This is a genomic window from Exiguobacterium sp. s168, from assembly GCF_018619035.1.
In the GTDB taxonomy this organism is placed as follows: Bacteria; Bacillota; Bacilli; order Exiguobacteriales; family Exiguobacteriaceae; genus Exiguobacterium_A; species Exiguobacterium_A acetylicum.
In genome coordinates this window covers 1-56,376 of the sequence record NZ_JACSNE010000005.1, presented here as the reverse complement: position 1 = coordinate 56,376, position 56,376 = coordinate 1, and the positions used below count along the sequence as shown (strand labels likewise).

Genomic DNA, 56,376 nt, shown 5'->3' with positions numbered 1-56,376 from the left:
AGCCGCACAAAATCTTTATGAGTCGCTCGGTTTTGAAGTATATGCCGAAGATCCAGATTCCGTAAAATTAGAAGACGGCACATATCGTGATGATATTTGGATGAAGAAGTACGTCTAAGTTCTTGAGATGGTGTGGAAAGAAGCTGTAGCAAAAAAGCGCTACAGCTTTTTCGCATGGTATCCGTAGGATATCAGTATCGGCAAAGAATGAATATTTGTTATCATGAGAACAAAGCGGATGTCACGTCGTAGTCCGATTGAAAGGGAGCGAATGAACATGAAAGAAGTCATACGTACGATTGAAGAGCTTGTCTCGATTCCGAGTCCAACAGGTTCGACAAAAGAAGCTATTACATATGTAGAAAAACGATTGGTAGCAGAAGGGATCACGTATCGAAAGCTTGAAAAAGGAGCGATTTTAGCGACACTACCTGGTGCTTCAACGCGCACGCGGTTACTGACGGCACACGTCGACACACTAGGAGCGATGGTGAAAGAAATTTTACCAACAGGACGACTTCGTTTATCACAACTGGGGGGATATGCTTGGACAGCGATCGAAGGTGAGAACTGTCTCATTCACAAGATGGACGGTCAAACGATTTCAGGTACGATCGTGTTCCACCATTCGAGTGTTCATACGTCGCGCGAGACGAACAAAACGGAACGATCCGCTGATAATATCGAAGTACGGCTCGATATCCGTTCGACGACAGCAGAAGAGACGCGCGTCGCGGGGATTGAAGTAGGAGACATCGTAACGTTTGATCCGCGATTCCTCTATACGGAAACAGGATTCGTGAAGTCGCGCCATCTCGATGATAAAGCATCTGTTGCTTTGTTGCTTGAATTGATCAAGGAATGGAAAACAATCGAACTACCACACACGGTCCAAATCCTGATTTCAAATTACGAAGAAGTCGGATTCGGTGGAAATGCTGGATTCACGGAAGAAGTCGCAGAATACATCGCGGTCGACATGGGAGCACTAGGAGAGGGGCAACACTCCGATGAATTCACAGTCTCTATTTGTGCCAAAGATGGTTCTGGTCCGTATGACTTAGCTTTACGCCACCAGTTAACACGCTTAGCACAACGTAATAGCATTCCATATAAAGTTGATATCTATCCGTTCTATAGCTCGGATGCCTCGGCAGCAGTAAGTGCGGGCCACGACGTCCGGCACGGATTGTTCGGTCCGGGAATCGAATCGAGTCATTCGTACGAACGTACGCATGAGACGTCGTTACAAGCGACGTATGATTTGCTACATGCCTATGTAAAGGAGCCGATGGTCGATGAAGACACTGTATGACGTACAGCAGTTACTCAAGACATACGGGACATTCATCTATCTTGGGGATCGAGCGTCCGATATCGCGATGATGATGCTTGAACTCGATGAATTAAAAGAAGCGGGCGTTTTGGAACAACGTCAGTACGATTCAGCGAAACTAATCTTACGACATGAATTAAAGCGTTCACAATCCGATAACATTTAAGATTGTGCAATCCTTTGCGCAAATGGGTTATGTCCGGTAAAATGATGAAGCAGACATTATATGAGTATAGGGGAGACGAAGCAATGAAATGGTTACTCGGCATTGATATCGGCGGAACGACAGTCAAGATGGCAATTTTGGATTTGCAAGGGATCATCGTAGAAAAGTGGGAAATCGAGACGGTCGTTTTGAATGATGGCGTACAAATTCCTAGAGATATTGCAAAATCTTTCTTTGAGAAGTGTCAAGAGAGCAATAAACGACCAGAAGATTTCGTCGGAGCGGGCATCGGTGCGCCGGGATTCATTGATTTTAATACAGGTGTCGTTGAGAAAGCAGTCAATATCGGTTGGAATAACTTTGAACTCATCGGTGAATTCGAACGTTTGACGGGTTTACCGGCTGTGCTTGAAAATGATGCGAACGCAGCGGCAATCGGTGAGATGTGGAAAGGTGCCGGTAGTGGGGCAACAGAACTCCTTGCTGTCACACTCGGTACGGGCGTCGGTGGTGGTTTGATCACGAACGGACAAATCGTGCATGGTACAGTCGGAATGGCTGGAGAAATCGGTCATATCACGATGTTGCCTGAAGGTGGCGTTCTATGTGGATGTGGTCGCAAAGGATGTCTTGAGACGATTGCGTCAGCAACAGGGATCGCCCGTCTTGGTCTTGAGAAGCGTAAAGGGAAAGAAACGTTACTCAACGACATCAAGGCAGTAACGGCGAAAGACGTATTCGAAGCGTATGAGAAAGGAGACCGGATCGCAACGGAAGTCGTAGAAGAAGTGACGTTCCACCTCGGTCTTGCCATCTCCAACTTAGCGAACAGTATTAACCCGGAAATCATCGTCATCGGTGGTGGTGTGTCAAAAGCAGGAGAGACATTGCTTGCACCACTGCGTAAACAGTTCGAACGCTTCGCTTTACCACGTGTTTTCGGATCGACGACGTTCAAGATTGCCGAACTTGGAAACGATGCCGGAGTCATCGGCTGTGCATGGCTTGCGAAGCAGATGTTTCTCAAAAAATGATAATATTCAATTTCAGTAGAAGGTTCGCTTCGGCGAATCTTTTTTTTGTTTACAAACGTACAGTAATTATGTGATTGTTAAGTATCTTCCGGATTCCAGTTGCATTTTTGTAAAACTAAGCGTAAAATTTTCACGTGATATGGGTATATGTAAATTATGATGTAAGTTGTGTGAACTGAAAGCAGAAAGCACATGTAAATTAGGAGGCAGGTTTTTATGCAGCAAGACGCAAACATCTGGTCGCGAATGCGTCTAAAGATGGGTCAAGGCGTTCGCAGCACCTATAAAGAGCACAAGCTCTTTTGGATTGCGACCTTATTGATTTGGTTAAAAACGTATTTAGCGTATACACTTTTCTTCAACGTTCCCGTAACAAACTCTGCGCAAGCATTCATTCTACTAATTAACCCAATTAGTTCAGCGCTCTTCATGTTCGGGTTCAGCTTCTTCTTCCGGGGAAATGTTCAAAAATGGTTCATCTACGGTACATTGTTCGTCGCGACACTCATTTTATATGCGGACATCATTTTCTTCCGCTTCTTTAATGACTATCTGACGTTGCCGGTATTGTTCCAAACATCGAATGCAGAGACTGTTTCTGCATCGCTCGGGTCACTCTTGAATTGGTCCGATTTATTGATCGTCGGTGACTTGATCATCTTACCGTTCTTCTTACGGAAAATGGACATGTCAAAAAACGTTGCGTCACGTGGACGCGCGATTCTCGCATTCGTTGCAGCAGTTGTCGTTTTCCTTGGAAACTTGACGCTGGCTGAAACAGAACGTCCAGAATTGCTCACACGTGCCTTTGACCGAGAATTGCTCGTTAAAAACATCGGAACATTTAACTTCCATATGTATGACGCACTCATTCAGTCGAAGACATCTGCGCAAAAAGCACTCGCGGACAGTTCTGAACTGTCGGAAGTTCAAAGCTTCATTGATTCAAAACATGCTGAACCGAACCCAGCTATGTTTGGAAAGTACAAAGGAAAAAACGTCATCGTCGTTTCCTTTGAGTCGGCACAATCCTTTGCAGTTGGATTAAAGGCACCAAACGGACAAGAGATTACACCGAACCTGAATAAGTTGATTAAGGAATCGCATTCATGGGATAACTTCTATCACAATACAGGACAAGGGAAAACGGCAGATGCTGAGTTCATTCTTGAGAACTCGATCTATCCACTTGGACGCGGTGCAGCATTCTTTACGAACGGAGAAAACGAATTCCGGGCAACTCCTGAAATGTTGAAAGAAGATGGCTATTATTCAGCTGTTTTCCATGCGAACAACAAATCGTTCTGGAACCGAGACATCGTCTACAATAGCTTTGGCGTCGATCGTTTCTTCTCAGAGACGGATTATGACTTAGGGGATCCAGCAGATTTGACGGAGTGGGGCTTGCTCGATGATAAATTCTTTGAACAGTCATTGCCGATGTTGAAAGATTTACCACGTCCGTTCTATTCGAAGTTCATCACATTGACGAACCACTATCCATTTGAGATGCCAAAACCAGAAGATGAACTTGTACCACCGCTTGAGACAAGTTCTACAACGCTGAACCACTACGTTCAGGCACTAGCGTATCAAGATATGGCACTCGGTAAATTCATCGAGGGTCTGAAAAAAGATGGTACGTGGGATGACACGATCTTCATGGTCTATGGCGACCACTATGGTATCTCGACGAACCATAATGCCGCGATGGCAGAACTTATGAACAAAGATGAGTTGACGCCGTATGATGTCGCACAATTGCAACGTGTGCCGTTCGTAATCCATTTACCGGGTCAAACGAAAGGTGTCAAACATGAAGACGTCGCGAGTCAAATCGACATTAAACCGACATTGCTTCATCTGTTAGGACAAGATTTCAAGAATGAAGTGTTGTTCGGTACCGATCTCTTCTCGAAACAGCACAAGGATTATGCGCTGTTCCGCGATGGTTCCGTCATAACAGACAAAACGGTCTATACGCAGGAAACATGTTATGATCGTCAGACGGGTGAAGAAGTAAAAGATGGAGAGTTAGCGGAGATGTGTAAACAATCTACGAAACAATCCGAGAAGGAGTTAGGACTTTCGGATAAAGTCATCTATGGTGACTTGCTCCGTTTCCTTCAAACTTCAAAATAAGATGAGGAAAACGAATCTACTTTCGAGTGGATTCGTTTTTTTGTAGAAAGGTAAATAAAAAGAGAGATGCGCGAGGCATCTCTCTTCAGATTTTAGATAAAAGGGCTGACACCAAAAAATGACGCATCTTTTCAAGCCCTTTCCTCAGGCGAGACACAAGCCAGTTTCCTGCTTCATTTAAGCAGGAAAGCGGGTCTTATTCGTCTCTGACAGCGCATAAATGCGCTTTTTCCTGTAGGAGTGGCGTGTGACGCGTCATTCTTTTTATTACGAGATAAGGGAGGCAGATCATCAATCTGCCTCCCTTATCTTTGTAGATACTGACTTTTGAGTCAGCCTCTTTTTAGCGTATCTTGATTACGATGGAATACCGCCGTAAATCAATGTCGCAATCCCGAACCAGCCGAATAAGACGACAGTCAGACCTGCGAATACGAGTGGAAACATTTGGCGTTTCTTAAGTGAACGAACGACGGCCCAAACGCCGACGAGTGCGACGAAGAAGAAAAGCCAACCGATTGGTTGATCCAAATGCATGACGTACTCCCCCTTAAACAATCACGTTATGAATTTCACGAAGATTTCACTTAAATCTCACTTTTTAGTTTATCCGACTCGCGGGATAAAGTCGAGAGGGCGTTGCAGGAACTTTCGACAATTTCGTGTATAGTAGGAGAAGAGTCTATTGTAAAGGGGGTTTATAGAATGGAAATCGTAATGATCACTTCCGGTATGGCATCTGAGAATGGTTATTTGTTATTTAAAGATAAGGAATGTCTCGTCATTGATCCGGGTACAGAAGATATGCGGTTTTTCGATGAGATTGAAAGTCGGGGAGCAACATTAAAAGCGATTTTGTTGACGCATGCGCATTTTGACCACATTGGTGGTGTGGATATGTTACGACGCTTCACGGAAGCCCCTGTCTACGTGCATCCGGAAGAAGCAGGATGGCTCGGTAATCCAGAATGGAATGGTTCAGCAAAATTCGGAATGCCACCGATGCGGATGAAACCAGCGGATCATTTGTTGCAACCAGGACGATTGACGATCGGTAGCTTTTCGATGCATGTACTTGAGACGCCAGGACACTCACCAGGAAGTGTGACGTTCTACTTTAAAGGAGAACGGATCGCGTTCGGTGGAGATCTCCTGTTCCAGCAAGGCGTCGGACGAACGGATCTATACGGTGGGGATCAAGACGTGTTGATGCGTTCACTGGATCGACTCATCGCGGAACTACCGGCAGATACGACGGTTTATCCAGGGCATGGTCCGAGTACGACGATTCGTCAAGAAATGAAGTCGAATCCATTCCTCTGACTAAAAAAACTCGCCATCCAAAAGGATGACGAGTTTTTTCATTACATCTGGAAGTTCGACCAGTACGTAAAGACGATGAAAAATACAGTTAAGTAAGCTCCAAAGATATAGACATACGTTTTTTCAGTTAAGCGCAAGTAACCGAGCGCTGCAAAAAATACAGTTTGTGCTAAGAAGACGAAGCCCATGACTAAAAATGAATCCGTATGCTCACTTGAGCTTGCATCGCCACCCAATGCGCCGATAAATGCCATGACTGCGATGATACCAGTCCAGAAACCGAGTACGCGGTACATTCTCCCCATTCCTATAACCCCCTAAATCCGACAGATAGTCAATATACGTACTTATTTTACCAAGCAAACAATCATCCGTCCATCCTGTTCTAGTGATTGTTAAGGAATAACTGTGAACAAAAGATGAAGTTTCAAAAAAAGTTGTACAATAGTTGTACAAAAGGTGTACAAAGTCAAATTGACGTGCTATAGTAGCTGTAATGAAACCCCGCACTTTGAGAGGAGGAGCAAAAATGACGAATGAGTTAGTCTTTTTCACATACCCAAGCTGTACATCATGTCGTAAAACGAAATCATGGTTAAAAGAGGAACATGTTGATGTAGAGGAACGTCATCTGTTCAGAAATGCTCCAACAGTTGATGAACTCATGGAACTGTTGAAATTATCGACGGATGGGATTGAAAGTTTGCTCGCAACACGCAGTCAAGCCTTCAAGGATCTCGGCATTGATATTGAAGACATGAAACTCAGTGAGTTATTACGCCTCATGAGTGACAATCCGAAATTATTACGCCGCCCAATCATCACTGATGGAAAACAACTTGTTATCGGATACGATAAACCAGGTCTTGAGACACTGGCGAAGCGTAAACATCGGACAATCGCACACGTATCGTAAAGAAGCCGGTTTGGTCGGCTTCTTTTTTTTGTGTATTGTTTGCGGTAGGGAGGTGAAGAGAAATGAAGGAATGGACGACACAACTCATGGAACGATTCGAATCACTTGGTGCAACAGATGTTCATTTCGTACCGAATGAAGCTTGCGTCCGAATCGTTTGTCGAACGGGTGACGGTTTGTGTGAACAAGAAGAGGTGGAACTGACGCGTTACCGGACACTTGTCAGTCATGTCCGCTATGAGGCGAACTTAAAGGAACAGAATGAGCGGATTCCGCAAAGTGGTTTGTATCCGCACGGGAAAAAGGGCATGCGCGTCTCGTTGTTGCCGAGTCGACAAGGGGATGCGATGTCGTGGCGATTTTATCGTTCGACGGTCTCTCAAGAAACGGCTTTACGAACGTTACACGATCAATTGGACTTCGCTTGGTTAGCTGAACAACGACACGGGTGTATCGTCATTTCTGGATCGACAGGTGCAGGAAAGACGACGATGTTATATTCCTTGATGAGTGCGATGGAAGAAAAACGAATCATCTCGATTGAAGATCCGGTGGAGTGTACGGTACCAAACGTCTTGCAACTGGAACTAAATGAAAAAGCAGGGTTCACTGCTACGCGATGTTTTGAAGAAATATTGCGAGCGGATCCTGATTGGATTGCTTTTGGTGAGGTACGGACGAGAGAGGCAGCACGTTTGACGATGAATGCCGCACTTAGTGGTCACGTCGTGTTATTTACGTTACACGCTGGAAGTATTGATGAGGCGCGCTTGCGCTTGCGTAGTTTAGGGATCGAAGAGTCAGAACTAGCTGTCTGTCAACGCATCATTCATCTCGAGCGAAAAGGAGAGGATGTCCGCTGTACCGTCAGAAACTTACAAGCCGCGATCAAAGTCGGTTCTTAAAACGATATCACCGCTTGTTATCAAAAGGCATTTCCGCGAAAGAGACGTTACTCATTTTAAAACGATTCGAGCGTCAGCCGTTCGCGGAAGTAGTCGGAGAAATGGAACAACGTCTTGAGAAAGGAGACTCCTTTGCAGCATCGCTTGAACCGCTTGCGTTAACGAATACCTTAAAACGACTTCTTTTCGTTGGAGAAAGGACAGAGCGACCATTGCTCGTCCTTCGCCAAATCGTGAAACTGCTCGACCTCGAAACAGAAATGCGATCGAAGTTTTGGAAGATGATCCGGTATCCGCTTGTTCTAGCGACCAGTCTATTCCTTCTGTTCTTCTTTTACGCCCTCTACGTATTTCCGTCTCTCCTCGAGATGTCGGACCCGAAGACTCTCCCCTCATTTCTGCATCTCCTTCTTCACCCCTCTGCGAAATATCTGCTCGCAAGTATTCCCGTTATTTTGTTGACCTCCGGGTACCTCTTTTTTCGCTTCTTTCCGTTAAACCGTATTTTACGACTGAAACCGCTACAGCGTTTGATTCGCCTCTACTACAGCTATTTATTCACGATCGAAGTAGGATCGTTCATCGATGCTGGCTTCTCGCTCGAAGAGACCTTTCGCCATCTAGAGCAAGGACAAGCGAATAAAAAAGGGCATCTCTATGCTCGTCTACATGCTAAACAACAGGCAGGGGAACCACTTGCAGAAGCGCTTGGCGAAGATGAGATCATCGAAGCCGAGACAATTGGAATCGTCCATTTGGCGCGGGAAAGTGGCGATCTTGGACCGTTATTGCTTGAACAAGCGACACTCTTGCATGAGTCGATGGAAGAGGAACTAGAGAAAAAGTTGTTATGGATCGAGCCGATTTTGTACGGCGGATTGACGATCATGACGGGAACGTTGTTTCTCATCTTGTATTATCCAATTCAGCTAGCGATACAGCAGCTTCCATTCTAAACAGAGGAGACGATACGATGAAACAATTCTTAAAGCGACAGGATGGATTCACCTTACTTGAGATGGCAGCCGTCTTATTGATCATTTCGTTATTACTGCTCGTTTTGATTCCTACGATGACAAGTGGAAAGGACCAGGCGAAAGGTGTGAGTTGTGAGGCGAACATTCGAGTCATTCGGTCAGAAGTAAACCTTTACTATGCCAAAGAGAAGAAGTATCCAGAATCACTTCAGACGATCAATCGCGGAACAGCTGATAAACCGAATGCTCTCGTCTGTGATCAGGAGACGTATACGTATGATCCGAAGACTGGCGAACTTACGAAGTGAACGTGGATTTACCTTATTTGAGATGACGGCGGTGCTGACAATCATTGCTTGTTTACTTGTTTTTTTATTACCGGCACTGTTTGAAAAACGACCGGACTGGATTCCGCTTGAACAAGAGGTTCGTCTGATGGAACAAGATATTCAGACACTTCGACTGATGCAGTACTCAAAGCAAGATCAATCATTGATGCAGTTTCGATTTCGAGGAGACGGTACAGGATACCTTGTCCTTGCGGATGACCGGTTGTTATGGCAACGGACATTCCAAAATGGTCATACGTGTACCGTTCCACCCTCAAATCGCATCATCTATTTTAAAAGCTATCACTCGATCTATGCAGCGACCTGGTCTTGCCGTTCGGCAACAGCCGAATATGAAATCAAATTCTTACTTGGGAATTATCAAATGGCAATCCGTAAAGTGAGGTGAGAAGTATGCAGAACGAACGCCAAGCGGGCTTCTCTTTGCTTGAAGTAATGCTTTCTATCGTTGCAATCGGTATCTTCATGATGTTAGCGATTGATCCTTATCTCGATTTACGGACGAAACAAATGAAATGGGAACAAGAGACGGAACAGCTTGAGCAGATGGCTACGGATCAAGTTGAAAACCGAACAGCGTCCTATGTCCTGAAACAAGGAGCGTGGTGCAATGAAACGATGTGTCTTGCGAGCGGAATCCGGAATGACCCTTCTCGAACTGTCATTCGTCCTATGGCTGAGCCCACTTCTTCTGCTGGCAATCTTGACACTGACCCCACTCGTTCGTCCGCCGGAAGTCAACCGAATGAATGAAGAATTGTTCTTTCATACCGTGGAACGACTGATGTGGCGCAGTACGATGTGTGAGCGCCTCGGAGACGAGATTCGTGGAATGGACGTCAATCCGGGAGAGACAGCTGAAAAGTGGCGTCTCGTCCGTGTGCAAGATCAACTACGTCTCAAGAAAGAACAGGGAGGTGAACTGACATACGCCCGCGATGTCAAACAATATACCGTGACAGGGGATGCCGAGATTCTCTCGATTCAGTTGAACGACAGCAGACGTTCCTTCCGATGCGTCAGGAAGGATTCATCTTGATTCAAACGCTACTGTTACTTCTAGGAATGGGAGTCGTGCTCTTGATCTCTTGTCAGCAGATTGACGAAGAGATGCGGCATCATCAGTTAGAGCAAGAAGCGCTCCAACTTGAATCTCTCATCCGAGCGGCAAAAGCAGATTGTACGAAGGACGAGACCCTTCGCTATCCAATCGGACAAGTCAGCTGTACAGCGACCGATAAAGGCTTTAAAATGGAAGCGAGATTAGAGAATGGTCAAAGAATCGAGGCGGTTGTCACACATGAGTAAGGTTTATTTGATTGGGTTTATGGGAACTGGTAAAACAGCCGTCGGACATCGATTGGGTATACGATACGAGATCGACGAACTGGATGAACGGTTCGAACAGGAACATGGACAAACGATTACCGCTTTTTTCGCTGAGCATGGCGAAGCAGGGTTTCGTACACATGAGAGCGAATTGTTGAAGAGTAGCAAAGCCGAAGTGGTTGTCACAGGTGGCGGGATCGTCGAACGAGAAGAGAACCGACTGTACATGCAGGAATCCGGAATAGTCGTCTGGATCGATACACCCTTTGATTTGATTTGGGAACGGATCGCCTCTGATCAAAATCGTCCACTCGTGACAGAACGGGAACAAGTGAGACGATTGTTTGAACGTCGCTATTCCTTATATGCTGAAGTGGCTACTGTCCGACTTGAAGGAACGGCATCAATCGAAGAATTAACGCGTGCGATTGAAACTGTATTGGAGGAGAAGTTATGATTTGGATTACATTAGGTATTATTTTATTGGCCATCGTAGGACTCGTGTTGTTCGGATTCAGTCTTTACAAAAAAAAGCTGTCTCAAGATATTCGGCAGTTAAAACAACTGATGGAGCGCTTTACGATTCGTCAGCAAACCTTGCAGACGAACATCGATCATACGACGCAGCGAATCGATCAAATCAAAGGGAATATTAATCGGATCACTGAAGAAGGAAATCGTGTGAAGCAAGGAGCGAGTCAATTGGTGACGGAAGGTCGTCGACTCCAGGAGGAAATCAAACGAACTGCCGGAATCAAACAATTTTGAAATGGCTTTCATGGGAAGAATATGAAACAATAGGAGAGAAGGGACAGGGTCCTTTCTCTCTTTTTCGTATGTTCCTTTTTCCGAATAATACTAGATAATTATGATTTTAATTGGTAAGATGAATTTGAAAATGGAACATTAAAGAGAAGAGAGAGTGAAAACGTTCGTAAATAGGGGGATTTGTATGAGTCAAACGACATTGAAAAGAACACCGTTATTCGAAACGGTTTCGCAAACCGGTAAGATGGTGGATTTTGCGGGATTTGAAATGCCAGTTTTGTTTTCCTCGATTAAAGAAGAACACGTTGCAGTAAGGGAAAATGTCGGCATGTTCGATGTCTCGCACATGGGAGAACTGTTCGTCAGCGGACCGGATGCTCTGACGTTTTTACAAGCTACATTATCGAACGATATTTCGAAGATTGCGGTGGGGCAAGCGCAATATAATGTCTTATGCCAAGAAGACGGTGGGACAGTGGATGATTTACTCGTCTATCGTTTGGCAGAAACGGACTATCTTCTCGTCGTCAATGCTTCGAACATTGAAAAAGACGAACAACATTTACGTCACTATCTAACAGGGGACGTCACGCTTGAGAATCAGTCGGAACAATATGGCCAAATTGCTGTCCAAGGACCACGTGCGGAAGCCATTCTTTCTGGCATGACACCACTTGTCTTATCAGAAATCGGATTTTTCAAGTTCCAACGGGGGACGGTTGCAGGAGTGGAAATGATCGTCTCACGCAGTGGGTACACAGGGGAAGATGGGTTCGAACTCTACATGGCAGCTGGTGACGCACCTGCTGTCTGGCAAGCACTGCTTGAGCAAGGTGTCGTACCATGCGGGCTCGGAGCACGCGACACATTACGTTTTGAGGCATGTCTTCCGCTTTATGGACATGAATTATCAGCAACGATTTCACCAATCGAAGCGGGAATGGGATTTGCGGTCAAACCACAAGTCAAACCGTTCGTCGGTTCGGAAGTCTTGTTGCAACAGAAAGAACAAGGAGCACCGCGGCGCTTGATCGGTCTTGAATTACTCGATAAAGGGATTGCGCGTCAAGATGCACCGGTTTGGCATGACGGGGAAGTCGTTGGAGTCGTGACGACAGGTACATTGCCGCCGACAGTCGGAAAAGCGATTGCTTGGGCACTCGTTCCTGCAGAAGTAGCGGAACAAGATCAATTTGAAGTGGAAGTACGCGGAAAACGTTTAGCAGCGAAACGAACAGCGACACCGTTTTATCGTCGCACGAAATAAGGGGGATATTTCTATGGATTTTCGTTATTTACCAATGACAGCAGAAGATGAGCAGGCGATGTTACAGACGATCGGTGCAGCATCGATCGAAGATTTACTCGCTGATATCCCGGCATCCGTCCGTGATAACGGTACATTGGAAGAAGTCGGTGTGCCACTTCCGGAAACGGACTTGATTCGGACGCTATCGAAGCTTGCCGACCAAAACATGAATACGAAACAATATCCATCGTTCCTTGGCGCTGGCATCTATGATCACTATGCACCTGCTGTCGTCAATCATATGTTACTGCGCTCAGAGTTTTACACTGCCTATACACCGTATCAGCCAGAGATTTCGCAAGGCGAACTACAAGCGATCTTTGAATTTCAATCGATGATTTGCGAGTTGACAGGGATGGATGTCGCGAACTCGTCGATGTATGACGGTATCACGGCGTTAGCGGAAGCGGCCATGCTTGCGTGTGCCCATACGAAGAAAAAGACGATCGTTCTTTCGGACGGCGTTCACCCGGAAGCACACGATGTCGTCCGGACGTATGCGAACGGTCCAGGACTAAACGTCGAGACATTGTCGCTTGAGCAAGGTGTCACACGGATCGATCAACTCGATGCCATCGAAGACGTCGCCTGTGTCATCGTGCAGTATCCGAACTTCTACGGTCGTGTCGAAGAACTACAAGCATTGGCCGATGCGACACATGCACGTGGTGCGCTTTTCATCGTCTCTGCGAATCCACTGGCACTCGGTATCTTAGAAGCGCCAGGTAAACTTGGCGCTGACATTACGATCGGAGATTGCCAACCGTTCGGGATTCCACAAAGCTTTGGTGGACCGACGTGTGGTTATTTCACGACGACAAAAGCGTTGATGCGTAAGATTCCGGGACGTCTCGTTGGACAGACCGTCGATGAGAATGGAAAACGCGGTTTCGTTCTGACGTTACAAGCACGTGAACAACACATTCGCCGTGACAAAGCGACATCTAATATCTGTTCGAACCAAGCGTTGAATGCACTCGCTGCTTCGATCGCGATGAGTGCACTCGGAAAACGGGGGATCCGGGAACTCGCGACACGCAACTTGCAAACGGCACATGCATTAAAACAAAAGCTGAAACAAGCTGGCTTTACGATCGTTGACGATGGACCGAGCTTCAATGAATTCGTCGTTACGCTACCAATCGACGCGACACGTGCGAGTCAACAATTGCTCGATCACGGGATCATCGGCGGTTTGCCGTTAGGATCGTATGACGCGGCACGTCAAAATGAAATGCTTGTTTGTGCAACGGAATTACGGACGAATGAAGAGTTGGATCAATTCGTGACAGCGTTAGGGGGACTCACACATGAATGAGCAAACATTGATCTTTGAAATTTCCAAACCGGGTCGAATCGCCTATAGCTTACCGTTACCGACTGTCGATGAGGTGGCAGTAGAAGAATTGTTACCGACCTCGATGTTACGGAAGGAAGACGTGGCGCTACCGGAAGTATCTGAACTTGATCTCGTCCGTCACTACACGGCACTCTCGAACCGTAACCATGGTGTGGATTCTGGATTCTATCCACTCGGGTCATGTACGATGAAATACAATCCGAAAATCAATGAAGATATGGCACGCCTCCCTGGGTTTGCACACATTCACCCGCTTCAACCAGTCGAAAGTGTCCAAGGGGCAATCGGTTTGATGTATGATCTGCAAGAAAAACTCGCGGTCATCACAGGAATGGATGAAGTGACGCTCCAGCCGGCGGCGGGAGCACACGGTGAATGGACAGGCTTGATGCTGATTAAGGCCTACCATCATGCACGCGGTGACTTTAAACGGACGAAAGTCCTCGTACCGGACTCGGCACACGGAACGAATCCGGCATCGGCATCAGTCGCTGGATTTGATACGGTGACGGTCTTATCGGATGAACGTGGTCTTGTTGATTTAGCGGATTTAAAGAAAAAGGTCGGTGACGATACAGCGGCACTCATGTTGACAAATCCGAACACGCTTGGTCTGTTTGAGTCGGATATCGTTGAGATCGCCAAAGCGGTTCACGAGGCGGGCGGAAAACTGTACTACGATGGTGCGAACTCGAATGCGATCATGGGCATTGCTCGTCCAGGGGACATGGGCTTTGATGTCGTTCACTTGAACTTGCATAAGACGTTCACAGGACCGCACGGTGGCGGCGGACCAGGGTCGGGTCCGGTTGGTGTCAAACAAGATTTGATTCCGTATTTACCGAAACCAATCGTCCGCAAAGAAGAAGAGCGTTATGTCCTCGACTATGATCGTCCGGAAGCAATCGGTCGCGTCAAACCATTCTACGGTAACTTCGGCATCAACGTTCGTGCCTATAGCTATATTCGGACGATGGGTGGGGCAGGTCTCGCTCGCGTCTCGAAAGAAGCGGTCTTGAATGCGAACTATATGTTGGCTCGTCTCAAAGGTGCGTATGACGCGCCATACGACGTCTATTGCAAGCACGAATTCGTCTTGTCGGGTAAACGTCAAAAAGCACTAGGTGTCCGGACGCTTGATATCGCTAAACGTCTGCTTGACTTTGGATACCATCCACCAACGATCTACTTCCCGTTGAACGTCGAGGAGTGTATCATGATCGAACCGACGGAAACAGAGTCGAAAGAAACACTCGATGCCTTTTGTGATGCGATGCTCCAGATTGCAAAAGAGGTCGAAGAGACACCAGATGTCGTCTTGAATGCACCACACACGACGGTCGTCAAACGGATGGACGAGACACTTGCTGCTCGAAAACCGGTCTTACGCTACGAACCAAAACAAGAAGTACATGCATAAGCTACTTCATAAAAAAGAGGACATCTCCGACGAAGGAGAGGTCCTCTTTTTGTGATGAACGAAGCATCAGCTCCGTTTGATTTTTCCTGACCACTGCTTGAATCCGCCTTTTAACTGATACAGATTCGTATAACCAGCTTTTTTCAAGACTTTTGCAGCCTGTGAAGAACGCATGCTACCTTGACAATACAAGTAAATCGGCATGTCTTTTCGTAATTCCTTCGAGCGCATCTTCATTTGGCTGACCGGGATGTTACGGGCACCGACGATGTGTCCACCTTTGAATTCCTGTGTCTCGCGAACATCGACGATTTGTGCTTTACGGTAGTTCGCACGGAATTCTTCTTGCGACAATTTCGTGATGCCTTTGACCGGCATGAAACGCCAAGCGATGTAGGCGATCAGCGCGACCCATAATACGATCGTAATGATAGTTCCAGTTTCCATATTCGACTTCCAACCCCTTCGTTCGTTTAACCTCTGTTTCATTATAGTCAACGAAATCGATTTCGGCAATCGACTCGTGATTGCGCGACCGAGAATGGGTTTGATACACTAAGACGGAAACGTTTTGGGGGTGCTCAAGTGAACAGAGAGTGGCAAGTGTTGACGACGCCGGCAATGGAGCCGGCAATGAACATGGCAATTGATGAAGCATTGATTCAGTTCGTCGGGCGTGGTGAAATCGCACCGACGCTTCGTTTTTACTCATGGGAACCACACGGATTAAGTGTTGGTCATTTTCAACGGGCAACCCGTGATATCGATCGAAAGCGGATTGCAGAGCTCGGTATTCCGATCGTGCGTCGGATGACAGGAGGGCGCGCTGTCTTGCATGCAGACGAGTTGACATACAGTGTCGTCATCCCGGAAGATACAGAAGGTTTACCACGCACGGTCATCGAAAGTTATCGGATGTTGACGGAAGGAATTCGCAAAGGATACCATCACCTCGGCATTCCGGTCGAATTTTCCGTTCCGTTGACGGAAGAGGAAAAGGAAGAATTACGGAAGCCGAAATCAGCCGTTTGTTTTGATGCAGCGTCGTATTATGAACTCGCTGTTGGAAAACGGAAAGTCGCCGGAAGTGCACAAGTTCGCCATCAAGGCGTTGTCCTGCAGCACGGTTCGGTCCCACTCTCTGTCGATGAAGGTGAATTGTTTGATTGTTTCTTGTATGATGATGAGTCGACGCGCGAACGGATGAAAGCGCGTTTTTCAGGAAAAGCTGTCGCTTTGAATGAGCTAGCAGGTCGCGCAGTCGCATTTGACGAGGTACGAGAAGCGTTCACGAAAGGCTTCGAAGAGGCGCTTGATTTGTCGTTCGTTCCATTAACGTTCACTAGCGAGCAGTGGCAGGAGATTGAGCGTCTTGCCGAGAAATACCGTAGTGATGAGTGGAACTGGAAACGCTAATGAATGAAATGGGAAGGTGATGTCGTGCCAACTCCGAGTATGGAAGATTATTTGGAACAAATTTATAAACTGATTGAAGATAAGGGGTATGCCCGCGTATCGGATATAGCGGAGTCGTTAGGCGTTCACCCGTCGTCGGTAACAAAGATGGTTCAAAAGCTCGACCGGGAGACGTATCTCGTTTATGAAAAGTATCGGGGTCTCATGCTGACGCCTAAAGGACGCAAAATCGGAAAGCGTCTCGTGGAACGACACGCCTTACTTGAAGATTTTCTTCGTCTCGTTGGTGTGGATGAAGAACTGATCTATAAGGATGTCGAAGGAATCGAGCATCATATTAGTATCGAAGCGTTGGATAAGATCAACGGAATGATTCAGTTCTTCGCAGAACGTCCTGGTTTGAAAGAGGAACTGCATCGCTATCAACAAGCCCATCCAGAGGATTGAGGCTTGTTTTTTTATACTTTTTTTCTAAGAACCTATCTTAAACACGAACATTCCATTACAATTTAATGATAAAGTGCGCATTTAAAAGGTGTTATGTTATACTGAGCCTGAAAATGGACGAAGGGGGTGACGGGTGTTCGCACCTGGTCATGGAAATTACGATTAAAGAAAAGTTAGTGTCGGAGTCACAACTAAAAGAAAAAGTCCGTGAATTAGCACAACAGATTGAAGCAGATGCTGCCGGACGTCAAATCGTTCTTGTCGTCGTGTTGAAAGGGTCGATGGTCTTTGCTGCGGATTTGATGCGCGAAATCAAAGGAAGCGTTCAAATTGATACAGTCGCGTGCTCTTCTTACGGAACAAAGACCGTCTCTTCAGGGCGTGTCCAGTTGAAGAAAGATCTCGATCTCGATGTGCAAGGGAAATATGTCGTCGTCATCGAAGATATCATCGACACAGGACGGACGCTCCATTTCTTGTGTGATCACATGAAGTTGCATCAACCTGGAGTTCTAAAGGTGTGTACATTGCTTGATAAACCGGCACGTCGTGAAGTAGAACTCGACGCAGACTATGTTGGTTTTGAGATTCCGGATTACTTCGTTGTTGGGTACGGAATCGATTGTGCTGAGGAATACCGCAATTTACCGTATATCGGTTGGGTCGAAACGGATTGAACACGAAAAAAGGAGATTCGTCGCGTGACGAATCTCCTTTTTAATGTACTTCTGAAATTTAGAAAGCACGTTTTTTCTTTTTGCCTTTTTTTCCTTCGATGACTGTCAGGTGAGGCGCTTTTGAACGATCCCGCAACGGTCTGACTTTATTCGATGCCGGCGCTTTTGAAGACTTGACCGGTTTTTTCTTAAAGTCTGTCCGGCGAACAGAATTCGAAGAGCCATGCATTTTTTTTGATTGAGCGACGGATTTTCGGTACTGAGCGTTCGCACCATTTCCGACGCTTCGATTACGAGTCAGGAACTTAAAGAGTAAGAAGATAATCCCGGCGGTAATCCCGAAGAACAGCAATTGTGAAAACAGACTACTTGGATTGTTGACGAGTTTATATCCGAAGCCGACAAAAGCGAACAGTAACACGACGAGTGCAAATGTAGAACCAATGCGTTGTCTGATCATAATATCACCCCTGTTATCGATTAACCCAGTGCATTCTCATGTAGGTTATGTTCCTGTTTTTCCAACGCTTCAAACGCATAAATCGCAACCTCGATCTGTGAATCATCCGGTTCCTTCGTCGTCAAGTACTGCAACCATAGGCCAGGCAAGGCGATGACGCGAAGTCCTTTAATGTGCTGTGCTTTATTCGTCAGCTGTAACACTTCAAATGAAAGACCGATGACGACCGGTAATAAAGCGATTCGGCAGACGAGACGCAACCAAAGCGGATCCGTTGGCACGATCAGATAGACGAAAAATCCGACGATGACGGTGAAGATCAAGAAACTCGAGCCGCACCGGTAATGAAGCCGACTGCTGACGCGAACGTTCTCGACCGTAAGTGGACGTCCTGACTCGACGCAATTGATGACTTTATGCTCAGCACCATGATATTGGAAAAGTCGTTTAACAAGCGGGGTCAACGAAATCACGTAGAGATAACTGAACAAAAGCGTTAATTTGATTGTTGCTTCAATGACGTTTTGAATGACATGTCCAGACAAGGCTGGAAATACATCGAATAGCGATGCAAGGAAAGCAGGTAGTAACGTAAAGAGTAATTTACCGAAAAAGAATGATAGGATCCCGACGACAGCTACGCCGAGCCATTTCGTCAAAGGACTGGCAGTCGCCTCTTCCGGTTCTTCTTCACCCGGTTTGACACCGTAGCGATCACTTGCGAAGTTCATATGACTTGCGCCATTCGCTGAGGACTCCATCAAAGCAAAGAGACCACGCAAAAGTGGAATTCGTTTTCCTTTGGCGATTCGTGGTCGAACCGGTTTTTGCTGGGCAAACGTCTCGATCGAATCATCATTTCGACGAATCGCGGAGACTGCATGGGTCGCATTTTGGAACATGACGCCTTCGACGATGGCTTGACCACCGACTGGCGGATTAGTCGTTTTCATAATAGAACGCATCCCGTCTTCATTAAAATTAGGTGTATCGTCAGTGTACTTGATTTACGTTAAAAAAACTATGTTCGACTCGTCAAAACGAGGTAATCTTTAGGAGTCGGAAATCGGGTTATGATACAATGAAAAGGAATTCGAGGAGGTGTTTTTTTGCGTGTCTTGATATTAAACGGACCAAACTTGAATTTACTCGGAACACGCGAACCGGATACATATGGAACGGCGACATTAGCCGACTTAGAACACGACCTTCGCGCTTATTTTCCGAACATTCAGTTTCGGTTTGAACAATCGAACCATGAAGGACGACTGATTGATGTTCTTCACGAGGAACGGGGAGCGGACGGCATCGTCTTCAATGCGGCTGCCTATACGCATACGAGTATCGCGTTACGTGACGCGATCGCTGCGATCGAAGCACCCGTCATCGAGGTCCATCTATCGAATGTCCATGCACGTGAATCCTTCCGTCATCATTCGATGATCGCATCCGTCTGTCAAGGCGTCATTGCTGGACTTGGCATGACGGGATATCGTCTGGCAACGGAAGCACTTCAAGCTTTACAACAATCGGAACAAGGGGGAAATCAATCATGAAACAACGGATCGAGGCGTTACAAGCAGCTTTAAAGGAACGGGACCTTCCAGGATTACTCGTCACGAAGGCAGAGAACATTCGTTACATTTCCGGCTTCACGGGTTCAAGTGGTGCATGTCTCGTAACAGAAGAGCAAGCGTACTTCGTGACGGATTTCCGTTACACGGAGCAAGCGGCAGACCAAGTTAAAGGAATGGAGATCGTCCAAATCGAACGGTCGATTCCAGAGACGATGGGCGAATTGATGACAGGAGCGCGTGTTCGCGCGGTTGGTGTCGAAAAGGATGCGATGACACTCGGTGCTTTTGAAGCGTACGATCAAGCTTCGGCAATCGAGCTTGTTCCGACGACAGGAATCATTGAAAACCTACGCTTGATTAAGGATTCGTCAGAGATTAAGATGATTAAGGAAGCGGTGGAGCTCGCAGACGCGACATTCCAACACATCTTGACGTACATTCAACCAGGACGAACAGAACTTGAAGTATCAAATGAACTAGAATTCTTCATGCGCAAGCATGGAGCGACGTCTTCTTCTTTCGATACGATCGTGGCGTCAGGCCATCGTTCTGCCTTGCCGCACGGTGTTGCCAGCTCGAAAGTCATTGCGACGGGTGAGCTCGTGACGCTTGATTTCGGAGCGCTCTTGAACGGTTATGTTTCAGATATCACACGGACTGTCGCAGTCGGTCCGATCAATGCCGAATTGCAGAAGATCTACGATACAGTCTTACAAGCGCAACTAGCGGGTGTCGATGGCTTAAAACCAGGTATCACTGGAATCGAAGCGGACGCGTTGACACGTGATATCATCAAAGAAGCAGGTTACGGTGAGTACTTCGGTCACTCGACGGGACACGGTATTGGTCTAGAAGTACATGAAGGACCTGGCTTGTCGTTCCGCTCTGAGACGAAACTTGAACCGGGAATGATCGTTACGGTCGAACCAGGTATCTACGTGCCGCAAGTTGGCGGATGCCGGATTGAAGATGACGTCTTGATCACGGAAACAGGTCGAGAAATTCTTTCGTCTTCACCAAAAGAACTGATCACTCTCTAATTCAGAGTGACGGGACATTTTAGGAGGAACCATTCATGGTATCAGTAAACGATTTAAAAACAGGATTAACGATTAAAACTTCAGACGGTATGATTTGGCAAGTACTTGAATTCCAACATGTTAAACCAGGTAAAGGGGCAGCTTTCGTTCGGACGAAAATGCGTAACATCCGTAACGGAAACATCCAAGAGATGACATTCCGTGGTGGTGAGCGTGTCGAGCGTGCACATATCGAGCGTAACAAGATGCAATACCTTTACCCAATGGGTGAGACTTACGTCTTCATGGACACAGAATCGTATGAGCAATTGGAATTGACGACGGCACAAGTCGAAGCAGCTCTTCCATACTTGCTTGAAAACATGGAAGTTCAAATCGCGGTTTACAACGGCGAAATCCTCGGTCTTGAATTACCGAACACAGTCGTCATGACGATCGTCGAAGCAGAGCCTGGCGTTAAGGGTGATACAGCTTCGAACGTCAAGAAAAACGCGACAGTGGAGACGGGTCACATCATTCAAGTACCACTCTTCATCGAAGCAGGAGAAAAAGTAACGGTTGATACACGTACAGGTGATTTCACAGGTCGTTACAACGGATAATATTGAAACGACAAGACGTCTCTCACCTTCTATCAGGTCGAGAGACGTCTTTTTTTTCATCCAGCTTGACTTGCATCCAATGGTATGACCAGTTAATATAAGTATTTGAGTAGGCATTAGCACCTGGTATAATAATTGTGAATACAGCATAGATGGGGGAAGAATGACAGATGAAAATCGATCAGTTGAAACAAGTACTCGAAATGCTCGATCAGTCGAGTGTAAATGAACTCTCACTCGAGACGGATACGTATAAATTGAAGTTGAAGAAACAAGGAGAAACAGTGACGGTCTCGCACCAAGCACCTGCTGCTCCAGTAGCGGCGCCTGCTCCTGTGAAGCAAGCGGCAACACCAGTCGAGGAAGAGGCGACTGCGGATGATACGGTCACGATCAATGCCTTGATGGTCGGAACGTTCTATTCGCGTCCGAATCCGGATAAACCGGCATACGTCAAAGTCGGTGATCAGATTGAAGTGGGTCAAATCGTTTGTGTCCTTGAAGCAATGAAGCTCTTCAATAACTTAAACTCGGAAGTATCTGGAACGGTCGTCGAGATTTTTGTCGCCGATGGAGATCTCGTTGAATTTGGTCAACCACTCTTCCGGATCCGTCCGTAAACGGGGGTGAACAGCATGGAAAAATTATTAATTGCCAACCGTGGAGAAATCGCCGTCCGCATCATTCGAGCGGCAAAGGAACTTGGAATACAGACCGTTGCTGTCTACTCGACGGCAGATAAGGAAGCCTTACACGTTCGTTTAGCCGATGAGGCGTACTGCATCGGTGAGGCGAGTTCTGCTTCATCCTACTTAAACGTTACGAATATCCTCGCAATCGCAACGAACCGTCAAGTAACGATGATCCACCCGGGTTACGGTTTCCTAGCCGAGAACGTTGATTTTGCTGAGATGTGTGAAGCGTGCGGAATCAAGTTCGTTGGTCCGACGTCGGATGCGATCCGTCAGATGGGGATCAAGGACGTCGCGAAGAAGACGATGATCGAGTGTGGAGTGCCTGTCGTGCCGGGTTCGGATGGAACGGTCACGGACGAAGAAGCGGTCGCACTGGCGCAAGAAATTGGTTATCCAGTCATCATCAAAGCAACAGCCGGTGGTGGAGGTAAAGGGATTCGGGTCGCTCGTTCGGAAGAAGAGCTGATCAACGGGCTAAGTGAGACACGTCGTGAAGCAAAACAAGCTTTCGGAAACGGGGATGTCTATTTAGAACGCTTCATCGAAGAATTCCGCCATGTCGAGGTACAAGTCCTCGCTGACCGACACGGGAATGTCATTCACCTTGGTGAACGGGATTGTACCGTCCAGCGTCGGATGCAAAAACTGATCGAGGAAGCGCCGTCACCTGCGGTCAGTGAAGCGACACGATTGAAGATGGGTGAGGCTGCCGTAAAAGCCGCAAAAGCGATTCAGTACACGGGAGCAGGAACGATCGAATTCATTTTTGTCGAAGAGACCGAAGAATTCTTCTTCATGGAGATGAATACGCGCATTCAAGTCGAACACCCGGTAACGGAGATGATCACTGGGTTCGACCTCGTTCAAGCGCAATTGCAAGTGGCGCTTGATCATCCGCTTGCCGTCAAACAAAAGGATATCAAGTTCCACGGTCATTCGATCGAATGCCGGATCAATGCCGAGGATCCAGACCATGATTTCCGTCCGTCTGCTGGACGTGTCACACAATACGTGACACCAGGCGGAATGGGCGTACGTATCGATAGCGCGGTCTATCCGGGGTACATGATTCCGCCTTACTATGACTCGATGGTCGCGAAGTTGATCGTCCATGCGGAAACACGGGAAGAAGCATGTGCGAAGATGGAACGTGCACTGGCTGAATTTTGGATCGAAGGTGTCAAAACGACGATCCCGTTCCACGAACGTGTTCTTAGTCACCCGGTATTCCGACGTGGTACGTTCACGACGAAATTCGCAGAGCGTGAGCTAAAAGGTACGATCGTTAACTGAATCAGGACGGGAGTTTGTGCGACGAACTCCCGTCTTTTTTTTGGCGTTCTCTATGTTTTTTAAAAGAGGAATGTGCTAAACTAACTGATTGAGAACGACAAAAAAAGGAGCACGCAAAATCATGATGAAACGACACATGGCACGCGAACTCGCAGTCCAATCTTTGTTCCAAATGGAGCTTTCGGATCTGACTGCACAAGAGGCCATTGAATTCGCGGTAGAAGGTAAGGAATATGACACATTCGTCGAGCAATTGGTGAATGGCGTCGAAACAAACAAAGCAACGATTGATCAGCACATTCGTGAAGCACTCGTCAACTGGTCATTCGAACGACTCGGAAACATCGAGCGGACGATTCTTCGCTTAGCCGTCTACGAATTATTGTTCGAAACGAACATTCCTGTTCGAGTGACGATCAACGAAGCGATTGAATTGACGAAAGCGTTCGCAGATGAAGAAGCGACGAAAATCGTCAACGGTGTTCTTGGTAAAGTCGCACAAGGCGTCGTCAAAGAAAATTCATAAACCTGTAAAACCGAATAGAGACAAACAGACAGAAGAGTGAATCGAACTTTTTGGGGGAGTGGACAAATCATGGCAGTAGTAATCGATGGAAAACAGGTAGCCCATTCATATCGTATGAAGCTGAAAGAAGAAGTCGCACGTCTGAAAGAACAGCGGATTCAACCGCAATTGACTGTCATCCTGATTGGCGAAGATCCTGCTAGTCAGTCCTATGTACGTGGTAAAGAAAAGGCGGCGAAGGAAATCGGCATGGATTCGGAGTTGATCCGACTTCCGGCAGAAACAACGGAATCAGAGCTTCTTCACTTGATCGAACGTCTGAATGTTGATGCGAGTGTCCATGGGATTCTCGTCCAATTGCCGTTGCCTGACCATATTGATGAGAGCAAAGTCATTTTTGCGATTTCTCCTGAAAAGGACGTCGATGGTTTTCATCCTGTCTCTGTCGGGAAAATGATGATTGGTGAACCGACATTTTTACCGTGTACGCCAAACGGCATTCTTCATCTTGTCAAAGAGATGAACGTACCGATTGCCGGTCAACACGTCGTTGTCGTCGGTCGTAGCCAAATCGTCGGTAAACCCGTTGGTATGTTGTTCTTGAATGAATCGGCTACCGTTTCCTATTGTCATTCAAAAACGAAAGACCTCGGTGCGATGACGCGTCAAGCGGATATCTTGATCGTCGCAGTCGGTGTACCGAAGCTGATTACTGCGGATATGGTGAAACCGGATGCTGTCGTCATTGATGTTGGTGTCAACCGTGTCGATGGCAAACTCGTCGGTGATGTCGAGTTTGATACAGTACAAGATGTTGCATCGATGATCACACCTGTTCCGGGTGGCGTTGGTCCGATGACGATCACGATGCTACTGCATAATACGATTGAGGCTGCGCGATGAGCGAACCTCTTCACGTTTCCGATTTAGTCCACTATGTCAAACGTGAACTAGAAGGCGACGCCCTTCTGCAACAAGTCCAGGTGGTGGGAGAAGTGTCGAATTTTAAACGACACTCTTCCGGTCACCTTTATTTTACGTTGAAGGATGAGCAATCACGGATGAAAGCCGTCATGTTTGCCCGGGATGCGAGTCGCGTCAAAGCAGACGTTCGCGATGGGATGCGTGTCGTCGTCACCGCACGCTTATCCGTCTACGTCTCTTCTGGAGAGATGCAACTCTATGTCGAACGGATGACGGAAGACGGTGTAGGAGCGCTATATGAGGCGTTCTCACGCTTGAAGATGGATCTAGAAGAGCGTGGTTGGTTTGATCCAGCAATCAAACAGCCGTTGCCAGCTTTTCCGGAACGCATCGGAATCATTACATCTCCAAAAGGAGCGGCGCTTCATGACATCGCAACGACACTCCGGCGCCGTTATCCACAAGCGGCCATCGTCTTCGCCCCGGTCCTTGTACAAGGAGCGGATGCGGCACCACAAATCAGCCGTGCCATTCAGCTGATGAATGAGCATGCTGCCTGTGATGTGTTGATCATTGGTCGTGGTGGTGGTTCGATTGAGGAGCTGTGGGCATTCAATGAGATGTCTGTCGTGACAGCCGTGTTTGAATCACGCATTCCGATCGTCTCTGCTGTCGGTCACGAAACGGATTTTACAATCAGTGATTTTGTCGCCGACGTTCGTGCTGCTACACCAACAGCAGCGGCAGAACTTGTCACTCCGGAAGCAGAGGCACTCACTCGACGGGTGCAGGATGTGAAGCGTCGTTTAGAACGAACCTATGCACAACTTCTCAAAAGCAAACAGGAGCAAGTGACACGGCTTGCGGCGAGCTACGGTCTGAAATCACCACGCGTCCTACTCGGACTGAAGCAGGAACAATTGGACCGAGCAGAAATGTCACTCCAAAAGGAAATCAAGCAAGTAATAGCGCAACACCAGCAACAGGTGGAGCGTCTTGACACACGCTTAATGCGTGTGCCGATGCGGGATCGCTTCGTGCAACAACGGGCGACGATTGAACAATCACGACGTCGACTCGAAATCGTTCGTCGACTCTTGCAATCGAAGCAACAACAGGTGCGTCATGTGCTCGCGCGACTCGACTCCGTCAGTCCGACGCATGTTCTGATGCGCGGCTATACGTATGTCGAACAGGATGGACAAATCGTCCGTTCCGCGAAGGAATTGACAGCGTCTTCGTTCGATATCCGATTCCATGATGGAACGATTCGTGCTAAACGAGAGGATGGGGAGTAAGAATGGAGACGGAACAATCTTTTGAAGAAGCACTGGAACGATTAGAAGAAATCGTCACGTTACTCGAAGAGGGCGAAGCTCCTCTTGAACAGGCGATGGCTCTATATGAAGAAGGCGTCAAACTGACGGCTCTTTGCCAAGGGAAGTTATCCGTTGCTGAGAAAAAACTCGATCAAATCCTGGAGCAAGATGGTACGCTTCGGGAAAAAGGAGGAGCGCAATGATTGCTTTGAATGAGTGGAAGACACAAGTCGAAAACAAAATGGAAGAGTTCATGGAGCGACTCGACGCACCGGATCGTTTACGCGATTCGATGCGGTATTCACTCGATGCGGGTGGGAAACGAATTCGCCCAGCCTTGATTTATGCGGTACTCGATGCTTTTTCGATCGACCGTGCAAAAGGTGACGCGACTGCTGCGGCACTCGAGATGATTCATACATACTCACTGATTCATGATGACCTTCCAGCAATGGACGATGATGATCTGCGTCGAGGGCGTCCGACGAATCATATCGCTTTTGATGAAGCGACAGCGATTTTAGCAGGAGATGCCTTGCTCACGAACGCCTTCAGCTGTCTTCTTGAGACACCGGCTTCGCCAGAAGTGAAGCTTGCTCTTGTCGAACGGTTGTCAGCAGCAGCAGGTGCTACAGGTATGGTCGGAGGTCAACTCGACGATATGCTCGGAGAGCACGGCGGCATCAATGACGTAGCGGAGCTTGAGTCGATTCACCGTCGGAAAACAGGAGCACTCCTCGTCTTTGCAGTCGAAGCGGGTGGATTGCTTGCTTCGGTCAGCTCGAGCGATCTTGATCACTTGAAGCAATACGGTCGCCATCTCGGAATCGCATTCCAAATTCAAGATGACATCTTGGACGTGACGGGAGATGCTGAAAAAATCGGCAAACCGGTTGGTAGCGACGAAGGGAACGAAAAAGCAACGTATCCAAAATTACTGGGTCTTGAAGGCGCGAAACGCGCGCTGACAGCTCAGGTGGAAGCAGCGGAACAAGCGATTGATGCATTATCAGTCGAAGCGACGACACTTAAGGAACTGCTCGACTTCGTGGTCAAGCGCGACCATTAAGCAGGACGACGCATCTGCGTCGTCTTTTTCTATGCTGACAATGGCGCTCGATAGATTGTTCTAGTACAATGTAGGGTACAAACCCTATAAGATTGTAAGGAAAAGAGGCGGTAAGGTATGAAATTGACAGAAATACAGGATCCGTCATTTTTAAAGCGTATGTCGGTCTCCGAACTCGAAGTACTCGCAGGCGATATTCGACGCTTTTTGATTGAAGAATTAGCGACGACAGGTGGACACTTGGCACCGAACCTCGGTGTCGTCGAGTTGACGCTTGCGTTGCATCGTGAATTCGACAGTCCGAATGACAAGTTCGTCTGGGATGTCGGGCACCAAGCATACGTGCATAAGATTTTGACAGGACGTGCGAGCCAGTTTGATACGCTCCGTCAGCACAAAGGACTCTGTGGGTTCCCGAAACGCAATGAGAGTGTGCATGACGTCTGGGAGACAGGGCACAGCTCGACGTCCTTGTCAGCAGCAATGGGGATTGCTGTTTCGAATGAACTAAGCGGTAAGAGTGATCGTGCAGTCGCAATCATCGGTGATGGTGCGTTGACAGGTGGGATGGCACTCGAAGCATTGAATCATATTGGAGCCGAACAACAAAACGTCATCGTCATCTTGAACGATAACGAGATGTCGATTGCACCAAACGTTGGGGCGATGCATCAAATGCTTGGACGAATTCGTTCATCGCGTAAAGTGCGTTTTGCCCAAGACGAGCTTGAAACGTTGATCAAAAAGATTCCGGTCATTGGCGGACGCCTTGAAAAAGGAAGCGAGAAGTTGAAGGAAGCCGTTAAAGGCGCACTTGTTCCTGGCATGTTCTTCGAAGAGCTCGGCTTCAACTATTACGGTCCGGTCGATGGGCACGATCTTGATGATTTGATCGAACAGCTCAATTACGTGAAAAAAGAAGAAGGCCCTGTCCTACTTCATGTCATCACGAAAAAAGGGAAAGGCTATCGTCCAGCAGAGTTCGATGGCGTCGGCACATGGCACGGTCTTGGACCATACAAGATGGAGTCTGGCGAAGTCATTAAAGGGAAATCAAAAGCACCTAGTTATTCCTTTACGGTAGCGGATACGTTGACGAAGATGGCACGCGACGATGAAAAGTTAACGTTGATCACGCCAGCGATGAGCGTCGGTTCAAAACTCGATTGTTTTGAAAAAGAATTCCCAGAGCGGATGTTTGACGTCGGCATTGCAGAACAACATGCTGTGACGTTCGCAGCTGGTCAAGCGACGCAAGGCATGAAACCTGTCGTATCGATCTACTCGACCTTCTTCCAACGTGCATACGATCAGCTCGTTCACGACGTGGCGCGTCAAAATCTAGATGTGACGTTTACGATTGACCGATCAGGTCTCGTTGGCGCAGATGGTGAAACACACCAAGGCGTCTTCGATATTGCCTTCATGCGTCACGTACCGAACATCCGGATCGTCATGGCGAAGGATGAGAACGAACTGCAACACTTGCTCTATTCAGCCGTCAAATATGAAGGGCCAATCGCCGTTCGTTTCCCACGTGGAGAAGGTATCGGTGTACCAATGGACGAGACATTGCATGAAATTTCTCTTGATACATGGGAAGTCGAACGTGAAGGAACGGACGTCGCGATCCTTGCATTCGGACCACAAGTACAAGATGCGCTCAAAATTGCGGATCTCCTAGCAGACGAACTATCGGTTCGTGTCATCAATGCCCGGACGATCAAACCGCTTGATGAGAAGATGCTGAACGCCCTTTACGCCGAAGGCATTCCACTCGTGACGCTCGAAGAAGCCGTCCTAAAAGGTGGATTCGGATCAGCTGTCCTTGAACATGCGAACGAGCAGGAAGCATTCCCACGCGTCAAACGCTTTGGTATTCCGGATTGGTATATCGAGCATGGCGGTGTGAACGAATTACTAGAAGAAATCGGATTATTACCTGGACAAATCGCAGAAGAAGTACGCGCTTTCGTCAATCAAGGAAAGAAACAGAGTGTGTGACGATTCATGGAAAATGTAAAGAAAATCCGCCTCGACGTTCTTCTCGTCGAGCGCGGTTTGTTTGAAACGCGTGAGAAAGCGAAGCGGTCGATTATGGCTGGACTGGTCTTTAGCGGAACGGAACGATTGGAGAAGGCCGGTGAGAAGGTCAAGTCGGACATCGACCTGCACGTCAAAGGTCAATTGATGCCCTACGTCGGTCGTGGAGGCTTCAAGATGGAAAAGGCACTTCAGGTATTCGATTTCGATGTCACGGGTAAAACAGGTCTCGATATCGGATCGTCAACGGGTGGCTTTACCGACTGCTCCTTACAAAATGGAGCAGCGCATATGTATGCGCTCGATGTCGGTTCCAATCAGCTGGACTGGAAGCTTCGCTCGGATGACCGTGTGACAGTGATGGAGAAAACGAACTTCCGGCATGCGACACCAGACATGTTCCCTGTTGCGCCGCAGTTTGCGACGATTGATGTATCATTCATCTCGTTACGATTGATGCTTCCACCATTGAAGACGATCCTCGTTGAAGGAGGAGATGTCATGGCGCTCGTCAAGCCGCAATTCGAAGCGGGGCGTGATGATATCGGTAAAAAAGGCATCGTTCGTGACGAGCGGATTCATGTCCGTGTCCTCGATGAGATGGTCGAATTCTTCATTCAACAAGGGTTCTATGTGAAACAGCTCGACTATTCACCGATTACCGGTGGAGAGGGTAACATCGAGTTCTTATTGCATGCGCGCCTTGGTCAACCAGGGCTTGACCCATCTGTTGATGCGACAGAGACAGTCAAGCAAGCACACGCTAGTCTTTAAAACGAACAGATGAAAACGAGGACGGATCCGGTTCATGGGTCCGTCTTCGTTGTTGTTCGGAGCGACGAAAACCGTATAATAAAATGGCAAACGTGGACTTTTAATGATTTATTGGATTACAATAGTAACATCGAAGAATACTGTGAGGTGCAGGAATGACAAAGGGGCAACGGTTGATTAAGATTCGGGAGATCATCACCCAGTCGGAAGTAGAAACCCAAGATGAATTGGTAGAGGAATTACGGAATGCAGGATATAAGGTGACACAGGCAACGGTATCACGAGATATTAAGGAACTTCATCTCGTTAAGGTCCCGTTGAATGATGGACGTTATAAATACAGCTTACCCGCCGACCAACGCTTCAACCCACTCGGGAAATTGCGGCGTCTGCTCGGGGACAGCTTCATCTCGATTGATTCTGCTCAAAATCTGATTGTCATGCATGTCCTGCCGGGAAATGCGAACGCAGTCGCTGTCTTACTGGACCACTTGAGCTGGAACGAACTGCTTGGCACGGTGTGTGGGGACGATACGATCCTATTGATCGCACGAAGTGAGGAACAAGCGAAAGAAGTGACGGAACGAATTTTAGAAATGCTGTAAGGAGTTGACAGGATGCTAGCTGAATTATCGATCAAACAATTTGCGATCATTGACGAGCTACAGATCGACTTTAAAAAAGGAATGACCGTCTTGACTGGGGAAACAGGTGCCGGTAAATCGATCGTTCTCGACGCGATCGGATTATTGATTGGTGGACGTGGATCCGCGGAATTCGTTCGATACGGGGAAGATCGGGCGGAACTAGAAGGATTATTTCTGATTGAAGACGACCATCTCGTCTATGATCTCGCAGAAGAGTACGGTATCGATATCGAAGATGGATTGATCATCTTACGTCGTGATCTGTTCGCGACCGGGAAAAGTGTCTGTCGCGTCAACAATAAGCTGGTCACACTGACGATCTTACGTGAGTTCGGACGTGTCCTCGTCGACATGCACGGGCAACATGAACATCAGCATTTAATGGACAGTACGTATCATCAAGCGATTCTCGATGACTTCGCGCAAGAGGCAATCGCGCCGCTTCTTCAAGCCTACCAGTCCGGTTACCAAGCGTATGAAGAAAAACGGACGGCTTTGCAATCGCTCGCGCAAAGTGAGCAAGAACTCGCTCAACGGGTCGATTTACTATCTTTTCAGACGGAAGAGATTGAAGGCGCAAAACTTCGAGCACACGAGGAAGATGAGTTGCTCGTTGAACGGAATCGTCTCGCGAATTTCGAAAAGCTATATGCGTCGTTAAAGACAGCGTATGATGCTTTACACGATGAGATGCGCGGCATCGATTCTGTTGGAGACGCGATGCGTGAACTACAGCAAGCATCAAGCATCGACGAACAGTTTTCGCAGCAGAGTGACGCGATCGCAAGCGCTTTTTATGGACTCGAAGAAGTCGGGTATGCAATTCGAGATCAACTTGAAACACTTGAGTTTGATTCCAATCGACTCGATGAGATCGAACAACGTCTATCCGTCTTTCAGCAGCTGAAACGAAAATACGGGGCGACGATCGAGGAAGTCATCGCGTATGGGGAAAAAATTCGAGTTGAACTCGATACGATGACGAATCGAGATGAGCGGATTGAACGATTAAAAGCCGAAGTCGAACAGCTCGAAGGCGAATTGTTTGAAATTGGTGGTCGACTCTCGCAACAGCGTCGAAAAGCGGCCGTTCAATTAAGCGAAGCGATTCATCTAGAGTTGCGTGAGCTCTACATGGAAAAAGCACGATTTGAAATTCGTTTTCTTCAAGACGGGAAGACACCGATGCTACGCAAGAACGGGATCGACCAAGTCGAGTTCTTCATCATGACGAATGCGGGAGAACCATTCAAGTCGCTCGGAAAAGTCGCATCGGGCGGAGAGTTATCTCGTATCATGCTCGGACTGAAGTCAATCTTCTCGCGCTCGGTCGGAGTCGCTTCGATCATTTTCGATGAAGTCGATACAGGAGTATCGGGTCGTGTCGCACAAGCGATGGCTGAAAAAATCTATCGTTTATCGGTAGATGGACAAGTGCTCTGTATTACGCACTTACCGCAAGTCGCTTCGATGGCCGATCAACATCTCTATATTCGGAAGATTGAGGAGACGGATCGTACGACGACACAGGTCAATGTCTTGTCTCAGTCAGATCGAGGAAACGAACTGGGACGGATGATTTCCGGTGCGCATATGACGGATTTGACGTTACGCCATGCCGAGGAATTGATGGATCAGGCGAAGACGATGAAAGAATCGCTTAAAAATGGGGTGTAAGGATTGATTAAAGTCGGGATAGCAGATGATAATCGCGAAATGGTCGAACTGATTCGCCAGCATATCTCTGCGCAAGAAGACATGGAAGTCGTTTGCGTCGCCTACAACGGCGAGAGTTGTCTCGAACGTATGAAAGAACATGAAGTGGATGTATTGCTTCTCGACATCATCATGCCTCATTTAGATGGGCTCGGTGTGCTCGAAGAGTTGATGAAGAAAAAGAAGAATCCTGCAGTCATCATGTTGAGTGCTTTCGGTAAGGATGAGGTCTCTCAACAGGCGGTCACCCTCGGAGCATCGTACTTCTTACTTAAACCGTTCAGCATGGATCAGCTCGTTCAAAAAATTCGTCTCGTGACGCATCAAGGACAAGTACCAATCGTTGAAACGATTGACTTAAGAGTCGGTACGACACTGCGAGAAGTGGGGATTGCTCCGCACATCAAAGGCTTCACGTATTTAAAGGACGCTGTCTTAATGGTGCTTGAACGGGAAGATTTACTTGGATTGATTACAAAGGAACTCTATCCGACGATTGCGAAAAAACATCAAACGACGGCATCTCGCGTCGAACGAGCAATGCGTCACGCCATCAAGTCTGCTTGGAACGAAGGAATGCAACAGCACGAACTCTTCAACGGACGAATCGAACAGGAGAAAAGTCCAAAGAACTCGGAATTCATCTCGTATGTTTCAAGTCATATGAATCAAGAACAATCTGGTTAAAGGAAACACACCGTCTGATGGATAGACGGTGTGTTTTTAGTTCCGATCCCGTTCGTAGCAAGCGATCAACACACCGTTATCAAACGTGTGTCGTTTCGTAACATTCCAAGTGAGGGGCGTCATTCCGTTGTCGGGAAATAGACGTTTACCAGAACCAACGATGACCGGATAGTGGATCAATCGAAGTTCATCAATCCGATCCGCTTGATATAGTGCATGAACGAGTTCACTACTGCCCCAGACATGAAGTGGTGATCCGTCCTGTTGTTTCAAGCGTGTTAGTTCAGAAGTCGGTTGATTCAAATATGTCGTTGGCTGCCAAAGGATAGGTGATGTATGACGCGTAGCGACATACTTCATAGCACGATCGGCAACTGGCCAGATATCTGCATGGAGTGGCCAATAACTTGCCCATTGTTCGTAAGTCGCGCGACCGAGCAACAGGGCGCAATCTTCACGCATCCATCCACGAATGACCTGACCAATCTCAGGATGTTGAAACGGAGTAGTCCAACCACCATGGGTAAAACCGTTGCTTACATCTTCTGTCTGATCGCTTGGTGCTTGAATGACACCGTCTAACGATAGATGTTCGAATACGATGATTTTTCGCATGAAAGGTCTCCTTTCGAATACAATCTGCTTATAGCATACCGTAAAAATAAAAATATATAAAAGCGCTTGCAAATAAATATTGCATAAACTGAAATGTTTGTTATAATAAAGGTACCAAATGATTTGGCAAGACGTCAGATGAACGTCGAGTCGACAAGGACTCCGGAAATCCTGTTGATGAATATCATCTCAGAACGCCAACTGTAAATGGCTCAAGAATGCCGGACGACATTCTCTTGGTAGAAGTCGTACCAAGGTATCTTGTTCATTCTAGATGGGAAATCTCGAATGAATGGGAGCTTCCATGATTTCGAAGCTAGGGAAAAGTGGAAGGTAACGAATCGTCTAAAATGAAAAAGTACAGTTCGTGAAAAGGAGTGTTGTCTAGCAGTGATTGTTAGCAACCGAATGTTTGACTGCTTCAAGCGGATGACATTACGCTCCACCTAGGTCCCGAGTACAGTCAGATGATGGAACTGAAACACCATTCTATCGTTAGCCCGATAGCCAGATCTGATTTCTTTCTACCTCTTCGTTAAGAGGAACACCTAAGGTTTTGGAGTACACGAATAGTTCTAACTATGAGAGGAGTTCATCCGTAAGTGAAACCAATTTTATACGAGTAAAAGGTCCCGCGCTTGAAATGAGTTCAAGAGATGGGGACCTTTTTCTGTGTTCATTTTTTTTGATAGCGGTCGGAGACTTTTCCACGTTTTCGATCGCGATAAAAAACATATCCTGCGACAAATCCAATGCCACCCATCGCAAGAATCAAACCAACGAGACCTTGCAATACATATACGTAAGCCGCATCGCCTAAGTATTTAAACGGCACTTGTGCAATTAGAAAAACACTATCACGCATGAGCTTAATACCAATCGCGCCGATGATGCCGGGGATTAATAATGAGAGCAAACCAATGATACGCATAGGACGCCACTCCTTTCCAAGCGTATTGTATCAAAAAATCGATCGTTCTGCGAATCGGGTTTGCTTCCCTATTTTATTCCGAGTACGATAGAAATGTAAGCAGTTTCAAAGGGGGAATTCATATGCATCATCTACTCGTTGTCGGGGCTGGTCAAGGGGGAACAGAAGTCCTGCACGCATTTCAACGTTCACCATTATTAACGGTCATCGGTCTCGTCGATCCAAATATGGAGGCGCCTGGGGTGGCGCTTGCACGGCGTGCGGACATTCGGATCGAAACGAACTGGTCAGCTTTTGAAGGAACGAACGTCGATTTCATTATTGACGCTACAGGAGAACATGGTGTACTTGAGCAATTGATCCATGATTTTCCGGGAGCAGCGGTCTTACCGGGTGAATTCGTCAGAGTGTTGCTCGAGCGATTGACTGAAAAAGAGAAAATGCTCGAAGCGATCATTCATTGTACGAGTGAAGCGATATCCGTTGCTGATCAAGACGGACAGACGATGCTGATCAATCCAGCATATACGCGAATGACCGGTTTCACAGAGCGAGATGTCGTCGGAAAACCAGCAAGTGCCGATATCGGAATGCAGGAATCCGTTCATTTGAAAGTCTTGAATACGGGCGAGAACGTTCGAGATGTTCGAATGAAAATTGGACAAGATCAACGTGATATCATCGTTAATGCGGCACCTGTCATCGTCGATGGACAAGTCCGCGGCTCCGTCGGTGTGATTCGGGATATCTCAGAAATGAAGGCACTGGCCAAAGAATTGAAGGCAGCGCGGCAAAAAATCCGGACACTAGAAGCCAAATATACATTTGATGATATCATCGCTGAGAGTGAAGCGATGCGCTTCGTCGTCGATCAAGCAAAGCTTGCGGCAACGATGCCTGTCAACGTCTTGATTCGCGGTGAATCCGGAACCGGAAAGGAACTGTTCGCACATGCGATTCATGCAGCGAGCGAACGTAAATATGAACAATTCGTCCGCGTCAACTGTGCGGCGATCGCACCGACGTTACTCGAAAGTGAACTATTCGGGTACGAGGAAGGCGCGTTCTCAGGAGCGCGACGTGGCGGGAAACGGGGATACTTCGAAGAAGCGCACGGCGGTTCGCTATTCTTAGATGAGATCGGCGAATTGCCACTCGACGTCCAAGCCAAACTGTTACGCGTGTTACAGGAGAATGAAGTCGTTCGCGTTGGTGGAACAAAGGCGATTCCGGTTGACGTCCGAATCATCGCGGCGACGAATGCGAATCTGGAGCAAAAGATTATCATGAATGAGTTCCGAGAAGATCTCTACTACCGGATCAATCGTTTACCGATTCACATACCAGCACTACGGGAACGACCGGATGACATCGCACCATTGACCTTACACTTACTCCGTAAATTAAATCAAAGTTATGGACGATCGGTCGGACGGATATCGGATGATGTACTTGAAGCAATGAAGAAGCAACCGTGGAAAGGAAATGTCCGCGAGCTTGAAAATGTCATCGGTCGCGCGTTGATTTTTACAGATAAAACAGAAACGGTCTTACGAAAGGGGCATCTTCAGCTTGTCGTGCCACAAACAACGAAAGTTGCGACAAGACAGAAAAAGGAAATCAAACATTTATCAGACGAGATGTCCCACGTCGAAGAACGGTTAATTCGGGAAGCGCTTACTGCCTTTAATGGCAACAAAACAGAAGCGGCGAAACAACTCGGAATTTCTCTCCGGGCACTTTATTACAAAGTGGAACGATTTAACATCTATTCGTAAAGCGCAAATTTTTGCGTGCAATATATTGCAAAAAATGCAAAAGCGTGCAAAATTAAAGACGTTCTTGCTTATCCTACCGTCTCTTTTGAATTGGCACGAAAATTGCTATTACTATTTATGTATGACAGGTGAGGGGGGAATACGGTGAGATTCAGTGAAATGGTCGAGCAGGCAGCTCGACTCGAAGATTCCGTCGTTGCGATTGCAGCTGCGGATGACGAAGAAGTGATGGATGCTGTCGCATTAGCAATTGAGAACGATTTAGCGCGTTTTCATTTGTTCGGGGATGCGACACGGATTCAGCAGATGATTCAAAAACGGGCATTACGGGAGTCACAATTCGTGATTACCCATACCTCTACATCACAAGAAGCGGCAGAACGTGCTGCTTATGCCGTTCGCAAAGGGGATGCGAGCGTCTTGATGAAAGGACTTGTTCCAACAGCAACGTTCATGAAAGCCGTCTTAAACAAAGAAACGGGTCTGCGTTCAGGAAATGTCCTGTCGCATGTCGCGTTGTTCGAAGTACCAGGGCGTGAATCAGCGATTGGATTAACCGACGCAGCGATTCATATCCAACCGTCACTCGAAGACAAGGTGAAGATCATCGAAAACGGTGTCTCCGCCTTACGTGCTCTCGGATACGGCTTACCGAAAGTCGCAGTCTTAGCAGCCGTCGAAGTCGTCAATCCGACGATGCAGGCGACGATTGATGCCGCACTTTTAACACAGATGAACCGACGTAGTCAAATCAAGGATTGCCTTGTAGACGGACCACTCGCGCTTGACAATGCCGTGAATCTCGTCGCTGCCCAGCAAAAAGGGTTAACGGGAGACGTAGCAGGTCAGGCGGATTTACTCGTCGTTCCGCAAATCGAAGTCGGGAACGTCATCTACAAATCACTCATGTATTTCGCACATGCTTCGGTTGCGGCGATTCTCGTCGGGGCACGGGCTCCGGTCGTATTGACAAGCCGTGCCGATACAGCAGAAGCAAAAATGTACTCACTAGCCTTTGCGCTTTTAAATGCTCAACAGACGAAAAAAGTAAAACAAACAATCTGAGGAGGAACTTAAAATGGTCGAAACAAACGTAGAATCACGCTTCAGCATCTTTGAAACAATGGAGATGGAAGATTACGAACAAGTCGTTTTTTGCCACGATAAAGTATCGGGATTAAAAGCGATCATCGCGATTCATGACACGACACTCGGACCGGCACTCGGTGGACTTCGTATGTGGAACTATGCATCAGACGAAGAAGCATTGATTGATGCGCTCCGTTTATCAAAAGGGATGACGTATAAGAACGCAGCTGCTGGTTTGAACCTCGGTGGTGGTAAAGCTGTCATCATCGGCGATGCGAAGACACAAAAGTCAGAAGCACTCTTCCGGGCATTCGGACGTTACGTCCAGTCACTGAATGGTCGTTACATCACAGCAGAAGATGTTAATACGACGGTTGCAGACATGGATTACATCCATATGGAGACAGATTTCGTCACTGGTGTCAGCCCAGCATTCGGATCAAGTGGTAACCCGTCACCAGTTACAGCATACGGTGTCTACCGTGGGATGAAAGCAGCGGCAAAAGAAGTGTACGGAACAGATTCACTTGGTGGAAAAACGATTGCGATCCAAGGTGTCGGTAACGTTGCCTTCAATCTATGCCGTCATTTGCATGAAGAAGGGGCGAAACTGATCGTCACGGACATCAACCAAGAAGCACTTCAACGTGCAGAAGAAGCATTCGGTGCACTGATCGTCGCACCAGAAGACATCTACAGTGTCGAAGCAGATATCTTCGCTCCATGTGCCCTCGGTGCGACATTAAACGACGAGACGATTCCACAATTGAAAGTTAAGATCATCGCCGGTGCGGCAAATAACCAACTCAAAGAAGACCGTCACGGTGACATGCTCGAAGAACGCGACATTTTATACGTACCAGACTTCGTCATCAATGCCGGCGGTGTCATCAATGTTGCTGACGAACTCGACGGATACAACCGTGACCGTGCCATGAAAAAAGTCGAACTCGTCTACGATGCAGTCACGAAAGTATTTGAAATCGCAAAACGCGACCACCTACCAACGTACCGGGCGGCTGAAAAAATGGCAGAAGAGCGTATCGCGACGATGCGTAGTGCCCGTAGTCAGTTCCTACGTCGTGATAAAAACATTCTAGGATCACGCGGCTGATCAGAGGAGGATATCCATGAGCGAACGTATTTTAACGATCAATCCTGGTTCGACGTCGACGAAGATCGGTATTTTCGAAGGGGCGAACCAGGTGTTCACGAAAACGTTACGCCATCCAGCGGAAGCGGTCGGAGGACCGCTTCCAGCACAGCTGGAGATGCGTCGTCATGTGTTACTCGAAGTATTAGCTGAAGAGCAGATTAATTTGAAAGCGCTTACTGCTGTCGTAGGACGCGGTGGGTTACTCCGACCGCTCGTCAGCGGTACGTACGCAGTTAACCGGGAAATGCGAGAAGACTTACTCAGCGGTATTTTTGGCGTCCATGCCTCAAACCTCGGTGGACTTCTTGCGGATGAGATTGCTCGGACACTCGACATCCCATCATTCATCGTTGATCCGGTCGTCGTTGACGAGCTCGAGCCGATTGCGCGGATTACAGGCTTACCTGAACTTGAACGAAAGAGTATTTTTCATGCCTTGAATCAAAAAGCTGTCGCGAAACGGTACGCGAAGGAAATCGGACGTCCGTATGAGGAACTGCGTCTGATCATCGCACACATGGGCGGCGGGATTACGGTCGGTGCGCATCAAGAGGGGCGTGTTATCGACGTCAACAATGGACTCGATGGAGAAGGACCGTTTTCGCCAGAACGTAGCGGATCGCTACCTATTGGTCAACTAGTAGAACTATGTTATAGTACCAAGTATAAACTTGAAGAGATGAAGCGTCTGGTCGTTGGGTCAGGCGGACTTGTCGCGCACTTGGGAACGTTTGACGCGATCGAGATTGAGCGGCGGATTGAAGAGGGCGACGAAAAAGCGGCATTGTTATATGACGCGATGGCGTACCGGATTGCAAAAGAGATCGCTGGTCAAAGTGCTGTCTTGTTCGGTCAGATCGACGCGATCATTCTCACAGGCGGACTTGCCTATAGTGATCGGTTGACGCGTGCGATCGAAGAACGTATCGCCCACCTCGGTCAAGTCGTACGTAGTCCTGGTGAAGATGAGTTGCAGGCGCTCGCAGAAGGAGTGTTGCGTGTCTTACGTGGGGAAGAAGAAGTTAAGGAATATGGAGGCGAACCAACATGGCTAGAGAATTCGACGTCGTTGTCCTAGGTGGTGGACCCGGTGGATATGTCGCCGCGATCCGTGCGGCACAAGCCGGGAAGTCGGTAGCAATCGTGGAACAAGGAAAATTAGGCGGGACATGCTTACATCGTGGCTGCATCCCATCTAAAGCCTTTTTGAAATCAGCAGCAGTCTATCAGACGGTCAAACACGCTGCTACATATGGTGTGGACGTACCGGAATCGTTTTTACGATTCGAACAGGTCAAGCAACGCAAACAAGAGATCGTAGATGGATTAGAGGCAGGCATTCAGCATCTGATGAAAAAAGGAAAGATTGAAGTCTTTCACGGTCGGGGTTCGATTCTTGGACCAAGTATCTTTTCACCGATGCCGGGTACGATCAGCGTCGAGCCGGAAGAAGGCGAAGGCGAGTTGATTCTTCCACGTCAATTGATCGTCGCGACAGGGTCGCGTCCACGTCCATTGAATGGACTTGCTTTTGATTCAGAGTATGTCCTCAGTTCGGATGATGCACTCGATATGGCAGATTTGCCAAAATCGATTGTCATCATCGGCGGTGGCGTCATCGGTGTCGAATGGGCATCGATGTTGACGGATTTTGACGTCGCAGTAACGGTCGTCGAATTCAGCGACCGGATCTTACCGACGGAAGATGCGGCAGTCAGCCGTGAAGTCGCTCGTCAACTGAAAAAGCGTGGCGTCAAGATTCATACGGGTGCAGCTGCACAAAGCGATACGTTCCGGATGTCGGAAGACGGTGTTTCGATCGCAATCGACCGTAACGGAGAACAGACGACGCTTGAAGCGGATAAGTTACTTGTCGCGATCGGTCGAATGGCAAACGTCGAAGGCATCGGAATCGAAAACACGAATATCGTCGTCGAAAATGGCTTCATCCAAGTAGATGACCATTTCCGGACGAAGGATCAACATATCTATGCGATCGGGGATGTCATCGGTCGCTTACAACTAGCGCACGTCGCGTCAGCAGAAGGTGTCAAGGCGGTCGAAGCGATCGTTCACGGAACGACGACACCACTTGAATATGCGTTCGTACCCCGTTGTATCTACAGCGTACCGGAAGCGGCATCGGTCGGTTTGACGGAAGACGAAGCAAAACGTGCCGGAATGGACGTCAAGGTAGGGAGCTTCTCGTTCAACGGATTAGGAAAAGCACGGATCGAAGGAGAGGCAGCAGGCTTCATCAAGCTCGTCTCGGATGCGAAAACGGATGATCTCGTCGGCGTCCACATCGTCGGACCAAAAGCAACGGAACTGATCAGTGAAGGCGGATTAGCGCTCGTACTCAATGCAACGGCATGGGAAGTCGGACAGCTCGTGCATCCGCACCCAGCCTTGTCAGAAGCATTCGGAGAAGCAGCACTTGCAGTCGACGGACTTGCGGTTCACGCCTAAGGAGGAATTACGGATGGAAAAAATAGAATTCAAAGAATTAGTAGAACTTGGATTAACGGAACAGGACGCGATTCACATGTTCGAAACGATGGTCCGTGCGCGGAAGATCGACGAACGGATGTGGAAATTGAACCGAGCGGGTAAAATTCCTTTCCTCGTCTCATGTCAAGGACAAGAAGCTGCTCAAGTCGGTGCGGCGTTCGCCCTTGAAAAAGGAACGGACTACATTTTGCCGTATTACCGTGATTTAGGCGTCGTCTTGCACTTTGGTCAAACATCACGCGATATCATGCTGTCGGCATTCGCAAAGGCAGAAGATCCGAACTCAGGTGGTCGCCAAATGCCAGGACACTATGGTTCACGTGCTTTGAACATCGTCACAGGTTCAAGTCCGGTCACGACACAAGTACCACATGCTGTTGGGATCGCACTAGCTGCGAAGATGCGTAAGGAGCCACTCGTCGCGTACGTCTCGTTCGGAGAGGGCTCTTCAAACCAGGGGGACTTCCACGAAGGGGCAAACTTTGCCGGAATTCACAAGCTTCCGGTCATCTTGTTCTGTGAAAACAACAAATACGCCATTTCGACACCACTCTCGAAACAGTTATCTGCGAAACACGTTGCTGACCGGGCGATCGGTTACGGAATGCCTGGCTATACAGTGGACGGTATTGATCCACTTGCTGTCTTCAAAGTCGTCAAGGAAGCGCGCGAACGCGGATTACGAGGAGAAGGTCCGACCTTGATCGAAGTTGAAGTCGAACGCCTCGTGCCACACTCATCGGATGATGACGATAAATCATACCGTTCTGCTGAAGAACTCGATGCTTTAAAAGCACGTGACGGGATCAAACTCTTCCGTGCGCGTCTGATCGAAATGGGTGTCCTGACGGAAGAATCAGCGACCGCAATCGAACAAACGATGGAAAAAGAAGTCGATGAAGCAACAGCTTATGCGGAAGCAGCGGCTTACGACGCGCCAGAAAATGCATTACGTTATGTGTACGACGAGGAGGAAACGAAATGACGACGTTAAGTTTAATCGAAGCGATCAACAGTGCAATCAAAGAAGAGATGGAACGCGACGAGTCTGTCTTCATCCTCGGCGAAGATGTCGGTGTCCGTGGTGGTGTCTTCCGGGCGACACAAGGATTGCTCGAACAATTCGGAGAAGAACGTGTCATCGATGCACCGCTCGCTGAAAGTGCGATTGCCGGTGTCGGAATCGGAGCTGCGATGTACGGCATGCGCCCGATTGCTGAAATGCAATTTGCTGACTTCATCATGCCAGCAGTCAACCAAATCGTCAGTGAAGCAGCGAAGATTCGGTATCGTTCGAACAACGACTGGACATGTCCGATCGTCATCCGCGCACCGTTTGGCGGTGGTATTCACGGAGCACTCTATCATTCACAATCGGTCGAGGCGATGTTCAACTCGACGCCAGGTTTGAAAATCGTCATCCCATCGAATCCATACGATGCGAAAGGATTGCTAAAGGCAGCGATTCGTTCGAATGATCCGGTCTTGTTCTTCGAGCATAAACGGGGCTATCGTCTGTTGAAAGGGGATGTCCCTGAAGGCGACTATACGGTCGAAATCGGTAAAGCAGACGTCAAGCGTGAGGGCGAAGACGTGACGATCATCACTTACGGACTATGTGTCCATATGGCACTCGAGGCAGCAACACGCCTTGAAAAAGACGGGATCGATGTCCACATCCTTGACTTGCGGACCGTCTATCCAATCGACCGCGAAGCCGTCGTCGAAGCAGCGAAAAAGACGGGGAAAGTCTTGCTCGTCACGGAAGATAATAAAGAAGGCAGCGTCATGAGTGAAGTGTCGGCGATCATTGCAGAAGAAGCATTGTTCGATCTCGATGCACCAATCGAGCGTCTCTGTGGTCCAGACGTTCCAGCGATGCCATACGCTCCGACGATGGAGAAGTTCTTCAACATCTCAAGTGAGAAGATTGAAGATAAAATTCGGACGTTACACGCATACTAAGGGGGAACTGACCGATGAAGACTGAAACACTTACGATGCCACAACTTGGGGAAAGCGTCACTGAAGGGACGATTTCGATGTGGCTCGTCAAACCAGGCGATACTGTCAAAAAATATGATCCGATTGCAGAAGTCATTACCGATAAGGTAACGGCAGAAGTCCCATCTTCGTTTGATGGTGTGATTGAAAAACTGCTTGCTGAAGAAGGTGATACGTTGCAAGTCGGTGACGCGATCGTCACGATGCAAGTCAGCGGCGGAACAACAGAAGTCGCTGCAACAGAACAAGAAGTACCTGCTGTCGAAGAGACGACGACGGCTGATACATCGATGAAAAAACGTTATTCACCAGCTGTCTTGAAACTATCGAGTGAACACGGCATTGATCTCGAACAAGTGACGGGGACAGGAGCCGGCGGACGGATTACCCGGAAAGATCTCTTGAAACTGATCGAGTCTGACTCTATTCCGACACCACAAGCAACTGAACCAAAACCGGAAGCGCAAGCGGCTCCGGTAGCGCCTCCAACAGAAGCACCATCCGCACCGAAACGTCCGGTCAGTACACCACAACCGACGGAAACGGGCGACATCGAGATTCCGACTGCCGGTGTGCGTCAAGCAATCGCTTCGAACATGGTTCGTGCGAAACACGAAGCGCCACATGCCTGGTTGATGATCGAAGTGGATGTCACGAACTTGGTCGAAGCACGTAATCGTCATAAAGATGCGTTCTTCAAACAAGAAGGGGTCAAACTAACGTTCTTGCCGTTCTTCATGAAGGCGACGGTCGAAGGATTGAAGAAACATCCGATCATGAACTCGACATGGGCGGGAGATAAGATCATTCAAAAGAAAGCGATCAACCTATCACTTGCCGTCGCGACGCAGGACGCTCTGTTCGTACCAGTCGTCAAGAATGCGGATGAACTAAGCATCAAGGGAATCGCACGCGCGATTGATGACTTCGGGAAACGCGCACAAGCAGGCACGTTGTCGTCTGCAGAGATGCAAGGCGGGACGTTTACGGTCAACAATACGGGCTCATTCGGTTCAATCCAATCAGCACCGATCCTTAACTTCCCGCAGGCGGCGATTCTATCTGTTGAATCAATCGTCAAACGTCCAGTTTGGGTGAACGGCATGTTCGCAGCACGCGACATGGTCAACCTCTGTATGTCGATCGACCACCGGGTACTCGACGGACTAGTGGCCGGACAGTTCCTGCAAACCGTCAAACAAGCACTCGAATCGATCGATCCGAACCAACTTTCCTTATACTGAGAGTTTCCAGTTGACAGGGAAGAAGAAGCATCGTAATATAAGAATCAATTCAACACACGATAGCAAAGACGAAGAGAAGTAACTTGTGAAACGATTCAAGAGAGCTGATGGGTGGTGCGAATCAGTATCGGGTAACAAGCGAATGGCCTTCTGAGCTTCAGACCGAATCCCTTCAGTGGGTAGTAGGCTCTGACGGGTTCCTCCCGTTATCGGGGTCGACGAATCAGGACAATGGTCCGGTTCGTTTCAAAGGGGACGGTGTCAGCATCGTCAACGAAGGTGGTACCGCGGGTCTTCCCGTCCTTCATGTTCTACATGAATGGGCGAGAAGACCCTTTTCGTATACAATCGAATCGAACAAATCGTAGAGTGAGTTAAGTAGCGAGACAACATCGGCGTTTCAGAGAGCGGAAGAATGGTGCGACTTCCGTACGGCGAGGTTTCGTGAATGGTCTCATGAGAGCGTGGCTGAACGAAGAAGTAGGTCGCGACGGATGCCCCCGTTATCGTAGGCTATGATGTCTCTTATGTAGACGCATCAGACAGAGTGGGAACGGTCGAACCGTTCCAATCGAGAGGTGGCACCGCGAGATAATCGTCCTCCATGCAGCATACGCTGTGTGGGGGACTTTTTTATATTCCAGGAGGCGAACAGGGATGGTTCAGACAGACGCACTTATCATCGAACAACTTGAACTAAACGGCGACGAGATGACGCCGATCATGATTTTTCAACAACTGAGCGGAACACAGAAGTGTTTGCTTGAAAGTTCTACGCATACGGATCAAGGACGGTATTCGATCATCGGTGTTGATCCGGTGGAGATGATTCGCGCAGAGGGACGGACCGTGACGCGGGAACAGTTGACGACAGGTCGATTGACGCAGGAAACGGGTGATCCAGTACGACTGATGCAACAGATGATCCTCCGGGATGGCGTTGAAGAAGACCTTCCGTTTTTAGCGGGTGGGATCGGATATGTCGGTTACGACATGATGCGCGCCTATGAAACGCTTGGTGATATTCCAGAGCGAACGAGACAACTACCGGACGCGCTACTCGCCGTATACGACCAAATCATCCTGTTCGATCATCTCGAACATCGTGTTCATTTGATTCAGACGTCGCTCGGTGGCATCACCGATCGTGATGAATTACGTCAACGTCTAGCAGAGCGGAAAGTACAACTTGAGCAACCGCGAGAGCGAACGGATATTGAGCGTCCACTCCGAGATGTCGTCTACGAACCATTGATGGATCAAGAGACGTTTGAAGGACTCGTCGAACAAGCGAAGAGACATATCCGCCAAGGCGACGTCTTCCAGCTCGTACTCTCACAGCGCCTCGATGCGACGTTCTCAGGTGACCCGTTCCAGTTTTACCGGAAGCTCCGCAAGGACAATCCAAGCCCTTATCTCTTCTATATCGACTTAGGGGAAGCAATCGTACTCGGTGCCTCCCCGGAAAGTTTGGTCCAAGTCAAAGGGAATCGCGTGACGACGAATCCGATTGCTGGCACACGCCGCCGGGGGAAGACGAAAGAGGAGGACGAACGGCTGGCAGAGGAGTTGCTTCACGATGAGAAGGAACGCGCCGAGCACAGGATGCTCGTTGATCTCGGACGCAACGACCTCGGTCGGATTTGTCAGATCGGTACCGTCGAGGTGACACGTTTCATGCAAATCGAGCGCTTCAAGAACGTCATGCACCTCGTCTCCGTCGTCGAAGGCACGTTAGCAGACGGAAAGACCGGAGCAGACGCACTCGTCTCTTGTCTACCAGCTGGGACGGTCACGGGAGCTCCGAAAATCCGAGCGATGCAGTTGATTGACCAGTACGAACAGGTGAAACGAGAAGTATATGCCGGGGCTGTCGGCTATTTCGATGTTCGGGGGAATATGGATTTTGCCCTCGCCATCCGGACGATGGTGATCAAAGATGGTGTCGCCTCTGTGCAAGCAGGTGCTGGCATCGTCTACGACTCGATTCCACGCCTCGAGTACCAGGAGACGTTACACAAAGCGAAATCACTACTGGAGGTTTGGAAATGATCGTCCTGATTGATAACTATGATTCCTTTACCTATAACCTATACCAATACGCATCCGTTTATACGGACGTCCACGTCATTCGAAACGATGCGGTCAGCATAGAAGGACTCCGCGAGATGAAGCCGGACGGCATCATCCTCTCACCGGGTCCCGGTCGCCCGGCTGACGCTGGCATCTGCATCGATCTGATTCGTCAATTATCGGGTCAAGTACCGATTCTCGGTGTCTGTCTCGGACATCAGGCAATCGGCGAAGCATTCGGAGGAAACGTCGTCGAAGCACCGGTCATCATGCACGGGAAGACATCGATGATTCGACAATCGGGACAACTCTTCGCCGAAATGACGGAAACGTTAGAAGTCATGCGCTATCATTCGCTGATCGTCGCTCGAAACGACTTACCGACGGAGCTCGTCATCACAGCAGAAACGGATGACCGGACGATTATGGCGCTCGAACACAAAACACATCCAACCTTCGGAATCCAGTTCCATCCGGAATCCGTCGGAACACCACAAGGACAGCAGATGATTAAACGATTCATTGAATTGACGAAGGAGTGACAAACGATGAAAGAGACGTTATTAAAATTAGCGGAAGCAAAACATTTACGATATGAAGAGATGCAACAGGCAGCACGCGAACTGTTTGCGGAAGACGTGACCGATAGCGAAATTGCCGCTTTTCTCGTTGCATTAAAAGCAAAAGGGGAGACTGCAGAAGAATTAGCTGGTCTCGCTTCGATCATGCGCGAGGTCGCCCTCGACATTCCGGTCACGGGTGAGTTCATGGATAACTGCGGTACAGGAGGCGACGGCTCACAATCGTTTAACATCAGTACGACAGCCGCCTTCGTTCTAGCCGGTGCTGGTATGAAAGTCGCAAAACACGGGAACCGGAGTGTCTCGAGTAAAACGGGCAGCGCTGATGTGCTCGAAGCACTCGGTGTTTCGCTCGATGCGACACCGGAACGTTTAGCAGAACAGCTCGAGTCGAACGGAATCGCCTTCTTGTTTGCGCAACGGATGCATCCACGTGTCAAGCAAATCATGAAGGTCCGACGCGATTTGCGGATTCCGACAATCTTTAACTTGATCGGTCCATTGACGAACCCAGTTCCGCTCAAGACACAACTATTAGGAATTTACCGCGAGGATATGCTCGTGACGATGGCATTGACTTTACATCGACTCGGCCGGAAGCGGGCAATCGTCTTGCACGGTGCGAACGGAATGGATGAAGCGTCCCTTGCCGGAACGAACCAACTCGTCTTACTCGACGCAGGCGAGCTGATTCGCTTCAGTCTTCATCCGGAGGAAGTCGGACTGAAGACCGCACCGCTTGAAGCGATTCGCGGAGGTAGTGCACAAGAAAATGCGACCATTTTACTGCAAGTCCTTGGTGGTGAGCATGGTGCTTATCGTGACACGGTCCTACTCAATGCTGGAATTGCCCTCTTTGCAGCGAACCGTGCGAAGACGATTCAAGAAGGAATCGCTTTAGCAGCAGATAGCATCGACTCAGGACGAGCGATGGAACGATTGAATCAATTACGACAAATGACTCGGGAGGAAGCAATCGGATGAATATCTTAGATCGCATCATCGAAACGAAACGGACAGAAGTCCTACAATTGAAATTAACTGGCGTCGAACGGATCGACCGGGAGGCATTGAAGCCGTCGATTAAGCAACGACTATCGGGAGCGGAGTTATCCGTCATCGCGGAAATCAAACGAGCGTCGCCATCAAAAGGGGCAATCGCACTTGACGTCGATGTCGTCGCTCAGGCGAAACAATATGAAGCGAGTGGGGCGACCGTCATCTCCGTCTTGACGGACGAGACGTACTTCAAAGGATCGATGGATGATTTAGCGGCAGTCGCTGCAGCAGTCGACATCCCGGTGCTTTGTAAGGACTTCATGATTGATCGGATTCAAATCGATCGGGCAAAAGCACATGGGGCACGGTTGATTCTCTTGATCGTCGCCGCTCTCGAGCAGGAGATGCTTGCTGACTTGTATGCGTATGCTTACGCAGAAGGACTTGAGGTCTTGGTCGAAGTCCATGACGAAGAGGAGTTACGCCGAGCAGAGGCGATCGGTGCGCAAATCATTGGCATCAACAACCGGAACTTGAAAAAATTCGAAGTTGATTTACAGACATCGGTGGGATTACTCGAACAAAAACAACCGGACGTCCGGTATATCAGTGAGAGTGGCATCAAGACGGTCGAGGAAGCACAGCGATTACACGCTGCCGGTGCAGACGGTATCCTCGTCGGCGAGACGTTGATGCGGGCAGACGATCCGCAAATCTTCATCCGAGAAGTGAGTGGCGTTCGCGTATGACACGGATTAAGTTCTGTGGTCTCCGGGAAAGAGAACATGTCGAAGCGGCAGTTCGCTTAGCGGACTACATCGGCTTTATCTTTGCTAAAAGTAAACGACAGGTTACGCTGGAAGAGGCAGCTCGTCTCAGACGCGACATTCCAAAAACGGTCCAGGTCGTCGGTGTCTTCGTCTCCCCGACTTACCAGCAGGTGACCGACGCGGTCGAGCAAGTCGCGCTAGATCTCGTCCAAATTCATGGTGTCATTCCGGACGGAGAGTTACCGGTTCCGACCATTCAAGCGATTCCGGTGACGGACATCGGACAAGTAGAGCAACAGACGGATTATTTGCTCGTTGACGCACCGGTTGCTGGAAGTGGCGAGACATTCGACTGGTCACGAGACATTCAAGCCGATCGACCACTGTTCATTGCCGGTGGCTTGACAGCAGGAAACGTCGGAGAAGCAATCAAACGATATCACCCGTTCGCGGTCGATGTCTCAAGTGGCATCGAGACGGATGGACGGAAAGATCCCATCAAAATGCAGGCATTCGCAGATGCCGTAAAGGAGAGAGAAGCATGAGCTACGCACAACCGGATACACTAGGACAATACGGTAAATACGGAGGACGCTACATCCCGGAAACATTGATGCACGCGGTGATCGAACTCGAAGAAGCATACGCAACAGTAAAAGAAGATCCAGCATTTCAAGCACGGATGGACGAATTGCTGAAAGAATACGTCGGACGTGAAACACCACTTTATTTTGCCGAACATTTGACGCAAACGATCGGTGGCGCAAAGATCTATTTGAAACGAGAAGACTTGAACCATACCGGTGCCCATAAAATCAACAATACGATTGGTCAAGCGTTACTGGCTGAACGGATGGGGAAACGAAAAATCGTTGCTGAGACAGGAGCAGGACAACACGGTGTCGCGACAGCGACGGTCTGTGCCTTGCTCGACCTCGAGTGCGTCATCTTCATGGGAGAAGAGGACGTCCGTCGTCAAGAGTTGAACGTCTTCCGGATGGAGTTACTTGGAGCAACCGTCATCCCGGTCACGCAAGGGAGTCGGACACTCAAAGATGCCGTCAATGAAGCGCTCCGTTACTGGGTCAAACATGTCGAAGACACGCATTACTTGATGGGTTCTGTTCTCGGACCACACCCATTCCCGCAACTCGTCCGTGATTTCCAAGCGGTCATCGGAAAAGAGACACGACGCCAAATCATCGAAAAAGAAGGACGTCTGCCGGAGGCGATTGTCGCTTGTGTTGGCGGTGGCAGTAATGCAATCGGGATGTTCCATCCGTTCATCGATGATACGGACGTGCAGTTGTACGGCATCGAAGCAGCCGGAAGCGGTGTTGAGACGGATAAACACGCAGCGACGATGACAAAAGGAGAGGTCGGTGTCTTGCATGGCTCGATGATGTATCTCTTACAGGATGCACATGGTCAAGTACAGGAAGCACATTCAATCTCAGCTGGACTGGATTACCCGGGCGTCGGACCGGAGCATAGCTTGCTAAAAGATATCGGTCGCGTCCAGTATGAAGCCGTGACGGACGAACAAGCACTGGAAGCACTCCAGTTGTTGAGCCGCAAGGAGGGAATCATCCCGGCACTTGAGTCGGCACACGCGATTGCCTACGCGACTCAACTCGCGGCAGAGATGGACAAAGAAGAGATTCTCGTCATCTGCCTATCAGGACGCGGCGACAAAGACGTCGTCACTGTCAGAAACGCACTAAAGGGGGAAGCATGATGCGATTAGAAACAGCCATTCGTACCGTTACGAGCAAAGGGGAGAAAGCCTTCATCCCGTACGTGATGGGGGGAGATGGAGGAATTGATCAACTCCCGGAAATCCTTTCGTTTCTCGCTGAATCCGGCGCGACAGCGATTGAAGTCGGTGTCCCGTTTTCGGATCCCGTCGCTGACGGTCCGGTCATTCAAGAAGCGGGACTCCGGGCGCTAGAAGCGAACGTCGGACTGAAGGATGTCCTTGAGGCAGTTCGCGTTGCCCGTCAGACCGTCGATGTTCCGGTCGTTTTGATGACGTACCTGAATCCAATTTTCCGCTACGGATTACCAGCGTTTCTAGCGACATGCCGCGAAGTCGGGGTTGACGGATTAATCATTCCTGATTTGCCGCTTGAGCAGAGCGAACAGTTCTTCGAACAAGAAGACAAATCGGACATCGCGCTCGTTCAACTCGTCTCCTTGACGAGTCCGATGGAGCGGATCCAAAAGATTGCCGATAAAAGTGAAGGCTTCCTCTATGCGGTCACGGTCAACGGAACGACAGGCGGACAGACGACGTTTGATACGGCGCTCGAAGACCACTTAGCAAACGTCGCAGCAAACAGTCCAGTACCGGTCCTTGCTGGGTTCGGGATCAGTACACCGGAACATGTCAAACAATTGAGTCGCCCAGTCTCGGGTGTCATCGTCGGTAGTAAGATCGTCGACTTACTCCATCAGAATGATCGAGAAACGATTCAACAGTTGATGGCAGCTCGTCTTGCGGCGACGCCGTCACATTAATAAAAAAGAGCTGACTCAAAAGTCAGTCTCTATAAAGAAAAGGGTGGCAGAATGATGATCTGCCACCCTTTACTCGTAAAAAAAAATGACGCGTCACACGCAACTCCTACAGGAAAAAGCGCATTTATGCGCTTGAGAGACGAACAAGCCCGCATTTCTGCTTGAGTGAAGCAGGAAAGCGGGTCTTGTGTCTCGCCTGAGGAAAGGGCGTGAAAAGACGCGTCATTCTTTTTTTAGTCAGTCCCTTTTTCGTATAGATGTCACTGTTGAACGAGCGACTTCTGCAAGTTGGTATACAGCGGTTCGAATCCGAGTTCCTCATAAAACGTGGCGGCACGATCGTTGACCGCCCAGACATTCAAGCGAACCGCATCGACCTTTCGCTCGAGTGCGAGTTCTTCCGCCGCCTGCATCAACTGGCGACCGGTTCCCGATGAACGATGGGAAAAAGTGACACCAACGTCGGTGACGTTCAGGATCCGAACGGGCTTGAACCGGTCAGGTGCTGGTGCCGTCCATTTACCGAACAAGTAACCGGTGATGTTGTCTCCGTCGAGCGACGTCAGACAGAGGTGTTGTTCTGAATCGAGCATTTGTTCTAAGGACTCTAGCGTATAAGGCGTCAAAACATCTGGATGAAAATGTGGTGATAACCGCTTATGATGCTCGAACGTCTCTGCCGTCAAGGAAAGTAGGACAGAGAGGTCTGAAGTACGGCTCGTGCGGATCATCAAACAATCACTCCAATCATCGATTTTGTTTGAGTACTTCGGCGACGAGACCCGATACATACGGACTGCCACGATCTTCTTTTTCGACCGATTCAATCATGATGGCAACGAGAAGATCTTTTTTGTCGTTGTCGTAACCGACGAAGAAGCCGTTCTCTTTTCCATCGGTTTCGCCTGCCTTTTTCAATTCTGCCGTGCCGGTCTTACCGGCAACATCGACTTCCTTGATGTCAGCCGGAAGTGTGTAGCCGTTATGGACGACGTCATAGAGATCATCGCGAATCATCTTCGCGTCATTCGCATCTAGCAGATCTTTTTTGAAGACTTGCTTCGTTTTTTCCTCTTGTAAAAGGGTCGGACGATAAATCGTTCCGTCAGTTAGGAAAATTTCATACATCGACGCTAGGTGGAGAATGTTTGTCAGCATCTGTCCTTGTCCATACGACGTATCCATCAGCTGTCCATCTGAAGCAATCGTCCCGTCGTTTGAGATTTGAGAAGCGCGTAACGGATACGTAAACGGTAGCTTCTCTCCGTATCCGAGTGCTTCAAGTCCAGACGTGAACGCCTTCGTTCCAACCTGTTCGAGTGTCGAACGGGCGAAGTAGATGTTATCGGAATAAACGAGCGCATTGTGCAGATTAACGGGTGCTGGCGTCTCGTGAATCCGCGTGACATTAAAACCATCGATCTTATTTTTCAGCCCATTGATTGTATAGGCTTTTTCCGGGTCGAGTGTTCCACTCTTTAAGCCAACCGCGGCCGTCAGTGGTTTTTGAGTCGAACCGGGTGCGAAGGCACTCGTGAATCGGTTCAACAGCGGTTGATCCGGGTCCTGAGTCAGTTCATCGAGTCTTGCTTGCGAGATACCTGACATGAACTCAGAAGGATCAAAGCCTGGGGAGCTGAGTAAGACACGCGTCTCACCAGTCCGCGGATCGATTGCCGATGCCGTTCCTGGATCCTCTTTCATCGTGTCATATGTTTTTTTCTGGAGCGTAGCATCAATCGTCAACGGGATATCCTCACCGTCCGTCGGTTTCGTTTCAGCGACGGTGACGCTTGACCCGTCTTTCTTTTGTAGAATGATTGAAGCTCCAGCTTTACCGCGTAAGCGATCATCAAGGACTTGTTCGAGACCCCGTTTCCCGATCTGTTCGCCAGCTTGGATTTTATTTTTCGATTCTTTAATCTCGTCTGCTGTCGCCGAACCGATATAACCGATCAAGTGTGAAGCGGCCTTTCCGAGTGGGTATGTTCGGACTTCCGTCTCTTTGACGCTGATCCCTGGAATGTCACGCAATTTCGATACCGTTGTTTCATCGGTCAGTGTTTTGAGCGGAACGAATTGTCCATCCTTGACCCAACTTGCTTTTAAGGAATCTTCAACCGATGAGGTCGGACGGTCAAGCAACTTGGCAACTTGTGCGACATCTTTAAGTTGTCCTGCAGTTGCGCCGACAGCATATCCTTTACCGGAGGTCGCGAGCGGTTTATCGTTCGCGTCGAGTAAATCACCGCGTTTCCCTTCAACGGTTTGTAACTGAACCTTGTCTTCTTTCTTAAAGTCTTTTAGAACAAACGAAGAGTCCCATTCAATGAACCAGTTTTCTGTTTCTCCTTGTTTCTCGAATGTTAACGGGACTTGTTTATCATAAGCAACGGCTCCTGCAACCGTATCAAAGGAGATTCGTACGGGAAGGGACGCTTTTTCGTCATCCGTTGCTTCCTTCGCTTTCTTCCGTTCGACGGATAACTTTTTGATATCAAGCGATTTCGACAACTGTTTTGTCCGGTCGATGAATTCTTTTTTTCCGTATTCCTTTTTAGTAGCCGTACTCGCGTACGTATACATCTTATCGTAATCTTGTTTTTCCCAAAGTTTGATGTAGGCATCAAGACGTTCTTCAGGTGTCGGCTGATCTTGACATCCGGCAAGTAACGTCACACCAAACGTCGCTGATAAAAGAAAGGGGATCGTTCGTTTCATGGGTTTCGCCTCCGTTGTGGATTAGACTCATAACCATACCGTACCATTCCTGTCAGGAGATTTCATCTGAAACACAAAACCGGACTTCTCATGGTGAGAAGTCCGGTGAATCAAGCTTAGTTGAAGTAATTGAGTGGATTGACACTGTTTGCAGCAGACGTTCCGCTGTAGACGTAAGGACCGCGATGCATTTCGAAGTGAAGATGCGCACCGAACGCGTTACCTGTTGCACCAATCGTACCGATTTTCGATCCTTTTGCAATCGTCTGTCCGACCGAAACGGAGCGACTGTTTAAGTGTGCATACACCGTCGTATATTGAATGCCATTGACGGTATGCGTCATCATGACATGATTTCCGTATGCGCCGTAATAACGGGATGTGATGACTTTACCAGCGGCTGATGCATAGACAGGTGTACCTGTTGGAGCGCCGATATCGATGCCGTTATGGAACGTATAACCGTAAACGCCACTTGCAGCACCATATCCTTGCGTGATTGGACCGCTTGCTGGACGCGAGAAGCCAGTCGTTGCTTTTGTTGAAGTCGTTGTGCTGTATTTTTTTACGTATGTAGAAGAAACGTAGCGTGATGCGCCACCGTATGAAATTTTTGTCCATGAACCGGAAACACCGAGATAATTGAATGTCTGTCCTGTATTGACGATACCGACGATTTTATAAGCCGTTGATGGACCTGTACGAACACGAAGTCCGTCTGCCATGACTTTTACTTTATATGTCGTTGCGGCCTCAACTTTCGAAGCACTCGTTGTTGCAAAACCTGAAACTACCAAAGCTGTCATTGTCATTGTTGTAAGTAAACGTTTCATTGAGTGTATTTCCTCCTTAAAAATCTGAAGCGCCAGAACTGATCATTACAAAATTGTAAGATTTTATGTATAATTATTTATTTTAAAGAATGATTTTTCGCCTGAGATGATTATAGCATCGTCAATAACACGAAAATATTTCAAATATGTTTCAAAATTACGCTTTGTTAACATATATTGTAATGGATTAATAAGTAAAAAAGAACTGACGGAGAGTCAGTTCTTTTTTCTATGAACCTATACTGTTATTCAGCAGAAGAGGGTGAAAACACAGTTAAATGTTGCGGGAGTACCTCGACAGTCACGGGAACATGACCTGCTGTATCCCCATCGGCATTAATCGGCAATTCTTCTTTCGAGCGAATTTCGACACGTGTCGTCGTGAAGTGTTCGATTTGATCTGCTTTTGATAATCCACCCGTGATGAGTTTGGGTAATGCTTGGAGCGCATCAAAGAATCCAAGCTTCGTAATGATGAAACCGTGCAACAGTCCATCATCGACTTTTGCGTCTTCTGCAAAGGATTCGAACCCGCCAACGGAATTCGTCAAGGCGATGATCAACAAGTGCGCTTCTCCATCGAATTGTTTCTCAGCAGAATCGATTTCAATCGGATAGGGGCTATGCTCCTTGAAGGCTTTTAGACCTTCAATGAAATAAGCGACTGATCCGAGTGACGTCTTTTGTTCGACACTGACCTCCTCGACGGCTTCCGCAATCAGACCAACAGCGATGACGTTCATGAAGTAATGGTCATCATATTTACCGATATCGAGCGGTCGGGAAGGGGCGTCAGCTAAGATCTGAATCGCCTCTTCGGGATCCGTCGGGATGTGTAACGCACGGGATAAATCGTTCACTGTTCCTAGTGGGACGATTCCGAGCGTTGGGCGATGCGGTTGTTCGGCGATCCCAGTGATGACTTCATTGACCGTTCCGTCACCCCCCATGGCGATGACAGCGTCGTAATTAGACTGGGCGGCATGACGCGCAAATTCCGTCGCATCGTGTTCTTTTTCCGTGAACCGAACGTCGACGGTTTCAAAACGAGTAGCAAGTGTTTCTTCGGCAAGCGTTGCGTGTTTTTTTCCGAGTTCTTTACCGGAAGACGGGTTGATGATGAGCATGACTTGAGACAAGATGAATTCCTCCTTCAGGACAATCTGTTGACTTTTTCCCTGTCCGATGAAAACATAATCCAAATTCTTTTTGACAAGACGAATTGTAATATTAAGTGCAACACCTAGCTGAAAACACAAAAAAACCCATAACGACCTCGTGTAGAATAGAGTTACCACACAAAA

Annotated in this window: 63 protein-coding genes and 2 other annotated features (1 of these 65 only partly in view); of the genes, 52 read left to right on the top strand and 11 right to left on the bottom strand. The window is 48.3% G+C overall.

The genetic code is table 11. The features are described from left to right. From KNQ15_RS04950 to KNQ15_RS04930, 5 genes are all read left to right on the top strand, one after another. Window positions 1-118: the end of a GNAT family N-acetyltransferase gene (locus KNQ15_RS04950; RefSeq protein ID WP_023467548.1), read on the top strand. Its footprint begins 392 nt before the window's first position; only the last 118 of its 510 coding nucleotides appear in the window; its start codon lies beyond the left edge, outside the window; the stop codon is at window positions 116-118. A gap of 159 nt (window positions 119-277) precedes the next feature. Beyond that, on the top strand, window positions 278-1,315 hold the full coding sequence (locus tag KNQ15_RS04945; protein WP_029341070.1) for a M42 family metallopeptidase: 1,038 nt from the start codon (window positions 278-280) through the stop codon (window positions 1,313-1,315). Next, the gene (locus KNQ15_RS04940; protein WP_029341071.1) at window positions 1,299-1,502 is read left to right on the top strand and encodes a YqgQ family protein; all 204 of its coding nucleotides are present in this window, start codon (window positions 1,299-1,301) and stop codon (window positions 1,500-1,502) included. Before KNQ15_RS04945 ends, KNQ15_RS04940 begins: the two co-directional genes overlap by 17 nt. Before the next feature lie 83 nt (window positions 1,503-1,585). Then, window positions 1,586-2,536 (top strand): ROK family glucokinase, encoded by a 951-nt coding sequence (locus tag KNQ15_RS04935; protein WP_050678398.1) that lies wholly within the window; start codon window positions 1,586-1,588, stop codon window positions 2,534-2,536. 216 nt (window positions 2,537-2,752) lie between these two features. Next, complete coding sequence (locus KNQ15_RS04930; RefSeq protein ID WP_023467552.1) at window positions 2,753-4,678, top strand: LTA synthase family protein; 1,926 nt, start codon at window positions 2,753-2,755, stop codon at window positions 4,676-4,678. A 357-nt stretch (window positions 4,679-5,035) separates the two neighbouring features. Here the strand turns inward: KNQ15_RS04930 and KNQ15_RS04925 are convergent, their stop codons facing one another. After that, complete coding sequence (locus KNQ15_RS04925) at window positions 5,036-5,215, bottom strand: DUF2759 domain-containing protein (protein ID WP_023467553.1); 180 nt, start codon at window positions 5,213-5,215, stop codon at window positions 5,036-5,038. A gap of 168 nt (window positions 5,216-5,383) precedes the next feature. Here KNQ15_RS04925 and KNQ15_RS04920 point away from each other — a divergent pair, with 168 nt between their 5' ends. Continuing rightward, entirely contained in the window at window positions 5,384-6,001 is a 618-nt protein-coding gene (locus KNQ15_RS04920) for an MBL fold metallo-hydrolase (protein ID WP_214728085.1), read from the top strand. Between the two features lie 41 nt (window positions 6,002-6,042). Here KNQ15_RS04920 and KNQ15_RS04915 read toward each other — a convergent pair whose 3' ends face one another. Beyond that, the gene (locus KNQ15_RS04915) at window positions 6,043-6,306 is read right to left on the bottom strand and encodes a DUF2626 family protein (protein ID WP_023467555.1); all 264 of its coding nucleotides are present in this window, start codon (window positions 6,304-6,306) and stop codon (window positions 6,043-6,045) included. 224 nt (window positions 6,307-6,530) lie between these two features. On the opposite strand from KNQ15_RS04915, the gene KNQ15_RS04910 reads away from it, so the two are divergent. The 13 genes from KNQ15_RS04910 (at window position 6,531) to gcvPB (ending at window position 15,335) form a co-directional block, all read left to right on the top strand. Continuing rightward, a complete protein-coding gene (locus tag KNQ15_RS04910; RefSeq protein WP_023467556.1) occupies window positions 6,531-6,917 on the top strand; it encodes a Spx/MgsR family RNA polymerase-binding regulatory protein in 387 nt (128 codons plus the stop codon). Between the two features lie 62 nt (window positions 6,918-6,979). Beyond that, on the top strand, window positions 6,980-7,822 hold the full coding sequence (locus KNQ15_RS04905) for an ATPase, T2SS/T4P/T4SS family (RefSeq protein ID WP_149426967.1): 843 nt from the start codon (window positions 6,980-6,982) through the stop codon (window positions 7,820-7,822). A 14-nt stretch (window positions 7,823-7,836) separates the two neighbouring features. Next, window positions 7,837-8,778 carry a type II secretion system F family protein gene (locus KNQ15_RS04900; RefSeq protein ID WP_058265105.1) on the top strand — a complete coding sequence of 314 codons (942 nt, stop codon included), beginning with the start codon at window positions 7,837-7,839 and terminating at the stop codon, window positions 8,776-8,778. 17 nt (window positions 8,779-8,795) lie between these two features. Further along, window positions 8,796-9,107, top strand: a complete 312-nt coding sequence (locus tag KNQ15_RS04895) for a competence type IV pilus major pilin ComGC (protein ID WP_023467559.1) — start codon at window positions 8,796-8,798, stop codon at window positions 9,105-9,107. After that, window positions 9,076-9,537, top strand: coding sequence for a type II secretion system protein (locus tag KNQ15_RS04890; RefSeq protein ID WP_149426968.1), 462 nt, complete (start codon window positions 9,076-9,078; stop codon window positions 9,535-9,537). Before KNQ15_RS04895 ends, KNQ15_RS04890 begins: the two co-directional genes overlap by 32 nt. Window positions 9,538-9,542: 5 nt before the next feature. Further along, a complete protein-coding gene (locus KNQ15_RS04885) occupies window positions 9,543-9,902 on the top strand; it encodes a type II secretion system protein (RefSeq protein ID WP_051656225.1) in 360 nt (119 codons plus the stop codon). After that, window positions 9,895-10,188 carry a hypothetical protein gene (locus KNQ15_RS04880; RefSeq protein ID WP_029341079.1) on the top strand — a complete coding sequence of 98 codons (294 nt, stop codon included), beginning with the start codon at window positions 9,895-9,897 and terminating at the stop codon, window positions 10,186-10,188. The genes KNQ15_RS04885 and KNQ15_RS04880 overlap by 8 nt, the downstream gene beginning before the upstream one ends. Then, entirely contained in the window at window positions 10,185-10,457 is a 273-nt protein-coding gene (locus KNQ15_RS04875; protein WP_231925701.1) for a hypothetical protein, read from the top strand. Before KNQ15_RS04880 ends, KNQ15_RS04875 begins: the two co-directional genes overlap by 4 nt. Next, window positions 10,450-10,935 carry a shikimate kinase gene (locus tag KNQ15_RS04870; RefSeq protein ID WP_214728083.1) on the top strand — a complete coding sequence of 162 codons (486 nt, stop codon included), beginning with the start codon at window positions 10,450-10,452 and terminating at the stop codon, window positions 10,933-10,935. Before KNQ15_RS04875 ends, KNQ15_RS04870 begins: the two co-directional genes overlap by 8 nt. Continuing rightward, window positions 10,932-11,246 carry a hypothetical protein gene (locus KNQ15_RS04865; RefSeq protein ID WP_029341082.1) on the top strand — a complete coding sequence of 105 codons (315 nt, stop codon included), beginning with the start codon at window positions 10,932-10,934 and terminating at the stop codon, window positions 11,244-11,246. Before KNQ15_RS04870 ends, KNQ15_RS04865 begins: the two co-directional genes overlap by 4 nt. 184 nt (window positions 11,247-11,430) lie before the next feature. Next, a complete protein-coding gene (gcvT, locus tag KNQ15_RS04860) occupies window positions 11,431-12,513 on the top strand; it encodes a glycine cleavage system aminomethyltransferase GcvT (protein ID WP_047396467.1) in 1,083 nt (360 codons plus the stop codon). A gap of 13 nt (window positions 12,514-12,526) precedes the next feature. Continuing rightward, on the top strand, window positions 12,527-13,873 hold the full coding sequence (gene gcvPA, locus KNQ15_RS04855) for an aminomethyl-transferring glycine dehydrogenase subunit GcvPA (protein ID WP_023467567.1): 1,347 nt from the start codon (window positions 12,527-12,529) through the stop codon (window positions 13,871-13,873). Continuing rightward, a complete protein-coding gene (gene gcvPB / locus KNQ15_RS04850) occupies window positions 13,866-15,335 on the top strand; it encodes an aminomethyl-transferring glycine dehydrogenase subunit GcvPB (RefSeq protein WP_214728081.1) in 1,470 nt (489 codons plus the stop codon). The genes gcvPA and gcvPB overlap by 8 nt, the downstream gene beginning before the upstream one ends. Before the next feature lie 66 nt (window positions 15,336-15,401). Here the strand turns inward: gcvPB and KNQ15_RS04845 are convergent, their stop codons facing one another. Beyond that, on the bottom strand, window positions 15,402-15,782 hold the full coding sequence (locus KNQ15_RS04845; protein ID WP_023467569.1) for a rhodanese-like domain-containing protein: 381 nt from the start codon (window positions 15,780-15,782) through the stop codon (window positions 15,402-15,404). Between the two features lie 138 nt (window positions 15,783-15,920). On the opposite strand from KNQ15_RS04845, the gene KNQ15_RS04840 reads away from it, so the two are divergent. The 3 genes from KNQ15_RS04840 (at window position 15,921) to hpt (ending at window position 17,875) form a co-directional block, all read left to right on the top strand. Continuing rightward, on the top strand, window positions 15,921-16,751 hold the full coding sequence (locus KNQ15_RS04840; protein ID WP_029341086.1) for a lipoate--protein ligase family protein: 831 nt from the start codon (window positions 15,921-15,923) through the stop codon (window positions 16,749-16,751). Between the two features lie 24 nt (window positions 16,752-16,775). Continuing rightward, on the top strand, window positions 16,776-17,198 hold the full coding sequence (gene mntR, locus KNQ15_RS04835) for a transcriptional regulator MntR (RefSeq protein WP_035398709.1): 423 nt from the start codon (window positions 16,776-16,778) through the stop codon (window positions 17,196-17,198). Between the two features lie 149 nt (window positions 17,199-17,347). Beyond that, window positions 17,348-17,875: a hypoxanthine phosphoribosyltransferase gene (gene hpt, locus KNQ15_RS04830; protein WP_029341088.1), complete on the top strand. Its 528-nt coding sequence runs from the start codon at window positions 17,348-17,350 to the stop codon at window positions 17,873-17,875. Between the two features lie 58 nt (window positions 17,876-17,933). Here hpt and KNQ15_RS04825 read toward each other — a convergent pair whose 3' ends face one another. Next, window positions 17,934-18,335, bottom strand: coding sequence for an SA1362 family protein (locus tag KNQ15_RS04825; protein ID WP_069940386.1), 402 nt, complete (start codon window positions 18,333-18,335; stop codon window positions 17,934-17,936). 20 nt (window positions 18,336-18,355) lie between these two features. After that, window positions 18,356-19,288: a DUF1385 domain-containing protein gene (locus tag KNQ15_RS04820; protein WP_029341089.1), complete on the bottom strand. Its 933-nt coding sequence runs from the start codon at window positions 19,286-19,288 to the stop codon at window positions 18,356-18,358. A 156-nt stretch (window positions 19,289-19,444) separates the two neighbouring features. Between KNQ15_RS04820 and aroQ the strand changes: the two genes are divergently transcribed. The 15 genes from aroQ to spo0A all read left to right on the top strand — a co-directional run bounded on the left by aroQ (window position 19,445) and on the right by spo0A (window position 33,247). Further along, entirely contained in the window at window positions 19,445-19,891 is a 447-nt protein-coding gene (gene aroQ / locus KNQ15_RS04815) for a type II 3-dehydroquinate dehydratase (protein ID WP_029341090.1), read from the top strand. After that, window positions 19,888-20,952: a M24 family metallopeptidase gene (locus KNQ15_RS04810; RefSeq protein ID WP_214728079.1), complete on the top strand. Its 1,065-nt coding sequence runs from the start codon at window positions 19,888-19,890 to the stop codon at window positions 20,950-20,952. The genes aroQ and KNQ15_RS04810 overlap by 4 nt, the downstream gene beginning before the upstream one ends. 35 nt (window positions 20,953-20,987) lie before the next feature. Next, the gene (gene efp, locus KNQ15_RS04805; RefSeq protein WP_023467577.1) at window positions 20,988-21,554 is read left to right on the top strand and encodes an elongation factor P; all 567 of its coding nucleotides are present in this window, start codon (window positions 20,988-20,990) and stop codon (window positions 21,552-21,554) included. A 170-nt stretch (window positions 21,555-21,724) separates the two neighbouring features. Beyond that, window positions 21,725-22,174 (top strand): acetyl-CoA carboxylase biotin carboxyl carrier protein, encoded by a 450-nt coding sequence (gene accB, locus KNQ15_RS04800; protein WP_214728076.1) that lies wholly within the window; start codon window positions 21,725-21,727, stop codon window positions 22,172-22,174. 15 nt (window positions 22,175-22,189) lie between these two features. Then, window positions 22,190-23,542, top strand: a complete 1,353-nt coding sequence (gene accC, locus KNQ15_RS04795; RefSeq protein WP_035409099.1) for an acetyl-CoA carboxylase biotin carboxylase subunit — start codon at window positions 22,190-22,192, stop codon at window positions 23,540-23,542. 121 nt (window positions 23,543-23,663) lie between these two features. Continuing rightward, on the top strand, window positions 23,664-24,068 hold the full coding sequence (nusB, locus tag KNQ15_RS04790; protein WP_023467580.1) for a transcription antitermination factor NusB: 405 nt from the start codon (window positions 23,664-23,666) through the stop codon (window positions 24,066-24,068). Window positions 24,069-24,137: 69 nt separating this feature from the next. Then, on the top strand, window positions 24,138-24,971 hold the full coding sequence (folD, locus tag KNQ15_RS04785) for a bifunctional methylenetetrahydrofolate dehydrogenase/methenyltetrahydrofolate cyclohydrolase FolD (protein ID WP_082665880.1): 834 nt from the start codon (window positions 24,138-24,140) through the stop codon (window positions 24,969-24,971). Beyond that, window positions 24,968-26,290, top strand: coding sequence for an exodeoxyribonuclease VII large subunit (xseA, locus tag KNQ15_RS04780; protein ID WP_214728074.1), 1,323 nt, complete (start codon window positions 24,968-24,970; stop codon window positions 26,288-26,290). The genes folD and xseA overlap by 4 nt, the downstream gene beginning before the upstream one ends. Window positions 26,291-26,292: 2 nt before the next feature. Next, window positions 26,293-26,514, top strand: a complete 222-nt coding sequence (gene xseB, locus KNQ15_RS04775) for an exodeoxyribonuclease VII small subunit (RefSeq protein ID WP_023467583.1) — start codon at window positions 26,293-26,295, stop codon at window positions 26,512-26,514. Further along, a complete protein-coding gene (locus tag KNQ15_RS04770) occupies window positions 26,511-27,380 on the top strand; it encodes a polyprenyl synthetase family protein (protein ID WP_214728072.1) in 870 nt (289 codons plus the stop codon). Before xseB ends, KNQ15_RS04770 begins: the two co-directional genes overlap by 4 nt. Before the next feature lie 117 nt (window positions 27,381-27,497). Then, window positions 27,498-29,384 (top strand): 1-deoxy-D-xylulose-5-phosphate synthase, encoded by a 1,887-nt coding sequence (gene dxs / locus KNQ15_RS04765; RefSeq protein ID WP_023467585.1) that lies wholly within the window; start codon window positions 27,498-27,500, stop codon window positions 29,382-29,384. A gap of 6 nt (window positions 29,385-29,390) precedes the next feature. Further along, a complete protein-coding gene (locus tag KNQ15_RS04760; protein WP_214728070.1) occupies window positions 29,391-30,197 on the top strand; it encodes a TlyA family RNA methyltransferase in 807 nt (268 codons plus the stop codon). A gap of 155 nt (window positions 30,198-30,352) precedes the next feature. Beyond that, complete coding sequence (ahrC, locus tag KNQ15_RS04755; protein WP_023467586.1) at window positions 30,353-30,802, top strand: transcriptional regulator AhrC/ArgR; 450 nt, start codon at window positions 30,353-30,355, stop codon at window positions 30,800-30,802. Window positions 30,803-30,814: 12 nt separating this feature from the next. Continuing rightward, window positions 30,815-32,521 carry a DNA repair protein RecN gene (recN, locus tag KNQ15_RS04750; RefSeq protein ID WP_214728068.1) on the top strand — a complete coding sequence of 569 codons (1,707 nt, stop codon included), beginning with the start codon at window positions 30,815-30,817 and terminating at the stop codon, window positions 32,519-32,521. Between the two features lie 3 nt (window positions 32,522-32,524). Further along, window positions 32,525-33,247 (top strand): sporulation transcription factor Spo0A, encoded by a 723-nt coding sequence (gene spo0A / locus KNQ15_RS04745; RefSeq protein WP_214728066.1) that lies wholly within the window; start codon window positions 32,525-32,527, stop codon window positions 33,245-33,247. 36 nt (window positions 33,248-33,283) lie between these two features. On the opposite strand, the gene KNQ15_RS04740 is transcribed toward spo0A, so the two are convergent. Continuing rightward, entirely contained in the window at window positions 33,284-33,862 is a 579-nt protein-coding gene (locus KNQ15_RS04740; protein ID WP_214728064.1) for a dihydrofolate reductase family protein, read from the bottom strand. 676 nt (window positions 33,863-34,538) lie between these two features. Beyond that, complete coding sequence (locus KNQ15_RS04735) at window positions 34,539-34,793, bottom strand: DUF2627 family protein (RefSeq protein ID WP_023467590.1); 255 nt, start codon at window positions 34,791-34,793, stop codon at window positions 34,539-34,541. A gap of 122 nt (window positions 34,794-34,915) precedes the next feature. On the opposite strand from KNQ15_RS04735, the gene KNQ15_RS04730 reads away from it, so the two are divergent. The 15 genes from KNQ15_RS04730 to trpA all read left to right on the top strand — a co-directional run bounded on the left by KNQ15_RS04730 (window position 34,916) and on the right by trpA (window position 51,518). Then, window positions 34,916-36,571 (top strand): sigma-54 interaction domain-containing protein, encoded by a 1,656-nt coding sequence (locus KNQ15_RS04730; protein WP_214728062.1) that lies wholly within the window; start codon window positions 34,916-34,918, stop codon window positions 36,569-36,571. A gap of 144 nt (window positions 36,572-36,715) precedes the next feature. Then, window positions 36,716-37,636: a phosphate butyryltransferase gene (gene yqiS / locus KNQ15_RS04725; protein ID WP_214728060.1), complete on the top strand. Its 921-nt coding sequence runs from the start codon at window positions 36,716-36,718 to the stop codon at window positions 37,634-37,636. A gap of 13 nt (window positions 37,637-37,649) precedes the next feature. Next, window positions 37,650-38,774, top strand: a complete 1,125-nt coding sequence (locus KNQ15_RS04720; protein ID WP_023467593.1) for a Leu/Phe/Val dehydrogenase — start codon at window positions 37,650-37,652, stop codon at window positions 38,772-38,774. A 16-nt stretch (window positions 38,775-38,790) separates the two neighbouring features. Beyond that, entirely contained in the window at window positions 38,791-39,894 is a 1,104-nt protein-coding gene (buk, locus tag KNQ15_RS04715; RefSeq protein WP_214728058.1) for a butyrate kinase, read from the top strand. Then, the gene (gene lpdA / locus KNQ15_RS04710) at window positions 39,864-41,285 is read left to right on the top strand and encodes a dihydrolipoyl dehydrogenase (protein WP_023467594.1); all 1,422 of its coding nucleotides are present in this window, start codon (window positions 39,864-39,866) and stop codon (window positions 41,283-41,285) included. Before buk ends, lpdA begins: the two co-directional genes overlap by 31 nt. A 13-nt stretch (window positions 41,286-41,298) precedes the next feature. Continuing rightward, window positions 41,299-42,312, top strand: a complete 1,014-nt coding sequence (locus KNQ15_RS04705) for a thiamine pyrophosphate-dependent dehydrogenase E1 component subunit alpha (protein WP_214728056.1) — start codon at window positions 41,299-41,301, stop codon at window positions 42,310-42,312. Then, on the top strand, window positions 42,309-43,292 hold the full coding sequence (locus tag KNQ15_RS04700; RefSeq protein WP_023467596.1) for an alpha-ketoacid dehydrogenase subunit beta: 984 nt from the start codon (window positions 42,309-42,311) through the stop codon (window positions 43,290-43,292). The genes KNQ15_RS04705 and KNQ15_RS04700 overlap by 4 nt, the downstream gene beginning before the upstream one ends. 14 nt (window positions 43,293-43,306) lie before the next feature. Further along, a complete protein-coding gene (locus tag KNQ15_RS04695; protein ID WP_214728055.1) occupies window positions 43,307-44,575 on the top strand; it encodes a dihydrolipoamide acetyltransferase family protein in 1,269 nt (422 codons plus the stop codon). Between the two features lie 56 nt (window positions 44,576-44,631). After that, window positions 44,632-44,883, top strand: a binding site (T-box leader). Window positions 44,884-44,931: 48 nt separating this feature from the next. Further along, window positions 44,932-45,181, top strand: a binding site (T-box leader). Between the two features lie 51 nt (window positions 45,182-45,232). Further along, window positions 45,233-46,627: an anthranilate synthase component I gene (gene trpE / locus KNQ15_RS04690; RefSeq protein WP_214728053.1), complete on the top strand. Its 1,395-nt coding sequence runs from the start codon at window positions 45,233-45,235 to the stop codon at window positions 46,625-46,627. Then, complete coding sequence (locus tag KNQ15_RS04685; protein WP_214728051.1) at window positions 46,624-47,190, top strand: anthranilate synthase component II; 567 nt, start codon at window positions 46,624-46,626, stop codon at window positions 47,188-47,190. Before trpE ends, KNQ15_RS04685 begins: the two co-directional genes overlap by 4 nt. A 6-nt stretch (window positions 47,191-47,196) precedes the next feature. Beyond that, window positions 47,197-48,213: an anthranilate phosphoribosyltransferase gene (gene trpD / locus KNQ15_RS04680; protein WP_214728049.1), complete on the top strand. Its 1,017-nt coding sequence runs from the start codon at window positions 47,197-47,199 to the stop codon at window positions 48,211-48,213. Next, entirely contained in the window at window positions 48,210-48,977 is a 768-nt protein-coding gene (gene trpC / locus KNQ15_RS04675; protein ID WP_214728047.1) for an indole-3-glycerol phosphate synthase TrpC, read from the top strand. The genes trpD and trpC overlap by 4 nt, the downstream gene beginning before the upstream one ends. Beyond that, the gene (locus tag KNQ15_RS04670) at window positions 48,974-49,543 is read left to right on the top strand and encodes a phosphoribosylanthranilate isomerase (protein ID WP_214728045.1); all 570 of its coding nucleotides are present in this window, start codon (window positions 48,974-48,976) and stop codon (window positions 49,541-49,543) included. Before trpC ends, KNQ15_RS04670 begins: the two co-directional genes overlap by 4 nt. Beyond that, window positions 49,540-50,736 carry a tryptophan synthase subunit beta gene (gene trpB / locus KNQ15_RS04665; protein ID WP_214728043.1) on the top strand — a complete coding sequence of 399 codons (1,197 nt, stop codon included), beginning with the start codon at window positions 49,540-49,542 and terminating at the stop codon, window positions 50,734-50,736. Before KNQ15_RS04670 ends, trpB begins: the two co-directional genes overlap by 4 nt. Further along, window positions 50,736-51,518 (top strand): tryptophan synthase subunit alpha, encoded by a 783-nt coding sequence (trpA, locus tag KNQ15_RS04660; protein ID WP_214728041.1) that lies wholly within the window; start codon window positions 50,736-50,738, stop codon window positions 51,516-51,518. The genes trpB and trpA overlap by 1 nt, the downstream gene beginning before the upstream one ends. Window positions 51,519-51,778: 260 nt before the next feature. On the opposite strand, the gene KNQ15_RS04655 is transcribed toward trpA, so the two are convergent. From KNQ15_RS04655 to KNQ15_RS04640, 4 genes are all read right to left on the bottom strand, one after another. Next, a complete protein-coding gene (locus tag KNQ15_RS04655) occupies window positions 51,779-52,249 on the bottom strand; it encodes a GNAT family N-acetyltransferase (protein WP_214728039.1) in 471 nt (156 codons plus the stop codon). A gap of 16 nt (window positions 52,250-52,265) precedes the next feature. After that, the gene (locus KNQ15_RS04650; RefSeq protein ID WP_214728037.1) at window positions 52,266-54,239 is read right to left on the bottom strand and encodes a penicillin-binding transpeptidase domain-containing protein; all 1,974 of its coding nucleotides are present in this window, start codon (window positions 54,237-54,239) and stop codon (window positions 52,266-52,268) included. A gap of 116 nt (window positions 54,240-54,355) precedes the next feature. After that, window positions 54,356-55,072: a peptidoglycan DD-metalloendopeptidase family protein gene (locus KNQ15_RS04645; RefSeq protein WP_214728035.1), complete on the bottom strand. Its 717-nt coding sequence runs from the start codon at window positions 55,070-55,072 to the stop codon at window positions 54,356-54,358. A gap of 245 nt (window positions 55,073-55,317) precedes the next feature. Further along, entirely contained in the window at window positions 55,318-56,211 is an 894-nt protein-coding gene (locus KNQ15_RS04640; protein ID WP_214728033.1) for a diacylglycerol/lipid kinase family protein, read from the bottom strand. Window positions 56,212-56,376: the final 165 nt, after the last annotated feature.

Excerpts from the sequence above, each read along its gene's own strand:
- accC (WP_035409099.1), top strand. The coding sequence starts at position 22,190 with ATGGAAAAATTATTAATTGCCAACCGTGGAGAAATCGCCGTCCGCATC.
- KNQ15_RS04730 (WP_214728062.1), top strand. The coding sequence starts at position 34,916 with ATGCATCATCTACTCGTTGTCGGGGCTGGTCAAGGGGGAACAGAAGTC.
- trpB (WP_214728043.1), top strand. The coding sequence starts at position 49,540 with ATGAGCTACGCACAACCGGATACACTAGGACAATACGGTAAATACGGA.
- KNQ15_RS04895 (WP_023467559.1), top strand. The coding sequence starts at position 8,796 with ATGAAACAATTCTTAAAGCGACAGGATGGATTCACCTTACTTGAGATG.
- folD (WP_082665880.1), top strand. The coding sequence starts at position 24,138 with ATGGCAGTAGTAATCGATGGAAAACAGGTAGCCCATTCATATCGTATG.
- KNQ15_RS04930 (WP_023467552.1), top strand. The coding sequence starts at position 2,753 with ATGCAGCAAGACGCAAACATCTGGTCGCGAATGCGTCTAAAGATGGGT.
- KNQ15_RS04650 (WP_214728037.1), bottom strand. The coding sequence starts at position 54,239 with ATGAAACGAACGATCCCCTTTCTTTTATCAGCGACGTTTGGTGTGACG.
- KNQ15_RS04920 (WP_214728085.1), top strand. The coding sequence starts at position 5,384 with ATGGAAATCGTAATGATCACTTCCGGTATGGCATCTGAGAATGGTTAT.
- KNQ15_RS04655 (WP_214728039.1), bottom strand. The coding sequence starts at position 52,249 with ATGATCCGCACGAGCCGTACTTCAGACCTCTCTGTCCTACTTTCCTTG.
- efp (WP_023467577.1), top strand. The coding sequence starts at position 20,988 with ATGGTATCAGTAAACGATTTAAAAACAGGATTAACGATTAAAACTTCA.
- xseA (WP_214728074.1), top strand. The coding sequence starts at position 24,968 with ATGAGCGAACCTCTTCACGTTTCCGATTTAGTCCACTATGTCAAACGT.
- KNQ15_RS04845 (WP_023467569.1), bottom strand. The coding sequence starts at position 15,782 with ATGGAAACTGGAACTATCATTACGATCGTATTATGGGTCGCGCTGATC.
- KNQ15_RS04645 (WP_214728035.1), bottom strand. The coding sequence starts at position 55,072 with ATGAAACGTTTACTTACAACAATGACAATGACAGCTTTGGTAGTTTCA.
- KNQ15_RS04870 (WP_214728083.1), top strand. The coding sequence starts at position 10,450 with ATGAGTAAGGTTTATTTGATTGGGTTTATGGGAACTGGTAAAACAGCC.
- KNQ15_RS04760 (WP_214728070.1), top strand. The coding sequence starts at position 29,391 with ATGGAAAATGTAAAGAAAATCCGCCTCGACGTTCTTCTCGTCGAGCGC.
- KNQ15_RS04880 (WP_029341079.1), top strand. The coding sequence starts at position 9,895 with ATGAATGAAGAATTGTTCTTTCATACCGTGGAACGACTGATGTGGCGC.
- trpC (WP_214728047.1), top strand. The coding sequence starts at position 48,210 with ATGAATATCTTAGATCGCATCATCGAAACGAAACGGACAGAAGTCCTA.
- KNQ15_RS04705 (WP_214728056.1), top strand. The coding sequence starts at position 41,299 with ATGGAAAAAATAGAATTCAAAGAATTAGTAGAACTTGGATTAACGGAA.
- trpE (WP_214728053.1), top strand. The coding sequence starts at position 45,233 with ATGGTTCAGACAGACGCACTTATCATCGAACAACTTGAACTAAACGGC.
- KNQ15_RS04685 (WP_214728051.1), top strand. The coding sequence starts at position 46,624 with ATGATCGTCCTGATTGATAACTATGATTCCTTTACCTATAACCTATAC.
- gcvPB (WP_214728081.1), top strand. The coding sequence starts at position 13,866 with ATGAATGAGCAAACATTGATCTTTGAAATTTCCAAACCGGGTCGAATC.
- KNQ15_RS04925 (WP_023467553.1), bottom strand. The coding sequence starts at position 5,215 with ATGCATTTGGATCAACCAATCGGTTGGCTTTTCTTCTTCGTCGCACTC.
- KNQ15_RS04770 (WP_214728072.1), top strand. The coding sequence starts at position 26,511 with ATGATTGCTTTGAATGAGTGGAAGACACAAGTCGAAAACAAAATGGAA.
- xseB (WP_023467583.1), top strand. The coding sequence starts at position 26,293 with ATGGAGACGGAACAATCTTTTGAAGAAGCACTGGAACGATTAGAAGAA.
- KNQ15_RS04825 (WP_069940386.1), bottom strand. The coding sequence starts at position 18,335 with ATGATCAGACAACGCATTGGTTCTACATTTGCACTCGTCGTGTTACTG.
- recN (WP_214728068.1), top strand. The coding sequence starts at position 30,815 with ATGCTAGCTGAATTATCGATCAAACAATTTGCGATCATTGACGAGCTA.
- KNQ15_RS04935 (WP_050678398.1), top strand. The coding sequence starts at position 1,586 with ATGAAATGGTTACTCGGCATTGATATCGGCGGAACGACAGTCAAGATG.
- trpA (WP_214728041.1), top strand. The coding sequence starts at position 50,736 with ATGCGATTAGAAACAGCCATTCGTACCGTTACGAGCAAAGGGGAGAAA.
- KNQ15_RS04740 (WP_214728064.1), bottom strand. The coding sequence starts at position 33,862 with ATGCGAAAAATCATCGTATTCGAACATCTATCGTTAGACGGTGTCATT.
- KNQ15_RS04720 (WP_023467593.1), top strand. The coding sequence starts at position 37,650 with ATGGTCGAAACAAACGTAGAATCACGCTTCAGCATCTTTGAAACAATG.
- KNQ15_RS04940 (WP_029341071.1), top strand. The coding sequence starts at position 1,299 with ATGAAGACACTGTATGACGTACAGCAGTTACTCAAGACATACGGGACA.
- KNQ15_RS04945 (WP_029341070.1), top strand. The coding sequence starts at position 278 with ATGAAAGAAGTCATACGTACGATTGAAGAGCTTGTCTCGATTCCGAGT.
- trpD (WP_214728049.1), top strand. The coding sequence starts at position 47,197 with ATGAAAGAGACGTTATTAAAATTAGCGGAAGCAAAACATTTACGATAT.
- KNQ15_RS04905 (WP_149426967.1), top strand. The coding sequence starts at position 6,980 with ATGAAGGAATGGACGACACAACTCATGGAACGATTCGAATCACTTGGT.
- KNQ15_RS04910 (WP_023467556.1), top strand. The coding sequence starts at position 6,531 with ATGACGAATGAGTTAGTCTTTTTCACATACCCAAGCTGTACATCATGT.
- lpdA (WP_023467594.1), top strand. The coding sequence starts at position 39,864 with ATGGCTAGAGAATTCGACGTCGTTGTCCTAGGTGGTGGACCCGGTGGA.
- KNQ15_RS04885 (WP_051656225.1), top strand. The coding sequence starts at position 9,543 with ATGCAGAACGAACGCCAAGCGGGCTTCTCTTTGCTTGAAGTAATGCTT.
- KNQ15_RS04915 (WP_023467555.1), bottom strand. The coding sequence starts at position 6,306 with ATGGGGAGAATGTACCGCGTACTCGGTTTCTGGACTGGTATCATCGCA.
- gcvT (WP_047396467.1), top strand. The coding sequence starts at position 11,431 with ATGAGTCAAACGACATTGAAAAGAACACCGTTATTCGAAACGGTTTCG.
- KNQ15_RS04735 (WP_023467590.1), bottom strand. The coding sequence starts at position 34,793 with ATGCGTATCATTGGTTTGCTCTCATTATTAATCCCCGGCATCATCGGC.
- KNQ15_RS04695 (WP_214728055.1), top strand. The coding sequence starts at position 43,307 with ATGAAGACTGAAACACTTACGATGCCACAACTTGGGGAAAGCGTCACT.
- gcvPA (WP_023467567.1), top strand. The coding sequence starts at position 12,527 with ATGGATTTTCGTTATTTACCAATGACAGCAGAAGATGAGCAGGCGATG.
- accB (WP_214728076.1), top strand. The coding sequence starts at position 21,725 with ATGAAAATCGATCAGTTGAAACAAGTACTCGAAATGCTCGATCAGTCG.
- hpt (WP_029341088.1), top strand. The coding sequence starts at position 17,348 with ATGGAAATTACGATTAAAGAAAAGTTAGTGTCGGAGTCACAACTAAAA.
- KNQ15_RS04810 (WP_214728079.1), top strand. The coding sequence starts at position 19,888 with ATGAAACAACGGATCGAGGCGTTACAAGCAGCTTTAAAGGAACGGGAC.
- buk (WP_214728058.1), top strand. The coding sequence starts at position 38,791 with ATGAGCGAACGTATTTTAACGATCAATCCTGGTTCGACGTCGACGAAG.
- KNQ15_RS04820 (WP_029341089.1), bottom strand. The coding sequence starts at position 19,288 with ATGAAAACGACTAATCCGCCAGTCGGTGGTCAAGCCATCGTCGAAGGC.
- KNQ15_RS04700 (WP_023467596.1), top strand. The coding sequence starts at position 42,309 with ATGACGACGTTAAGTTTAATCGAAGCGATCAACAGTGCAATCAAAGAA.
- nusB (WP_023467580.1), top strand. The coding sequence starts at position 23,664 with ATGATGAAACGACACATGGCACGCGAACTCGCAGTCCAATCTTTGTTC.
- dxs (WP_023467585.1), top strand. The coding sequence starts at position 27,498 with ATGAAATTGACAGAAATACAGGATCCGTCATTTTTAAAGCGTATGTCG.
- KNQ15_RS04890 (WP_149426968.1), top strand. The coding sequence starts at position 9,076 with ATGATCCGAAGACTGGCGAACTTACGAAGTGAACGTGGATTTACCTTA.
- KNQ15_RS04865 (WP_029341082.1), top strand. The coding sequence starts at position 10,932 with ATGATTTGGATTACATTAGGTATTATTTTATTGGCCATCGTAGGACTC.
- ahrC (WP_023467586.1), top strand. The coding sequence starts at position 30,353 with ATGACAAAGGGGCAACGGTTGATTAAGATTCGGGAGATCATCACCCAG.
- KNQ15_RS04670 (WP_214728045.1), top strand. The coding sequence starts at position 48,974 with ATGACACGGATTAAGTTCTGTGGTCTCCGGGAAAGAGAACATGTCGAA.